This window comes from Spirillospora sp. NPDC052242, assembly GCF_040679555.1.
Classification (GTDB): Bacteria; Actinomycetota; Actinomycetes; order Streptosporangiales; family Streptosporangiaceae; genus Spirillospora.
This window is the reverse complement of record NZ_JBFAUZ010000031.1, coordinates 57,547-111,166: the sequence shown is the minus strand read 5'-3', so window position 1 is coordinate 111,166 and position 53,620 is coordinate 57,547. Positions and strand designations below refer to the sequence as shown.

Annotated in this window: 46 protein-coding genes and 1 pseudogene (1 of these 47 cut by a window edge); 31 read left to right on the top strand and 16 right to left on the bottom strand. The window is 72.3% G+C overall.

Annotation, left to right across the window (positions count from 1 at the left end; genetic code table 11):
- Positions 1-88 precede the first annotated feature (88 nt).
- Positions 89-1,249 (bottom strand): NADH-quinone oxidoreductase subunit D, encoded by a 1,161-nt coding sequence (locus AB0L25_RS24845; protein ID WP_500175064.1) that lies wholly within the window; start codon positions 1,247-1,249, stop codon positions 89-91.
- A gap of 78 nt (positions 1,250-1,327) precedes the next feature.
- Here AB0L25_RS24845 and AB0L25_RS24840 point away from each other — a divergent pair, with 78 nt between their 5' ends.
- Complete coding sequence (locus tag AB0L25_RS24840; RefSeq protein WP_500175063.1) at positions 1,328-1,978, top strand: PH domain-containing protein; 651 nt, start codon at positions 1,328-1,330, stop codon at positions 1,976-1,978.
- Between the two features lie 188 nt (positions 1,979-2,166).
- A complete protein-coding gene (locus AB0L25_RS24835; RefSeq protein ID WP_500175062.1) occupies positions 2,167-3,495 on the top strand; it encodes a PH domain-containing protein in 1,329 nt (442 codons plus the stop codon).
- A 40-nt stretch (positions 3,496-3,535) separates the two neighbouring features.
- On the opposite strand, the gene AB0L25_RS24830 is transcribed toward AB0L25_RS24835, so the two are convergent.
- Positions 3,536-3,943 carry a RidA family protein gene (locus AB0L25_RS24830; RefSeq protein WP_500175061.1) on the bottom strand — a complete coding sequence of 136 codons (408 nt, stop codon included), beginning with the start codon at positions 3,941-3,943 and terminating at the stop codon, positions 3,536-3,538.
- Positions 3,944-4,003: 60 nt separating this feature from the next.
- Positions 4,004-4,942: a DMT family transporter gene (locus AB0L25_RS24825; RefSeq protein WP_500175060.1), complete on the bottom strand. Its 939-nt coding sequence runs from the start codon at positions 4,940-4,942 to the stop codon at positions 4,004-4,006.
- On the opposite strand from AB0L25_RS24825, the gene AB0L25_RS24820 reads away from it, so the two are divergent.
- Together AB0L25_RS24820 and AB0L25_RS24815 are read left to right on the top strand one after the other, a co-directional pair.
- On the top strand, positions 4,941-6,350 hold the full coding sequence (locus AB0L25_RS24820; protein WP_500175059.1) for an aminotransferase-like domain-containing protein: 1,410 nt from the start codon (positions 4,941-4,943) through the stop codon (positions 6,348-6,350). The genes AB0L25_RS24825 and AB0L25_RS24820 overlap by 2 nt on opposite strands.
- 174 nt (positions 6,351-6,524) lie before the next feature.
- Positions 6,525-7,727, top strand: coding sequence for a cytochrome P450 (locus AB0L25_RS24815; RefSeq protein ID WP_500175058.1), 1,203 nt, complete (start codon positions 6,525-6,527; stop codon positions 7,725-7,727).
- Positions 7,728-8,063: 336 nt separating this feature from the next.
- Here AB0L25_RS24815 and AB0L25_RS24810 read toward each other — a convergent pair whose 3' ends face one another.
- Entirely contained in the window at positions 8,064-8,942 is an 879-nt protein-coding gene (locus AB0L25_RS24810) for an NmrA family NAD(P)-binding protein (RefSeq protein ID WP_500175057.1), read from the bottom strand.
- Between the two features lie 117 nt (positions 8,943-9,059).
- Here AB0L25_RS24810 and AB0L25_RS24805 point away from each other — a divergent pair, with 117 nt between their 5' ends.
- From AB0L25_RS24805 to AB0L25_RS24795, 3 genes are all read left to right on the top strand, one after another.
- Positions 9,060-10,010 (top strand): AraC family transcriptional regulator, encoded by a 951-nt coding sequence (locus AB0L25_RS24805; RefSeq protein ID WP_500175056.1) that lies wholly within the window; start codon positions 9,060-9,062, stop codon positions 10,008-10,010.
- Between the two features lie 403 nt (positions 10,011-10,413).
- On the top strand, positions 10,414-10,821 hold the full coding sequence (locus AB0L25_RS24800) for a YciI family protein (protein ID WP_500175055.1): 408 nt from the start codon (positions 10,414-10,416) through the stop codon (positions 10,819-10,821).
- 8 nt (positions 10,822-10,829) lie between these two features.
- On the top strand, positions 10,830-11,996 hold the full coding sequence (locus AB0L25_RS24795; protein ID WP_500175067.1) for an RNA polymerase sigma factor: 1,167 nt from the start codon (positions 10,830-10,832) through the stop codon (positions 11,994-11,996).
- 222 nt (positions 11,997-12,218) lie between these two features.
- Here AB0L25_RS24795 and AB0L25_RS24790 read toward each other — a convergent pair whose 3' ends face one another.
- Positions 12,219-13,232, bottom strand: coding sequence for an SAM-dependent methyltransferase (locus AB0L25_RS24790; RefSeq protein ID WP_500175054.1), 1,014 nt, complete (start codon positions 13,230-13,232; stop codon positions 12,219-12,221).
- A gap of 110 nt (positions 13,233-13,342) precedes the next feature.
- Between AB0L25_RS24790 and AB0L25_RS24785 the strand changes: the two genes are divergently transcribed.
- From AB0L25_RS24785 to AB0L25_RS24735, 11 genes are all read left to right on the top strand, one after another.
- Positions 13,343-14,536: a sensor histidine kinase gene (locus AB0L25_RS24785; protein ID WP_500175053.1), complete on the top strand. Its 1,194-nt coding sequence runs from the start codon at positions 13,343-13,345 to the stop codon at positions 14,534-14,536.
- Positions 14,529-15,221, top strand: a complete 693-nt coding sequence (locus AB0L25_RS24780) for a response regulator transcription factor (RefSeq protein WP_500175052.1) — start codon at positions 14,529-14,531, stop codon at positions 15,219-15,221. The genes AB0L25_RS24785 and AB0L25_RS24780 overlap by 8 nt, the downstream gene beginning before the upstream one ends.
- Before the next feature lie 142 nt (positions 15,222-15,363).
- On the top strand, positions 15,364-15,678 hold the full coding sequence (locus tag AB0L25_RS24775) for a chaplin family protein (protein WP_500175051.1): 315 nt from the start codon (positions 15,364-15,366) through the stop codon (positions 15,676-15,678).
- A gap of 250 nt (positions 15,679-15,928) precedes the next feature.
- A complete protein-coding gene (locus AB0L25_RS24770) occupies positions 15,929-16,702 on the top strand; it encodes an ABC transporter ATP-binding protein (RefSeq protein WP_500175050.1) in 774 nt (257 codons plus the stop codon).
- Positions 16,702-19,206 carry an ABC transporter permease gene (locus AB0L25_RS24765; protein ID WP_500175049.1) on the top strand — a complete coding sequence of 835 codons (2,505 nt, stop codon included), beginning with the start codon at positions 16,702-16,704 and terminating at the stop codon, positions 19,204-19,206. The genes AB0L25_RS24770 and AB0L25_RS24765 overlap by 1 nt, the downstream gene beginning before the upstream one ends.
- Positions 19,207-19,433: 227 nt before the next feature.
- Positions 19,434-20,363 (top strand): Rossmann-like and DUF2520 domain-containing protein, encoded by a 930-nt coding sequence (locus AB0L25_RS24760; protein ID WP_500175048.1) that lies wholly within the window; start codon positions 19,434-19,436, stop codon positions 20,361-20,363.
- Positions 20,364-20,433: 70 nt separating this feature from the next.
- On the top strand, positions 20,434-21,300 hold the full coding sequence (gene panC, locus AB0L25_RS24755) for a pantoate--beta-alanine ligase (RefSeq protein ID WP_500175047.1): 867 nt from the start codon (positions 20,434-20,436) through the stop codon (positions 21,298-21,300).
- A complete protein-coding gene (gene panD / locus AB0L25_RS24750; protein WP_500175046.1) occupies positions 21,300-21,716 on the top strand; it encodes an aspartate 1-decarboxylase in 417 nt (138 codons plus the stop codon). Before panC ends, panD begins: the two co-directional genes overlap by 1 nt.
- 136 nt (positions 21,717-21,852) lie before the next feature.
- A complete protein-coding gene (locus AB0L25_RS24745; protein ID WP_500175045.1) occupies positions 21,853-23,517 on the top strand; it encodes an L-aspartate oxidase in 1,665 nt (554 codons plus the stop codon).
- Positions 23,514-24,371, top strand: a complete 858-nt coding sequence (gene nadC / locus AB0L25_RS24740) for a carboxylating nicotinate-nucleotide diphosphorylase (RefSeq protein WP_500175044.1) — start codon at positions 23,514-23,516, stop codon at positions 24,369-24,371. The genes AB0L25_RS24745 and nadC overlap by 4 nt, the downstream gene beginning before the upstream one ends.
- Before the next feature lie 14 nt (positions 24,372-24,385).
- Positions 24,386-25,168: a type III pantothenate kinase gene (locus AB0L25_RS24735; RefSeq protein ID WP_500175043.1), complete on the top strand. Its 783-nt coding sequence runs from the start codon at positions 24,386-24,388 to the stop codon at positions 25,166-25,168.
- On the opposite strand, the gene AB0L25_RS24730 is transcribed toward AB0L25_RS24735, so the two are convergent.
- Positions 25,147-26,337, bottom strand: coding sequence for an MFS transporter (locus AB0L25_RS24730; protein ID WP_500175042.1), 1,191 nt, complete (start codon positions 26,335-26,337; stop codon positions 25,147-25,149). The two genes, AB0L25_RS24735 and AB0L25_RS24730, sit on opposite strands and share 22 nt — an antisense overlap.
- Positions 26,338-26,564: 227 nt before the next feature.
- Here AB0L25_RS24730 and AB0L25_RS24725 point away from each other — a divergent pair, with 227 nt between their 5' ends.
- The 3 genes and pseudogenes from AB0L25_RS24725 to AB0L25_RS24715 all read left to right on the top strand — a co-directional run.
- Positions 26,565-27,611: a LysR family transcriptional regulator gene (locus tag AB0L25_RS24725; RefSeq protein WP_500175041.1), complete on the top strand. Its 1,047-nt coding sequence runs from the start codon at positions 26,565-26,567 to the stop codon at positions 27,609-27,611.
- A gap of 32 nt (positions 27,612-27,643) precedes the next feature.
- Positions 27,644-29,098 (top strand): bifunctional lysylphosphatidylglycerol synthetase/lysine--tRNA ligase LysX, encoded by a 1,455-nt coding sequence (gene lysX, locus AB0L25_RS24720; RefSeq protein ID WP_500175066.1) that lies wholly within the window; start codon positions 27,644-27,646, stop codon positions 29,096-29,098.
- 103 nt (positions 29,099-29,201) lie between these two features.
- Positions 29,202-29,636, top strand: a pseudogene (locus tag AB0L25_RS24715) (protein kinase domain-containing protein); the annotation flags it as partial.
- 179 nt (positions 29,637-29,815) lie between these two features.
- On the opposite strand, the gene AB0L25_RS24710 reads toward AB0L25_RS24715, so the two are convergent.
- A complete protein-coding gene (locus AB0L25_RS24710; RefSeq protein ID WP_500175040.1) occupies positions 29,816-30,919 on the bottom strand; it encodes a LacI family DNA-binding transcriptional regulator in 1,104 nt (367 codons plus the stop codon).
- 474 nt (positions 30,920-31,393) lie between these two features.
- On the opposite strand from AB0L25_RS24710, the gene AB0L25_RS24705 reads away from it, so the two are divergent.
- Positions 31,394-31,624 (top strand): LuxR C-terminal-related transcriptional regulator, encoded by a 231-nt coding sequence (locus AB0L25_RS24705; RefSeq protein WP_026403525.1) that lies wholly within the window; start codon positions 31,394-31,396, stop codon positions 31,622-31,624.
- A gap of 214 nt (positions 31,625-31,838) precedes the next feature.
- On the opposite strand, the gene AB0L25_RS24700 is transcribed toward AB0L25_RS24705, so the two are convergent.
- Positions 31,839-32,867: a C40 family peptidase gene (locus AB0L25_RS24700; RefSeq protein ID WP_500175039.1), complete on the bottom strand. Its 1,029-nt coding sequence runs from the start codon at positions 32,865-32,867 to the stop codon at positions 31,839-31,841.
- A 406-nt stretch (positions 32,868-33,273) separates the two neighbouring features.
- On the opposite strand from AB0L25_RS24700, the gene AB0L25_RS24695 reads away from it, so the two are divergent.
- The 7 genes from AB0L25_RS24695 to AB0L25_RS24665 all read left to right on the top strand — a co-directional run bounded on the left by AB0L25_RS24695 (position 33,274) and on the right by AB0L25_RS24665 (position 40,638).
- Positions 33,274-33,789 (top strand): amino-acid N-acetyltransferase, encoded by a 516-nt coding sequence (locus AB0L25_RS24695; RefSeq protein ID WP_500175038.1) that lies wholly within the window; start codon positions 33,274-33,276, stop codon positions 33,787-33,789.
- Positions 33,790-33,793: 4 nt separating this feature from the next.
- Entirely contained in the window at positions 33,794-34,687 is an 894-nt protein-coding gene (locus AB0L25_RS24690; protein WP_500175037.1) for an RDD family protein, read from the top strand.
- A 16-nt stretch (positions 34,688-34,703) separates the two neighbouring features.
- The gene (locus AB0L25_RS24685; protein ID WP_500175036.1) at positions 34,704-35,345 is read left to right on the top strand and encodes an RDD family protein; all 642 of its coding nucleotides are present in this window, start codon (positions 34,704-34,706) and stop codon (positions 35,343-35,345) included.
- Positions 35,346-36,297: 952 nt separating this feature from the next.
- On the top strand, positions 36,298-36,624 hold the full coding sequence (locus AB0L25_RS24680; RefSeq protein WP_026403522.1) for a histone-like nucleoid-structuring protein Lsr2: 327 nt from the start codon (positions 36,298-36,300) through the stop codon (positions 36,622-36,624).
- A gap of 474 nt (positions 36,625-37,098) precedes the next feature.
- Positions 37,099-39,612 (top strand): ATP-dependent Clp protease ATP-binding subunit, encoded by a 2,514-nt coding sequence (locus AB0L25_RS24675; protein WP_500175035.1) that lies wholly within the window; start codon positions 37,099-37,101, stop codon positions 39,610-39,612.
- A gap of 100 nt (positions 39,613-39,712) precedes the next feature.
- A complete protein-coding gene (locus AB0L25_RS24670) occupies positions 39,713-40,474 on the top strand; it encodes a hypothetical protein (RefSeq protein WP_500175034.1) in 762 nt (253 codons plus the stop codon).
- Positions 40,462-40,638 carry a hypothetical protein gene (locus AB0L25_RS24665; protein ID WP_500175033.1) on the top strand — a complete coding sequence of 59 codons (177 nt, stop codon included), beginning with the start codon at positions 40,462-40,464 and terminating at the stop codon, positions 40,636-40,638. The genes AB0L25_RS24670 and AB0L25_RS24665 overlap by 13 nt, the downstream gene beginning before the upstream one ends.
- A gap of 68 nt (positions 40,639-40,706) precedes the next feature.
- Here AB0L25_RS24665 and AB0L25_RS24660 read toward each other — a convergent pair whose 3' ends face one another.
- The 7 genes from AB0L25_RS24660 to AB0L25_RS24630 form a co-directional block, all read right to left on the bottom strand.
- Positions 40,707-41,486, bottom strand: coding sequence for an ArsR/SmtB family transcription factor (locus tag AB0L25_RS24660; RefSeq protein WP_500175032.1), 780 nt, complete (start codon positions 41,484-41,486; stop codon positions 40,707-40,709).
- A 98-nt stretch (positions 41,487-41,584) separates the two neighbouring features.
- Positions 41,585-44,416, bottom strand: a complete 2,832-nt coding sequence (locus AB0L25_RS24655) for a right-handed parallel beta-helix repeat-containing protein (RefSeq protein ID WP_500175031.1) — start codon at positions 44,414-44,416, stop codon at positions 41,585-41,587.
- A gap of 92 nt (positions 44,417-44,508) precedes the next feature.
- Entirely contained in the window at positions 44,509-45,126 is a 618-nt protein-coding gene (locus AB0L25_RS24650; protein WP_500175030.1) for an alpha-ketoglutarate-dependent dioxygenase AlkB, read from the bottom strand.
- A 68-nt stretch (positions 45,127-45,194) separates the two neighbouring features.
- Positions 45,195-47,150 carry an ABC1 kinase family protein gene (locus AB0L25_RS24645; protein WP_500175029.1) on the bottom strand — a complete coding sequence of 652 codons (1,956 nt, stop codon included), beginning with the start codon at positions 47,148-47,150 and terminating at the stop codon, positions 45,195-45,197.
- Between the two features lie 73 nt (positions 47,151-47,223).
- Positions 47,224-48,090: a Sco1979 family transcriptional regulator gene (locus tag AB0L25_RS24640; protein WP_500175028.1), complete on the bottom strand. Its 867-nt coding sequence runs from the start codon at positions 48,088-48,090 to the stop codon at positions 47,224-47,226.
- Positions 48,091-48,251: 161 nt separating this feature from the next.
- On the bottom strand, positions 48,252-48,908 hold the full coding sequence (locus AB0L25_RS24635) for a response regulator (RefSeq protein ID WP_500175027.1): 657 nt from the start codon (positions 48,906-48,908) through the stop codon (positions 48,252-48,254).
- On the bottom strand, positions 48,905-50,002 hold the full coding sequence (locus AB0L25_RS24630; RefSeq protein WP_500175026.1) for a sensor histidine kinase: 1,098 nt from the start codon (positions 50,000-50,002) through the stop codon (positions 48,905-48,907). Before AB0L25_RS24630 ends, AB0L25_RS24635 begins: the two co-directional genes overlap by 4 nt.
- A 100-nt stretch (positions 50,003-50,102) precedes the next feature.
- Here AB0L25_RS24630 and AB0L25_RS24625 point away from each other — a divergent pair, with 100 nt between their 5' ends.
- The gene (locus tag AB0L25_RS24625; protein ID WP_500175025.1) at positions 50,103-51,002 is read left to right on the top strand and encodes an ABC transporter ATP-binding protein; all 900 of its coding nucleotides are present in this window, start codon (positions 50,103-50,105) and stop codon (positions 51,000-51,002) included.
- Complete coding sequence (locus AB0L25_RS24620) at positions 50,999-51,742, top strand: ABC transporter permease (RefSeq protein ID WP_500175024.1); 744 nt, start codon at positions 50,999-51,001, stop codon at positions 51,740-51,742. Before AB0L25_RS24625 ends, AB0L25_RS24620 begins: the two co-directional genes overlap by 4 nt.
- Before the next feature lie 504 nt (positions 51,743-52,246).
- On the opposite strand, the gene AB0L25_RS24615 is transcribed toward AB0L25_RS24620, so the two are convergent.
- Positions 52,247-53,620, bottom strand: partial view of a DEAD/DEAH box helicase gene (locus AB0L25_RS24615; protein WP_500175023.1) — the 3' end only. 1,728 nt of this gene lie beyond the right edge of the window; only the last 1,374 of its 3,102 coding nucleotides appear in the window; its start codon lies off the right edge, out of view; it ends in the stop codon at positions 52,247-52,249.

Here is a 53,620-nt window from a genome sequence, read left to right as displayed (position 1 = left end):
CCCCGCCCCTCTCCCTATGCTGGGTTTGGCGGGGGCGCGCGAGCCCCGCGCGGCCGTAGGGCGCTCTGCGCCCGGAGGCCGCGCGCGGTCATTTGTCGATGTCGCCGACCACGAAGAACATGGAGCCCAGGATGGCGATCATGTCCGCGACGAGGTTGCCGGGGAGCAGTTCCGCGAGCACCTGGACGTTGTTGAACGACGCGGAGCGCAGCTTCAGCCGCCACGGCGTCTTCTCGCCGCGCGACACCAGGTAGTAGCCGTTGATGCCGAGCGGGTTCTCCGTCCACGCGTACGTGTGGCCCTCCGGGACCTTCAGGACCTTCGGCAGGCGCTGGTTGATCGGGCCCTTCGGCAGCGCGGCGAGGCGGTCGAGGCAGGCGTCGGCCAGGTCGAGGGACGCGTACACCTGGTCGAGGAGGCACTCGAAGCGGGCGAGCGCGTCGCCCTCCGAGCGGGTCACCACGCGGACGTCCAGTTCGTCGTAGGCGAGGTACGGTTCGTCCCTGCGCAGGTCGAAGTCCACCCCGGACGCGCGGGCGATCGGGCCGGAGACCCCGTACTGCAGGATCTGCTCCTCGGTGAGCACACCCACGCCGCGTGTGCGCGCGCGGAAGATCTCGTTGCCCAGGATGAGGTCGGAGATGTCGCTCATCCGGCCCCGCACGACCGAGACGGCGTGGCGCGCGCGTCCCGTCCAGCCGGCGGGCAGGTCGTCCTTCAGGCCGCCCACGCGGTTGAACATGTAGTGCATGCGGCCGCCGGAGATCTCCTCCATGACCCGCTGCAGTTCCTCGCGCTCACGGAACGCGTAAAAGATGGGGGTCATCGCACCCACTTCCAGGGGGTACGACCCCAGGAACATGAGGTGGTTGAGGATCCGGTTCAACTCGGCGAGCAGCGTCCTGGCCCACACGGCCCGGACGGGGACCTCCATGCCCAGCATCCGCTCCACGGCCATGACGACCCCGAGCTCGCTGGAGAACGCCGACAACCAGTCGTGCCGGTTGGCCAGCACGATGATCTGGCGGAAGTCGCGGACCTCGAACAGTTTCTCCGCGCCCCGGTGCATGTACCCGACGATGGGTTCGGCCGCCGAGATGCGTTCCCCGTCCAGGGTCAGCCGGAGCCTGAGCACGCCGTGCGTGGACGGGTGCTGCGGCCCGATGTTCAGGGTCATGTCCTCGGTCGCGAGCTCCTTGCCCAAGGAGTTCGAGCCCGCGCCGATCCCGACGATCCGTTCGGTGGTCATGGTCGTGTCTCCGCCGCTCGGGTCACCGTGCCATGCTCCCATGGCGGCCGATGCCCGTTTCCGGTTGACTAGGGACCGATGAACCCGAACCACGGCGGACAGCCGTACGACCCCGCCGCGCACCCGCCGCCCGGCCCGATGCCGCAGGGGCCCGTGCAGGGCGCGCCGGGGCGGCCCGTGCCGGGGGACGGTCCGAACGCTCCCGCGGGGCCGGTCGCCGCACCGCCCCGGTACCGTCCGGACGAGGCGTTCGCCCCCGGCGGCGGGCAGAAGTGGTGGCCGATCTCCAAGCGTCACACCTGGCAGCGGGCGTTGACGGCCGCGCTCTGGGCCGTCCCCGTGGGGGTGCTGGGCGTCTTCATGCTCGGACGCGACGGCGGCGTCGCGGCGTCGGCGATGTGGGGCGCCGCGGTCGTCCTGGCGGTCGTCGTCATCGGGATCGTGGCGGAACTCGACCGCCGGTCCTTCGGGTACGCCGAGCGCGCCGACGACCTTATCCTGACGCACGGCGTGTTCGTCAAGCGCCTCATCGTCGTCCCGTACGGACGGATGCAGTTCGTGGACGTCACGGCGGGGCTGCTGGAGCGCTGGATGGGCATCGCGACCGTCCGCATGCACACCGCGGCGGCCGCCACGGACGCGACCGTCCCGGGCCTGCCCGCCGCGGAGGCCGCGCTGCTGCGCGACCGGCTCGCGCAGAAGGGCGAGGAGAGGAGCATGGGCCTGTGAGCGGCCCCTACGGCCCGCCGCCCGGCCCGTACGGCCCGCCGCCCGGCCCGTACGGTCCGCCGCCCGGTGGACCGGGACCGCAGGGACGGCCCGGTCCGTACGGCCCGCCCGGCCCGCCCCCGTACGGGCCTCCGCGTCCTCCCTATGGGCCGCCCGGCCCGTACCCAGGGCCGCCGCACGGCTACGCGATGCGGCCTCCGGTGCGGTTCTCCGAGGGCACCCACAGGCTGCACTGGGCGACCGCGCCGCTCCGCGCGTTCGTGTTCCTGATCATCTACTTCGTCCTGCTGGGCTTTCCGCTCCTGCTGACCCAGACGGACGAGGGGATCGCCCTCGCCCTCACCCCGGAGGTGATCGCGAGGTTCCTGATCGTGTCGGTGCCGATGACCGTGATCGCGATCGGCACGGGCCTGTGGACGTGGCTGGCGCTGCGCTTCCGGGTCGACGGTGACGACCTCGTCGTGGAGACCGGGCTGCTGCGCAAGCGCAAGCGCCGTATCCCGCTGTCGCGCATCCAGGCCGTCGACATCGTCCGGCCGCTCGTCACCCGCGTGTTCGCGCTCGCCGAGGTCCGGGTGGAGCTGGCGGGCGGCGAGCAGAGCGAGATCGTCCTGCGCTACGTGGGGCGGAACTCCGCCCAGCAGTTGCGCGCGGAACTCCTCGCCCTCGCCGCCGGGCTGCCCGGCCACACCCCGGAGGCGCCCGAACGGCACGTGTGGCGCGTTCCCTTCGGCGCGCTCTTCTCGTCCCTGCTCCTGCGCTGGCCGGTGATAGGGACGATCCTGCTCTTCCTCGGCACCCTGGTGTTCATGGTGGCGTACACGGAGGGCGGCATCCTGGCCGTTACCGTGCCGATCCTGCTCGGCCTTCTGCGCGCCGTGGTCGCCCCCATGGTGATGTACGCGAACTTCCGGGTCGCCCTGTCCCCGGACGGGATCAGACTCCGGTACGGGCTCCTCGAGACGCGCATGCAGACGCTCCCGCCCGGCCGCGTGCAGGCCGTCGGCATCGTCGAACCGGCGATCTGGCGGAGCCTCGGCTGGGCGCGGGTCGAGATCACGGTCGCGGGGTACGCGGGCGAGCGGCAGGCCCTGTCCTCGACGCTCCTGCCGGTCGCCCCGCGCCACGTCGCGATGCACCTGGTGTCGCAGGTGTTCCCGGGGACGAACGTGGACGCCGTCCCGCTGCTCCCGGCGTCCGGGAAGTCGTTGGCGATCGACCGTCCGGACGGCGCGGGCACCGACGACGTCGTGTTCGTGACACGGCACGGCTGGCCCTGCCGACGGACGGACGTGATCGCCCACGCGCGCGCGCAGAGCGTCCGACTGACCGTGAACCCGTTCCAGAGGCTCCTGGGGTTGGCGACCGTCCATGTGGACGCGCCCCCGGGTTCCGTTCAGGTCGCCGCGGCCGACCGGGACCTGGGCGAGGCGCGCGCCATCGTCGACTCGACGGCCCGGAGGGCGCGCGCGGCGCGCAAGGCCGCGGGCGACCCGTCCCACTGGGCCGCACGCTGACGCACGTCCCGCACCCCGCGGGACGCGTACGTCCCGTCCGTCAGTCGAGGACCGCCGCGACGGCCTCGATCTCCACCAGCTGGTCGTGGTAGCCGAGCACGGTCACGCCCATCAGGGTGCTGGGCACGTCGTGGTCGCCGAACGCGTCCCGGACGACGCCCCAGGACGTCACGAGGTCCTCCTGGCGGGCGGACGCGACGAGGACCCGGGTGCTGATGACGTCCTTGAGCGAGGCGCCGGCGTCCGCGAGCGCGGTCCGCAGGTTCTCGACGCAGCGCGCCGCCTGCCCCGCGTAGTCGCCGACCGCGACGGTGGAGCCGTCGTCGGCGAGCGGGCACGCCCCCGCGAAGAAGATCAGGCGGGCCTCGGCGGGGGCGGTGGCGGCGTAGGCGTATTCGGCGACGTCCGAGAGGGAAGCGGAACGGATCAGGGTGACGGCACGGGCCATGGGAACTCCTCGTTGAGTCGATCACCGGTCTCGTGATCGTCCCAGAGAGGAAAGCGGTCCTCACCTGCATTTTCCGGGGTGGTCCCGCCCCCGCCGGGTGCGCACGGCGCTCGCGGCGCAGGCGACGACGGCGACGCCGCCGAGGACGGCCGGCCAGGTGAGCGGCTCGCCCAGGAACAGCGCGGCCCAGCAGATGGTCATCACCGGCTGGACGAGCTGGACCTGCCCCACCCGCGCCATCGGCCCGATCGCGAGCCCGCGGTACCAGGCGAAGAAGCCGAGGAACATGCTCACGACCCCGAGGTAGGCGAACGCGGCCCACTCGGCCGGGCCGCCGGCCGGGGGATGCCGGTCCAGCGACGCCGCGGCGGCGAGGAGCATCGGCGGCGCGGACACCACCAGCGCCCAGGACACGGTCTGCCACGCGCCGAGTTCGCGGGCGAGGAGGCCGCCCTCGGCGTACCCGACCGCGGCCGCGAGGACGGCCCCGAACAGCAGCAGATCGGACCCGTGCGGTCCGCCGAGCCCGCCGCCCTGCAGCGACGCGAACCCGACGGCGGCGCCCGCGCCGACGGCCGCCGCGAGCCAGAACGACGCCGGCCGCCGTTCGTGCGCGCGCAGCACGGCCGTCACCGCCGTCGCCGCGGGCAGCAGCGCGATCACGACGGCCCCGTGGCTCGCCGGGGCGGTGGCGAGCGCGAACGACGTCAGCAGCGGGAAACCGGCGACGACCCCGCCCGCGACGACCGCGACGCGCACCCACTGGACGCCGCGCGGCGGGCGCTGCCGCGTGATCGCCAGGGCGGCCGCGGCGAGGACCGCGGCGACGACCGCGCGGCCGGAGCCGGCGAACAGCGGCGACATCCCGCCGCCCTGCACGGCGACTCGGGTGAACGGGACGGTGAACGAGAACGCCGCGACCCCGAGCAGGCCCCACCAGAGCCCCGCCCGCGATAGCGGAACGCCCTTCGTGAGAGTAGCGCTACTATCAACCTTCATGAACGACGATAGCAGTGCGCGTATCGTGGCCGGGCTCCGGGAGTGGATCGCCGCCGCCGCGCCCGGCGCGCGGCTGCCGTCCACGCGGGCCCTGGTCGCGCAGTACGGGGCGAGTCCCGTCACGGTGCAGAAGGCGCTGCGGACCCTGGCGTCGCAGGGCATGGTCGAGAGCCGGCCCGGCGTGGGCACGTTCGTCCGTGCCGTCCGCATGCCGCGCCCCAATGACTACGGGTGGCAGACCGCCGCCCTCGGGGCGCCCCGGAACCCGATCCCGCGCACGTCCACGGCGCTGCGGAACGCCCCCAACGACGTGATCGCGCTGCACTCCGGCTACCCGGACCGCGAACTGCTGCCCGAGCGCCTGGTCAGGACGGCGTTCGCCCGTGCGGCGCGCGGCGACGCGGCCGTCGGCCGTCCCCCGTCCGCCGGGCTGCCGGAACTGCAGGCGTGGTTCGCGGCCGAGCTCGGCGCCGCCGCCCCGGCGTGGGCCGCGCCCCCCGCGCCGAGCGACGTCATCGTCGTCCCCGGCAGCCAGAGCGGCCTCGGCGGCGCCTTCCGCGCCCTGGTCGGCGCGGGCCGCCCGCTCCTCGCGGAATCCCCGACGTACTGGGGCGCGATCCTCGCCGCCGCGCAGGTCGGCGTCCGGATCGTGCCCGTCCCCAGCGGGATCGACGGACCCGACCCGGACGAACTGGCGCGCGCCCTCGAACGGACCGGGGCCCGCGCCTTCTACGCCCAGCCGACCTTCGCCAACCCGACCGGCGCCCGCTGGTCCCCGGACGTCGCCGACCGCGTCCTCGCGCTCGTCCGGCGGCACGGCGCGTTCCTCATCGAGGACGACTGGGCGCACGACTTCGGCATCGCCGCGGACGCGTCCCCGGTCGCGGCCCGCGACGACGGCGGCCACGTCGTGTACCTGCGGTCACTGACCAAGAGCGTCTCGCCCGCGGTGCGCGTCGCCGGGGTCGTCGCGCGCGGCCCCGCCCGCGAACGCATCGCCGCCGACGCGCAGGCCGAGTCGATGTACGTCAGCGGCGTCCTGCAGGCCGTCGCGCTCGACGTCGTCACCCAGCCGGCGTGGCGCACGCACCTGCGCGGCGTCCGCCGCCAGCTCGCCGCCCGCCGCGACCTCCTGGCCGGCGCGCTCCGCGAGCACGTCCCGGCCGCCCGTCTCGACGTGCCGCGGGGCGGGCTGAACCTGTGGGTGCGGCTGCCGGACGCCACCGACCTGCCGCGGCTCGTCCGCGACTGCGAGGCCGCGGGCGTCGTCGTCGCGGCCGGCGACGAGTGGTTCCCGGCCGAACCCACCGGTCCCTACCTGCGGCTCGGCTACGCGGGCCCGAACCCCGGCGCCTTCCCCGACGGCGCCCGCGTCATCGGCGAGATGCTCGCCCGGCAGCACGGATGACGAAGTTATCCACAGGTCGCCTTTTCTCGTCACCCCCGCCCCGCGGTGACCGAGCATGAAGTCAGCCGGTCCGCCCAGCGCGGGGGATGGGCGGACCGGTCCCGACCACCGAAACGGAGGCGTCCCGTGAAACAGCCTGGACACGCACGCACCAACGCGAAATATCGTTCCGGAATGATGTCCTATGACCCGTGGTCGCCCGAGTTCGTGGCCGACCCCTATCCGGTGTTCGAGCGGCTCCGCGACGAACGTCCGGTGTTCTTCCACGAGCCGACGGACCAATGGGTGATCAGCCGGTACGACGACGTCGACGCGCTCCTGCGCGACCGCCGGCTCGGCCGCTCGTACCTGCACGTGGCGACCCACGAGGAGTTCGGCAGACCGGCGGAGGCGGAGTTCCTCAGACCCTTCTGGGATCTCATCCGCGCCGGAATGCTCGACGTCGAACCGCCCACGCACACCCGCCTGCGCCGACTGGTGTCGAAGGCGTTCACCGCACGCATGGTGGAGGGTCTGCGGCCCACCATCCGCAGACTGGCCGAGGAACTGGCGGGCACCCTCGCGGCCAAGGGCGGCGGCGACCTGCTCGCCGAGGTCGCCGAGCCGCTCCCGGTGAACGTGATCGCCGAGATGCTGGGCGTCCCCCCGGAGGACCGGCCGCTCCTGCGCCCCTGGTCCGCCGACATCTGCGGGATGTACGAGCTCAACCCGTCCGAGGAGACCCAGCGGACGGCCGTCCGCGCCGCCGTCGAGTTCTCCGACTACCTGCGGGGCCTCGCCCGCTCCCGCCGGGACGAACCGCGCGACGACCTGATCAGCGCGCTCGCCCAGGTCGTCGACGAGGGCGACCGGCTCACCGAGGACGAACTGATCGGCACCTGCGTCCTGCTCCTCAACGCCGGGCACGAGGCCACGGTGAACGCCACCGGCAACGGCTGGTGGTCGCTGTTCCGCAACCCCGGCGAACTGGACCGGCTCCGCGCCGACCCGTCCCTCGTCCCCACCGCCGTCGAGGAACTCCTGCGCTACGACACCCCGGCACCGATGTTCGAACGCTGGGTCCTCGAAGACATCACCGTCGCCGGGGTCGACATCCCCCGCGGCGCCGAGGTCGCCCTGCTGTTCGCGTCCGCCAACCGCGACCCCGCCGTCTTCGCCGACCCGAACCGCCTCGACCTGAGCCGCGACCCGAACCCGCACATCACGTTCGGCCTCGGCATCCACTACTGCCTCGGCGCACCCCTCGCCCGCATCGAGATGGCCGAGTCCTTCGCCGCACTCCTGAGAGCCGCCCCCGCACTCCGCCCGACCGCCGACCCGAAGTGGAAGCCCGGCTTCGTCCTACGCGGCCTGGAGGCCCTCCACGTCGAATGCTGACCCGCCCGCCCGCTCAGAGGCCCCGGGTCTTATCGAGACCGCTTCAGGCTGTTTCAGACGCCGGCGACGGCGATGAGGGTTCGGGGCCGGACGGCGATGACCACACGGCGACGGCCTTGGAGTTGCCGGCCGACGGCGGCGGAGTCCAAGGAAGCGCGGCGGTACTTGCCCCAGATCCGTGTTGTCCAGGCTCCATCATCTTCGCTGAGCGTGGCGTCTCCGACGATGCGGCTCGACGGGGCCCAACGAGGAAGGTAAGAGAGCGCTCCGGCGGGGGACGTCGGGGCCGGGCAGGGGGCGGCGTAGTGTTCACGGTCAGTTGGACGTCGGCGCGCATCACGTGGCGGATGCGTGGCCGGTTGCGGCCTCGATGACGTGGCGCAACGTTCGGTCGATCGGGGTGGTGCCCGTGCGTCGCCGGTCGCCGCAGGGGCGGAACAGCCCCCGATGCTCGGCGTCGTACATGGCCGCGAGTTCGTGCGCGAAGGGAACAGGGAGGCCGGATTCCGTCATCGCGTCGACCCACCCGTCGCGGGGGATGGTGACCACCTGCAGGGGCCTGCCCAGCAGGGCCGCCAAGCGGTCCGCGACGTCCTGCTCGCTGTAGGCGGGGCCGTCCAGATCGACGACCTCGCTCCTTGAAGGCGGTGCCAGCAGGGCCTCGGCGGCGACCTCCCCGATGTCCCGGGTGGCGATCATCGGTGTCGGGGCGTCGGCCGTCTCGCCGAACACCGGGTAGACGCCCTCGCCGACGACGGCGCCGAGCACCGTCTCGACCTTCTCCTGGAAATGACACGGTCTGATCGCGCTCAGCCGCACGCCGGTCTCCCGCAACCGGGTCTCGAGGTGGTGCAGCCAGCGGATGGGCCCGGTACCGGCGGCCTGGTCGGCCGCGATCGACGACAGGAGGACGACATGGGGTACTTCGCTCTCGGCGACCGCCGCGGCGATCGAATCGGCCAGCCGGCGATGCCCGGCGTCACCGGCCGTCGCGATGGTCGGCAGCATGACGAACGCACCGAGGCTCCCCTTGAGCGCCTCGGTCAAGGAACGTTCGTCGTGGAAGTCGGCGATCGCCGTCCGCGCGCCGCGCTCCTCCCAAGCGGCGCGCTTGGCCGGGTCGCGCACCACGGCGCGGACCGGCGCGTCCCGGTTCAGCAACTCCCGGGCCGTCGCTCCGCCGACGTGGCCGGTGACTCCTGTGATCGTGTACATCGGACCCCTCCTCGCTCCTGCTGCTCTGATCCGTTCGGTAACCAGTGAAGCCGCACCGAATGAGCCGATCCATATCTGTAAGGCGCACTTCCATGTCTGTGCGTCTACGATGGCGGCGTGGACCCCCTGGCCGATCTCCTGGACGGAGTCCGTGCGCGCACGGCCGCGTTCTGCCAGGCGATCCTGGACCCGCCGTGGGCGCTGCGCATCGCCGACGGCGCCGCCCTCGCCCTGATCACGACCTTGCGAGGGCACCTGTGGATCGTGCCGGAGCGGGGCGAGCCGGTCCTGTTGCGCACCGGCGACGTGGCGATCGTCAAAGGGCCCCGCCCGTACACGATCGGCGATGACCCGGGCACCGTCCCGGATGTGATCGTCCACGCCGACAACCGGCTGACCACGTTGGACGGCGCCGACGTCACGGACGCCATGCGGCTCGGCCCGCGCTCCCGCGGACGCAGCCGGGACGGCGCGGCCGTCGTGGCCAGCGGGACGTACCAGATCGCGAACGACGTCACCGGGCGGCTGCTGAACGCCCTACCGGAGATCGTGTCGGTGCCTCGGGAAGCCGTCCAGAACTCCATGATCGAGTCTCTGGCCGCCGAGGTCGACCGCGACGACCCGGGCCAGCAGGTCGTCCTGGATCGACTCCTGGACATCGCGCTGGTCACCACGTTGCGCGCCTGGTTCGCCCGTCCGGACGCCGCGGCCCCCGGCTGGTACCGGGCGCAGAGCGATCCCGTCGCCGGTCCGGCGTTGCGGCTGATCCACGAGCATCCGGCACGCCGCTGGACGGTCGCCGACCTCGCCGCGAGGGCGGGGTGCTCGCGGGCCGCTCTCTCGCGCCGATTCACCGCGCTGGTCGGCGAGCCGCCGATGACCTACCTGACCGGCTGGCGCATCGCGCTCGCGGCGGACCTGCTCCGCAACTCCGACCGCACCATCGAGAGCATCGCCGCCCAGGTCGGATACGCCAACGCGTTCGCCTTGAGCGTCGCCTTCAAACGCCTCCGCGGCGTCTCCCCGAAGCGCTACCGCACTGGCGACAAGCCCACCCCCATCGACTGAGGACCCGTCCACGAGAACGCCTCCCCGACCAGGTTCGGGGCCGTGGACCGTAGGCCCGGAGGCCGGGAGGACGGGAAGCCTGGCGGGGGCCAGGGTGTCGAGGCCGGGAAGCCCGGGGGGCAGGGAGTCCGGGGGCGGGTGGCCAGGAGGCTCGGAGGCCGGAAGGCCCGGGGCTGGGGGACCAGGGCAAGCGACGGCCGCTGAGGGTGGGGCGCTGGGTTGGTGGCAGATCGCCATCGATCGTTGGGCGGCGGTGTGGGGGAACGGGGGTGGGAGGCGGCTCGGTCGTGCTCAGCGGAGAACTTCAGAAAAACTTCGGTGGCGATGTCGAGAACGCGGGAACGGCTCCGTCCCTGGGGTGAACGCGACCAAGATGGGTCGCAGAGCATCGAGGAGAGAGACGATGGCCAAGTACCTGCTGCTGAAGCACTACCGCGGCGCCCCGGCCCCGGTCAACGACGTGCCGATGGACCAGTGGACGCCCGATGAGATCTCGGCCCACGTGCAGTACATGAACGACTTCGCGGCCCGGCTCGAGGAGACCGGCGAGTACGTCGACAGCCAGGCGCTCGCGCCGGAGGGAGCGTGGGTCCGGTACGACGGCGAGGGGCGCCCGCCGGTCACCGACGGCCCGTTCGCCGAGACCAAGGACCTCATCGCCGGCTGGATGATGATCGACGTCGACGGTTACGAGCGCGCCGTCGAGCTGGCCGGGGAGCTGTCGGCGGCCCCCGGGGCGGGCGGGAAGCCGATCCACGAGTGGCTCGAGGTGCGCCCGTTCCTGGGCGAGGCGCCCACGATCACGGAATGACCTCGCAGATGGACGAGGTTCTGCTGCGGAACCTCACGCCGAACGTCCTCGGGATCCTCGTCCGCCGCGGAGCCGATTTCGCGGCGGCCGAGGACGCCGTGCAGGACGCGCTGGTCGAGGCGCTGCGCGTCTGGCCGGACGACCCGCCGCGCGACCCGAAGGGCTGGCTGGTCACCGTGGCCTGGCGGCGGTTCCTCGACGCGGCGCGGGCGGACGCCGCCCGCCGCCGTCGCGAGGACGTCCTCGAGGAGGAACCGGCGCCCGGACCCGCGTCCGAGTTGGACGACACGCTGCGGCTCTACTTCCTGTGCGCCCACCCGTCGTTGACGCCCGCGTCGGCGGTCGCGCTCACGCTGCGCGCCGTCGGCGGGCTGACCACCCGCCAGATCGCCCGGGCCTACCTGGTGCCCGAGGCGACCATGGCGCAGCGCATCAGCCGGGCCAAGCGGACCGTCTCCGGCGCGCGGTTCGACCGGCCCGGCGATGTCGCCACCGTGCTGCGCGTCCTCTACCTGGTGTTCAACGAGGGGTACTCCGGCGACGTCGACCTGGCCGCCGAGGCCATCCGGCTGACCCGGCAGCTCGCGGCCGCGATCGACCACCCGGAGGTGGCGGGGCTGCTCGCGCTGATGCTGATCCACCACGCTCGGCGCGCCGCCCGGACCGCGCCCGACGGCGGGCTGGTGCCGCTCGCCGAGCAGGACCGCGGCCGGTGGGACACCACCGCGATCGCCGAGGGCATCGACGTCCTTCAGGCGGCCTTGGCCCGCGACCGGCTGGGCGAGTTCCAGGCCCAGGCCGCGATCGCGGCGCTCCACGCCGACGCGCCCACCGCGGACGAGACCGACTGGGTGCAGATCGTCGAGTGGTACGACGAACTCGTGCGCCTGACCGACAGCCCGGTCGTCCGGCTCAACCGCGCGGTGGCGGTCGGCGAGGCCGACGGCCCGCGCGCGGGCCTCGCGGCGCTCGCCGCGCTGGACGACTCCCTGCCCCGCCACACCGCCGTGGCGGCGTACCTCCACGAGCGCGACGGCGATCCGGCGACGGCCGCCCGCCTGTACGCCGAGGCCGCCCGGAAGGCGCCCAACCTGGCCGAACGCGATCATCTGACCCGCCAAGCCGCCCGCCTCAACACCCGCCACCGCAGGACTGACGCCCCACCCCGCGGCTGACGCCCGACGCCTCGGCCCGGTGCACTTCCCGCTTCACGCCGCGTCGCGATCCGCCCCGTCTGCCGCCCGCCCCCGCGGCGCGGCTCGTTGGCGCTGTGTCTGGTTTCCCGTGCCGTTGTCACTGACCCGTGTGTGGGCGCCGCGGCTTCGTTCGTCGTGCGGCCTGGTTGGCCGCCGCCTCGACCCGGCTGGTCCGTCCGTGGCGGGATACGCGGGACGGGGTCAGTGGGGTGGGCTGGTCAGGGGTGCGGGGAGGGGAATGTGTTTCGACTGGGCCAGCCAGGTGAAGCCGCCCAGGCCGGACGGGTCGGTCAGTTCGGCGTCCTCGCCGGCGTGGCAGAGGGCGGCGACGTAGGCGCGGGGGTCGCGGTGGGCGAGGTCGAGCGGGGGGCGGGCGCCGGTGAGGCCGAGGGCGCGCAGGGCGGTGCGCTGGGTGGTGAGGACGGTCGCGGTGGCGCCCGCGCGCTCGCCCTCGACGGCGCAGGCGTCGAGGGCGACGTGGGCGGTGACGTCGCAGGAGCCGTCGGGGACGGCGGGGACGGTGGAGCCGTCGCGGTATCCGGCGAGGGTGCCGTACGGGGGGCGGGACGTGCGGGTGTGCGCGTAGTCGACGGCGATCGCGAGGCCGCGGGAGAGGCGGCGCAGGACGGTGCCCCAGGCGGCGCAGCGGGGACGGCCGACCTCGGCGCGGTCGCCCGGTTCGGTGAGCGGCCACCAGCGGTCGAGCCACGCGCGGTCCTCGGCGGACGGTTCGGGCCCGGGGCGTTCGGCGCCGCTGGCGGGGTCGACGAGCATCGTGCGGACGCCGTCCGGGGTGCGTTCGACCACGTCGAGGGGGACGTTGTCGAGCCACTCGTTGGCGATCGCGAGGCCGGTGAAGGACTCGGGGACGTACGGGCGCCACGTCACGTGGGCGAGGTTCGGGGGACGCGGGGCGATCTCGACGGCGGTGAGGTGCAGGCGGTCGCGGAGGGCGGGGCCGGTGAGGTCGAGGACGTTCGTGAGGAGCGCGCCGGAGCCCGCGCCGATGTCGACGAGGTCGAGGCGGGACGGGTGGCCGAGGGACGCGTCGACGTCGGTGAGCAGCCGGGCGACGGCGGCGGCGAACCGGGGCGACGCGTGCACGGAGGTGCGGAAGTGGTCGGAGGGGCGTTCGCCGCGCCGGTAGAAGCCCTTCTCCCCGTACAGCGCGCGTTCCATCGCGGTGCGCCAGGGCAGCCACTCGGTGACCAACACGTGTGCGACGTTACCGTGGGCGACGGGCCGGGATGGACCATCCTCGGGGTGGAGCGCCGTCCGACTTGCGGCTGATCCGGGGCGGACCAGGGGATACGTAGCCTGTCCGCATGGTCGGGAGGATGTGGGAGTGGCTCCGGGGTAAGACGCCGCTGGTCGACGCGTTCCTCGCGCTGCCCGTGGTGGTCATGGCGCTGCCGGGGTTCCTGAGCGGCTCGTACGGGGTGCCCTTCGTCCAGTACATCGTGGTGACGGCCGGGCTGCTGGCGCCGATGGTGCTGCGGCGGACCTACCCGCGGACGGTGTTCGCCGTGGTCGCGGTGGTGTCCGGCGTGCAGTGCATCGCGAACATCGTGCCGCTGCCCGCGAACATCGCGGTGCTGATGGGGCTGTACACGGTGACGGCGGGGTTCCCGTTGCGGTGGGGGGTGGCCGCGGCGCTGGTCGTGGAGGCCGGCGCGGTGATGGCGACGTACCGGTATCCGGGGGGCGCGGCCGACACCCGGTACACGTTCGTGATGCTGACGGTGGTGACGGCGGGGGTGTGGCTGCTCGGGCTGCACATGCGGACGCGGCGGGCGTACCTGCGGTCGCTGGAGGAGCGGGCGGAGCGGCTGGAGCGGGAGCGCGACGCGGAGGTGCGGATGGCGATGGCCGCGGAGCGGGCCAGCATCGCGCGCGAGCTGCACGACGTGGTGGCGCACAACGTCAGCGTGATCGTGGTGCAGGCGGACGGCGCGTCCTACGCGATCGAGCACGACGTGGGGCGGGCCCGGCAGGCGCTCGAGGCGATCTCCACGACCGGACGGTACGCGCTGGGCGAGATGCGGCGGCTGCTGGGGGTGCTGCGGGAGGACGACGACGCGGGGGCGTACGCGCCGCAGCCGGGGGTGGCGGAGCTCGACGACCTGGTGGGGCAGGTGCGCGCGTCGGGGCTGCCGGTGACGTTCGAGGTGGAGGGCACGCCGCCGGAGCTGTCGCAGGGCCGGCAGCTCACGGTCTTCCGGATCGTCCAGGAGGCGCTGACCAATACCCTCAAGCACGGCGGGCCGCGCGCGTCGGCGTCGGTGCGGCTGCGGTACGGCGGTGACGCGGTGGAGGTCCGGGTGGAGGACGACGGCCGCGGCGCGGCGGCGTCCGGCGGGGACGGCCGGGGGCACGGCCTGGTGGGGATGCGGGAGCGTGCGGCGGTGTACGGCGGCACGGTCCGGGCGGAGCCCCGGGCGGGCGGTGGTTTCGGGGTGCTGGCCCGGATCCCCACCGGCGAGGACGAAGCGGCCGAGAGGAGTATCCGGAATGGGTGAGGACGAGTCGATCCGGGTCGTGCTGGTGGACGATCAGGAGCTGGTGCGGACGGGGTTCGCGATGGTCCTCGACGCGCAGCCGGACATCGAGGTGGTGGGGGAGGCCGGTGACGGTCTGCGGGCGCTGGAGCTGCTGCGGGCGACGCGGGCGGACGTGGTGCTGATGGACGTCCGGATGCCGCGGATGGACGGGATCGAGGCGACCCGGCGGATCGTGGCGGCGGGGGAGCGGCCGAAGGTCGTGATCCTGACCACGTTCGACCTCGACGAGTACGCGTTCGCGGCGATCAAGGCGGGGGCCGGCGGGTTCCTGCTCAAGGACGCGGGCCCGGCGCATCTGATCGAGGCGATCAAGGCGGTGCATTCGGGGGACGCGGTGGTGGCGCCGAGCACGACGAAGCGGCTGCTGGACCGGTTCGCGGTGCATCTGCCGGACGCGGAGCGGGCGGCGGCGGGCGGGGCGCTGGCGAGCCTGACGGAGCGGGAGGGCGAGGTGCTGCGGCTCGTCGCGCGGGGGATGTCGAACGCGGAGATCGCCGGGCGGCTCTACGTGTCGGAGGCGACGGTGAAGACCCATATGGGGCGCATCCTGGCAAAGCTTGACCTGCGGGATCGTGTCCAGGCGGTGGTCTTCGCCTATGAGACAGGTCTGGTGAAAAGCGGTCAAAATGGTGACGCCTTGTAACGAATCCATCACTCGCTGGTGACTTTTTGCCTTCGTCATGGGTGTTTCTGTTGGCTTACCCGAAAGTAGCTGGGTAACTACGGTACGCGACGTCGTCTTTGCGGACTGCGTCGGGCAATGTCAGCTCGGGCCCATAAAACCCATGTACGGGAGGACTCTCGTGATCAAGAAGCTCGCCGCCACCGGCGTTCTCGGCTTCGCCATCACCGCCTCGGCCCTCGCCGCCGCTCCCGCCGCCTACGCGGGCGGCGGGGACGGCCACCACGGCCACCACGGCAAGAAGCACGACAGCGGCTCGTTCAAGAACAACAAGACGAGCGGCAACTTCAGCATCCTGGGCGGCAACCAGGTCTTCGCGCCGATCTCGGTCCCGGTCAACGTCTGCGGCAACGCGGTCGCGGTCGTCGGCATCGCCGGCGCCGGCTGCAAGGGCGGCGCGGAGGTCGACTTCGGCTGACCGCCGACGACCGAACACCGGACGCCGGTGATCCCGAAGGGGTCGCCGGCGTCCGTCATGTCCGGGTGCTCGCCCGGGTGCGTTCGCCTGGGGTAGGCGGGAGGACTGATCCGGACGTACGACTCAGGTCGTACACGGCGCCCGGAGGCAACCTCGATGCCGATGCGGACCGTGGCCGTGCGGGCGATGGCACGGAGGTCGCGGATTCCTAGCGTGGTGGACGGTCGTAACCGTCCACGAAGGAGTCACCGTGACCAGCACGTTCACCGGCCCCGCCGGAGGATCTCCCGCCGCCGCCGCACCGCCGGCCGTCGTCGCCGCGGAGGTGTCGAAGGTGTACGGCTCCGGTGACGCGGCCGTCCACGCGCTGCGCGGCGTCAGCGTCGGGTTCGCCCGCGGCGCGTTCACCGCGATCATGGGCCCGTCCGGGTCCGGGAAGTCGACGCTGATGCACTGCCTGGCCGGGCTCGACACGGTCAGCGGCGGGCGCATCACCCTCGGGGACGCGGAGATCACGAAGCTGAACGACCGGCAGCTGACGATGCTGCGGCGGGACCGGGTCGGGTTCGTCTTCCAGGCGTTCAACCTGCTGCCGACGCTCACCGCCGAGCAGAACATCCTGCTGCCGATGGACCTCGCGGGCCGCAAACCGGACCGGCAGTGGTTCGACCAGGTCGTGGACGTCGTCGGCCTGCGGGACCGGCTGGGGCACCGCCCGAACGAGCTGTCGGGCGGCCAGCAGCAGCGGGTGGCGTGCGCGCGCGCCCTCGTCGCCCGTCCCGAGGTCATCTTCGCGGACGAACCGACGGGCAACCTCGACTCCCGTGCGGGCGCCGAGGTGCTGGAGTTCCTGCGTTCGTCCGTCCGGGAGATGGGCCAGACGATCGTCATGGTGACGCACGACCCGGTGGCGGCCTCGTACGCGGACCGGGTGGTGTTCCTACGGGACGGCGAGATCGTGAGCGAGATCCACGGCCCGACGCCCGAGACGGTCCTGGACCGGCTGAAGAACCTGGGGGCCTGATGCTGAAGACGACGCTGGCGGGCCTGCGGGCCCACAAGCTGCGGCTGCTCCTGACGGCCGTCGCGATCACCCTCGGGGTCGAGTTCATCGCCGGGACGTTCGTCCTCACCGACACGGTCGACAAGGCGTTCGGGCAGACGTTCGCGAAGTCGGCCGGGAAGGTCGACGTCGCGGTCCTGCCGGGAGACGGCGCGGGCGCCGAAGGCGAGGGCGGCGTCCCGCGGGACGTGCTCGAGAAGGTGCAGGCGGTCCCGGGGGTCACGAAGGCCGCCGGGCTGGTGCGGGGCGACGCGGCCCTGGTCGGCGAGGACGGCAAGGCGGTCGGCGACATGCCGACGGTGGGGCTGTCGGTGCCGTCCGGGGACCTGCTGCGGTACACGGTCGACGAGGGCCGCGCGCCGCGCGGCGCCGGCGAGGTCGTCGTCCACACGGCGCTGGCCGAGCGGGAGGGCTTCGAGGTCGGCGAGACGGCGACGGTCCTGGACGGGCGGCGGCAGCCGCACCGGTTCACGGTCGTCGGCCTGGTCGACTTCGGCATCGACCAGGACGCGAGCTACCGGGGCGCGGTCGGGTTCGACACGGCGACGGCGCTGCGGATGACGGGCGAGAAGACGTTCCAGGAGCTGAACGTCCTCGGCGCGGACGAGGCCGCGGTGGCGGCGGCCGTCGGCGGCGGGTACGACGTGCTCACCGGCGAGGAGCTGGGGGCGCGGCTGGCCGAGGAGGCGGGCGCCGACACCGAGATCATCCGGACGGGGCTGCTGCTGTTCGGCATGGTCGCGATGCTGGTCTCGGCCCTCGTCATCTACAACACGTTCTCGATCCTGATCGCGCAGCGGATGCGGGAGATGGCGCTGCTGCGCTGCGTCGGCGCGACGCGGCGGCAGGTGTTCGGGAGCGTGGTGACCGAGTCGGCGGTCGTGGGCTTCGTCGGGTCGCTGCTGGGCCTGGCCGCCGGGCTGGGGCTCGGCTGGGGGCTGCTCGCGCTGGTGCACCGGTTCAACGACGCGATCCCGGTGGCCGCGCCGTCGCTGGCCGTCCGGACGGTCGTGATCGGGCTCGCGGTCGGCGTGGTCGTGACGGTGGCGTCCGCGCTGCTGCCGGCCCGCGCCGCGACGCGCGTCTCGCCGGTGACGGCGCTGCGCGCGGAGCTGGAGCCGGGCAGCGGACGGTTCCGCCTGGGCGTCCTGCGGACGCTGTTCGCCGTCCTGTTCGCCGGGGCGGGCCTGGCGGTCGGCGGTTACGCCTCGCTCCTGATGGAGAAGGGCGAGACCGCGATGTTCGCGGTCGCGTTCGGCGGGACCGTGTTCTTCGCCGGGATGATCGCGGCGATGCCCGCGCTGGTGCGGCCGCTCGGCCGGTTCGCGGGCGCGATCCCGGCCCGGGTCGGGGGCGTGCCGGGACGGCTCGCGGTCGAGAACGCGCGGCGCGCGCCGCGCCGCACGGCGACGACGACGATCGCGCTGACCGTCGGGGTCGGGCTGATGAGCCTGTTCGCGGTGGTCGCGGCGAGCGGGAAGGCGACGTCGGTCGCGCAGATCGAGGAGCAGTTCCCCGTCGAGTTCCAGGTGAACACCCAGTTCGGCGGCGAGGACGACCGGGTGCCGCACGCGCTCGCCGGCGCACTGCGGCAGCGTCCGGAGTTCTCCCAGGTCATCGAGATGCGGGACGCGAAGACCACGCTCGACGGCACCGAGCTGGTCGCGTCGACGGTGACCGCTTCGGCGCTCGGGACGACGCTGAAGCCGAACGTCACGGAGGGGTCGCTGTCGGCGCTGCGGCCGGGGACCGCGCTGGTGGAGGAGTTCACCGCCAAGGACGCGGGGCTGTCCGTGGGCGACACCGCGCGGATCGCCACGAAGGGCGGCACCGCGCAGGTGAAGGTCGTCGGGTTCCACGAGACGCCCGCCTTCGGCGCGTTCCTGGTCCCCGAGGCGGACTTCGACCGCTACTTCACCGAGCGCGACCCGACGGCGATCATGGTGAAGATGGCGGACGGGACGGACCCGAACGCCGCCCGCAAGGCGATCGACGCCGCCGCGCAGCCGTACCCGACCGTCCGGGTGATGTCGGTCGCGGAGTTCAAGGACACCCTGAGCGACTCCGTGAACACCATGCTGATGATCTTCGGTGGGCTGCTCGGCCTGGCGATCATCATCGCGCTGTTCGGCATCGCGAACACGCTGACGCTGTCGGTCGTGGAGCGCACCCGGGAGTCGGCGCTGCTGCGCGCCCTCGGCATCACCAAGCGGCAGCTGCGCCGGATGCTGTCGATCGAGGCGCTGGTCATGGCGGTGATCGGCGCGCTCAACGGGGTCGTGCTCGGCATCGCGTTCGGCTGGGCGGCGACGGAGGCGATGGGCGAGAGCTCGGTGTTCGCGCTGCCCTACGGGCAGATCGCCGGGTTCATCGCGCTGGCCGCGATCGCCGGGGTGCTCGCCGCCGTCATGCCCGCGCGCCGCGCCGCGAAGGCGTCCATCGTCGAGTCCCTGTCCACCGAGTAGCCCTGTCCACCGAGTAGCCCTGTCCACCGAGTAGCCCTGTCCACCGAGTAGCCCTGTCCACCGGGCAGCCGCCCGGACGGCGCGCCGCTCCCCGACCACCCGGTCGGCGGGGCGGCGCGCCGCCGTCTTTCGGACGGGACGGCCCCGGCGGCGGACGCGGACCGCATTCGTGGGTAACCTGGGCGCGCAAACGTCCGGTACCTACGTCACGAGGACTGGAACGAACGATGGAATCGCACGGCACGCCTTCCGCCGCGCCCGGAAACGAGCAGCCCGGCGCCCCGGAGGACCGGCCCGCCCGGCTGTCGGTCGGCGTCGTGGGCGCGGGCCGCGTCGGCTCGGCGCTGGGCTCGGCGCTCGAACTGGCCGGGCACCGCGTCGTCGCCGCGACGGCCGTGTCGGCGCGGTCGCGGGAACGGGCGGCCGAACGGCTGCCCGGCGCGGCCGTCACCGACCCGCAGGGCGCGGTGACCGCCGCCGACCTGGTGCTGCTGACCGTGCCCGACGACCAGCTGCCCGATCTGGCCGCGGGGTTCGCCGCGGCGGGCGTCCCGGCCGCGGGCAAGCTGATCGTGCACACCAGCGGCCGGTTCGGCACGGCCGTCCTCGACCCGCTGACCCGCGCGGGCGCGCTGCCGCTGGCGCTGCACCCGGTCATGACGTTCACCGGACGGCCGGACGACGTCGCGCGGCTCGCCGGGATCTCGTTCGGCGTCACGGCGCCGGAGCCGCTGCGGCCGGTCGCCGAGGCGCTCGTCGTGGAGATGGGCGGGGAGCCGGTGTGGATCCCCGAGGAGCGGCGGCCGCTGTACCACGCGGCGCTCGCGGGCGGCGCGAACCACCTGGTCACGCTGGTCGTCGAGGCGATGGACCTGCTGCGCGGCGCCGGGGTGGACGAGCCGGGCGCGATGCTCGGGCCGCTGCTGGGCGCCGCGCTCGACAACGCGCTGCGGCTCGGCATCGACGGGCTGACCGGCCCGGTCGCGCGCGGCGACGCGGGCACGGTCGCCGATCACGTCGCGGAGCTGGGCAGGGTGTCGCCGGAGAGCCGCCGCGCCTACGTCGCGCTGGCCCGGCTGACCGCCGACCGGGCGCTCGGCGCCGGGATGCTCAAGCCGGAGGACGCCGAGCGGCTCCTCGAGGCACTGGCGGATTGACCGTCTTGTACCGGTACGGGCCGCGGCCGGACGGGTCGCGGCCGGACGAGAACGAGTCGAGGGGAGCGTCGTGACGCCCGTCATCGCGAGGACGCGGGAGGAGCTGGCGGCCGCACGGAAGTCCGTGCCCGGCACGCTGGCGCTCGTCCCGACCATGGGGGCGCTGCACGAGGGACACCTGTCCCTGATGCGGGAGGCGCGCGCGCGTGCGGACGGCGTGGCCGTCAGCATCTTCGTGAACCCGCTGCAGTTCGCCCCCGGTGAGGATTTCGACCGTTACCCCCGGACGTTCGAGGACGACGTCGCGGCGTGCGCGCGCGAGGGCGTGGACGTGGTGTTCGCCCCGTCCCGTGACGTGATGTATCCGGCGGACCCGCAGGTGACGCTGAAGTCGGGGCCGATGGGCGAGGTGGTCGAGGGCGCGTCCCGTCCCGGCCACTTCGACGGAATGCTCACCGTCGTTCTGAAGTTGTTGAACCTGGTACGTCCAGATGTGGCGGTGTTCGGGGAGAAGGACGCGCAGCAGCTCGCCCTGATCCGCCGGATGGTCGCCGACCTGAACGTGCCCGTCGAGATCGTCGGCGCGCCGACCGTCCGGGAGCCGGACGGGCTGGCGCTGTCGAGCCGCAACCGCTACCTGTCGCCGGACGAGCGCCGCACGGCGCTCGCGCTGTCGCGGGCGCTGCGGGCCGGTGCGGACGCCGCCGCGGCGGGGGACGGGCCGGACGCGGTGCTCGGTGCGGCCCGCGCGGAGCTGGCCGCGGCCGCGTCCGCCGCGCCGCCGCTGGACCTGGACTACCTCGTGCTCGTCGACCCGGCGACGTTCACCGAGGCCACCGCCGACCACGCCGGGCCGGCCGTGCTCGCCGTCGCGGGCCGCGTCGGCGCCACCCACCTGATCGACAACGTTCCCCTCCAGCTCACCAAGGAGCACTGATGATCCGGACGATGTTCAAGTCGAAGATCCACCGCGCCACGGTGACCCAGGCGGACCTGCACTATGTGGGGTCGCTGACCATCGACCAGGACCTGATGGACGCCGCCGACCTGCTGCCCGGCGAGCAGGTCCACATCGTCGACATCGACAACGGCGCCCGGCTGGAGACGTACCTGATCGCGGGCGAGCGCGGTTCCGGCGTGATCGGGATCAACGGGGCGGCGGCGCGGCTGGTGTCGCCCGGCGACCTGGTGATCATCATCAGCTACGCGCAGCTCAGCGACGCCGAGGCGCGCGAGTTCGTCCCGCAGGTGGTGCACGTCGACCGGTCCAACCGGATCATCTCGCTGGGCACCGACCCCGCCGAGCCCGTCCCCGGGACGGACGAGCGCCGCGGCGACCTCGTGGAGCGCTGACGGGGCACGACGCTCGCGAGCGGGCGGGTCGTCCGGGGGGATTCCGGGCGGTCCGCCCGTTCTGTTCGGGGGGCGGGGAATAGTCGGGTCCGGGGTTAGTGTCACAATGACGAGAATCGAGCCCCGAGGAGGGCCCATGATCCCTTCCGCGCTGACCGCCCCCGACCCGGGCTGGACCGCCCGCACCGACGTCGTCGTCATCGGCTCCGGCATCGCCGGTCTCGTCGCCGCGCTCCGCTGCCGCGCGCACGGGCGCGTCCTGCTCGTCACGAAGGCGCTGCTGGACGCCGGCTCCACGCGCTGGGCGCAGGGCGGGATCGCCGCCGCGCTCGCCCCCGACGACACCCCCGCCGAGCACCTCGCCGACACGCTCGTCGCCGGCGTCGGCCTGTGCGACGAGGACGCCGTCCGCGCCCTGGTCACCGAGGGACCGGACGCCGTCCGCGACCTCATCGACCTCGGCGCGGCGTTCGACCGCGCCGACGGCGGGACCATCGCGCTGACCCGCGAGGGCGGGCACCGGCGCCGCCGCATCGCGCACGCGGGCGGCGACGCGACCGGCGCGGAGATCAGCCGGGCGCTGCTCGCCGCGCTCAAGGACTCCGGCGTCGAGGTGATCGAGCACGCGCTCGTCCTCGACCTGCTCAAGGACCCGGACGGCCGCGCCGCCGGGGTCACCCTGCACGTGATGGGGGAGGGCCAGCCCGCGGGCGTGGGCGCCGTCCGCGCGCGCGCAGTCGTGCTCGCCACCGGCGGGCTCGGCCAGGTGTTCTCCGCCACCACGAACCCCGAAGTTTCCACGGGTGACGGCGTGGCCCTCGCGTTGCGTGCGGGAGCCGAGGTCACCGATCTCGAGTTCGTCCAGTTCCACCCCACCGTGCTGTGGCTCGGGGAGGACGCGCGCGGGCAGCAGCCCCTCATCTCGGAGGCCGTGCGGGGAGAGGGCGCCCACCTGACCGACCTCGCGGGCGAACGCTTCATGGTCGGGCGCCACGAACTCGCCGAGCTCGCGCCGCGCGACGTCGTCGCCAAGGGGATCATGAACCGGATGCGGCAGACGGGCGCGGCCTGCATGCTGCTGGACGGGCGGCACCTCGGCGCCGCCATGTGGGAGGCGCGGTTCCCGACGATCCTCGCCGCGTGCCGGCACCACGGCATCGACCCCGTCACCGAGCCGATCCCGGTCGTGCCCGCCGCGCACTACGCGAGCGGCGGCGTCCGCACGGACCTGCACGGGCGCACGTCCGTCCCCGGCCTGTACGCGTGCGGCGAGGTCGCCTGCACGGGCGTGCACGGCGCGAACCGGCTCGCGTCCAACTCGCTGCTGGAGGGGCTGGTGTTCGCGGCCCGGATCGCCGACGCGCTCCCCGGCGACCTCGCGGAGGTCCCCGAGCCCGGTGAGGTCGCGGCCGTCCGGCCCGGGCCGGGTGCGGGCGCCCTGCTCGACCCGGCGCGGCGGGCGGACGTCCAGCGGATCATGACCGGGCGCGCGGGCGTCCTGCGCGGCGCGGACGGCCTGGAGGCCGCCGCCCGCGAACTCGCCGCCCTGCCCGGCGCGGGCGCCGCCCCCGGCGTCGACGCGTGGGAGGTCACGAACCTGCACACGGTCGCGTCCGCGATCGTCGCCGCCGCGCTGCGCCGCGAGGAGACGCGCGGCAGCCACTGGCGCGAGGACTTCCCGGAACGGTCCGACGCGGCCTGGCTCGGCCACCTGGTCACGCGGCTGGTCCGGACGGGCGCGGGGAACGATCGGACCGAACTGGTCACCACCTACGAACCCGCGAAGGGGACACGCGCATGACACCCGAGACGGACGCGGCGCTGCGGGCCGCCGGGCTCGATCCACAGGCTGTGGAAAATCTTGTGCGGACGGCGCTCGCCGAGGACGGCGACACCGACGTCACCAGCGAGCCGATCTTCGCACCGGACGACGACGCGGCCGGGGACTTCACCGCCCGCGAGGAGGGCGTCGTCGCGGGCGTCCCGGTCGCCGCGGTCGTGTTCGACCTCCTCGGCGTGGCGCACGAGGCGAAGGCCGCCGACGGCGACCGGGTCGTCCCCGGCCAGGTGCTCCTGTCGGTGAGCGGGCCGACCCGGGCGGTGCTGCGCGCGGAACGGACGGCCCTCAACCTGCTGACGCATCTGTCCGGAATCGCGACGGCGACGCGGCGCTGGGCCGACGCGATCGACGGCACGAAGGCGCGGGTCCGCGACACCCGCAAGACCCTGCCGGGCCTGCGCGCGCTGCAGAAGTACGCCGTGCGCTGCGGCGGCGGCGTCAACCACCGGATGGGCCTGCACGACGCCGCGCTCATCAAGGACAACCACGTCGCCGCCGCGGGATCCGTCACCCGCGCTTTCCAGGACGTCCGAAACGTGTATCCCGCGTTGCACGTCCAGGTGGAGTGCGACACCCTCGCTCAGGTGGAGGAGGCACTGGCCGCGGGCGCGCGCGCGATTCTGCTCGACAACATGACCGACGCCGAAATGTCGGAAGCCGTCCGGCTTGTGGCGGGGCGGGCGGAACTGGAGGCGAGCGGTGGCCTTACCCTGGAGCGGGCCCGAGACGTCGCCGTGACCGGAGTCGACTACCTTGCCGTCGGCGCGCTGACGCACTCGGCGCGCGTGTTCGACATCGGCCTTGACTTCACCTGACCAGCGGGGACCTGATGCTGCTCACCATCGACGTCGGTAACACCCAGACCGTGCTCGGCCTGTTCGAGGGCGAGGAGGTGATCGAGCACTGGCGGATCAACACCGACCCGCGGCGCACCGCCGACGAGATCGCCGTGGTGCTGCAGGGCCTGGTGCAGCAGAGCCCGCTGCTCGCCGAGACCGACATCAGCGGCATCGCGCTGTGCTCGACCGTCCCGTCCGTGCTGCACGAGATGCGGGAGATGTGCCGCCGTTACTACGGTGACGTCCCCGCCGTCATCGTCGAACCGGGCGTCAAGACCGGGGTGCCCGTCCGGATGGACAACCCCAAGGAGGTCGGCGCCGACCGGGTCGTGAACGCGCTGGCCGCCGTGCACACGCACGGCGGCCCCGCGATCGTCGTCGACTTCGGCACCGCGACCACCTTCGACGCCGTCTCCGCGAAGGGCGAGTACGTCGGCGGCGCCATCGCCCCCGGCATCGAGATCTCGATAGACGCGCTGTCGTCGCGCGGCGCCCAGCTCCACAAGATCGAGCTGGTGCGGCCGCGCAACGTGATCGCCAAGAACACCGTCGAGGCGCTGCAGTCCGGGATCATCTTCGGGTTCGCCGGCCAGGTCGACGGGATCGTCGAGCGGATGGCCGACGAGCTCGCCGCCGACCCCGACGAGGTCACCGTCATCGCGACCGGCGGGCTCGCCCCGCTCGTCCTGGAGGAGTCCCGCAGCATCGACGTCTTCGAGCCGTGGCTCACCCTGATCGGCCTCCGGCTGATCTACGAGCGCAACACCGCCTGACGCGTCGCCCGCAGCAGGCACAGCGCCGCGAGCCCGGACAGGACGGTCAGCAGCAGCGCCAGCGGGACCGCCCGGGCCAGCACGGTCAGCAGCAGCGGCGTGAACATCCCCGCGTAGATCACCGCGTACGCGACGGCCGTCAGGCCCGCCAGCTCGTGCGGCGCGGCGATCCGGGCCGTCTCGCCGAGGCTGTAGGTCAGCACGAACCCGTAGCCGAGGCCCAGCGGGACGGCCGCCGCCGCGGTCAGCGCGGGCTCGTGCAGCACGACCGTCAGCGCGGCCGCCAGCAGCCCCGCCGACACCGCGAGCAGCCCGGCGCGGGCGACGAGCCGCGGGTGCCGCGCCTCCAGCCGCCGCGCGACCGGCTGCGCCGCCATCCCCGAGCCGAGCGTGAGCGCGGTGATCAGCCCCGCGTGGACGATCGGCGCGTGCTCCACCGGGACGACCGTCGGCAGCAGCGCGAACGCGCTCGTGGGCGCGGCGAACGTCCAGATCGCGACCGGCGCGATCGCGCGGCGGAACGCGGGTCGGCGGAGCCCGCCGAGCCGCAGGCCCCGCCCGTCCGCGGCCCGCCCGTCCGGTGCCCGCCCGTCCGGTGCCGGCCGGACGTGCCGGACGTCGGGGACGCGCAGCGCCGCGGGCACGGTCACCGCCATGATCAGCAGGTGCGGCACGTACGCGGTGACCAGCGGGGACGGCGCCCACTGCGCGACCAGCGCCGCCGCGAGCGGCCCGGCGCCGAACCCGGCCGACACCGCCAGCGCGGTGGCCCGCACGCCGGGCCCCGGCGCCAGCTCCTTGACCCACGCGGTGCCCGCCGCGAGCACCGCGCCCGTCACGACCCCCGCGAGCAGCCGTCCCGCGTACAGCAGCTCCGGCACCGCCGACCCGGCCATCAGGACGAGCGTGACCGGGGCCGACGCGCCCGCGGACGGCAGCGCGACGCGGCGGCGCCCGAACCGGTCGGACAGCGGCCCGCCGAGCGCGAGTCCGGGCACGAGCCCTAGCGCGTACACGCCGAACATGGCCTGCGCGGCGCCGCCGCCGAGGTGCAGCCGCTCGGTGTAGAGCCCGAGAAGCGAGGCGAACTGGTTGGCGCCCCAGCCGACCCCGAACATGATCAGCGCCACCGGGAGCCAGCGCCGCGGAGGCGCGCCCGACTTGTCCATGATCTCTGTCTATGGCCCGGACGGGCCCGCCACCGCCCCCCTTCACGTTTCGCGAACCGACCGCGGGGGTGGGTGCGCGGCGGCTTGGTCGTCGGCTGTCGGGCGTTCGGTGCGCGGGCGTTCGGGCGTGCGCGCCGGGTGGGGCGGCCGGTGTCTCCGGCGGCCATGCGTGTGATGCGCGTCGCCCGGCCTCCCTCTTCGCGATCCGGACGATTACCGTGAGCGGCATGGAACTGCGTGAACTGGCGTCGTTCCTCGCGGTCGTGGAGGAGGGGCGGTTCGCGCGCGCGGCGGCGCGCCTGTTCCTGTCGCCGCCCGCCGTGACCGCGCACGTCCAGCGGCTCGAGCGCGACCTCGGGGTCCGGCTGCTGGAACGTTCCCCGCTGCGGCTCACCGAGGCCGGCGAACGGTTCGTGCCGCACGCCCGCGCGGCGCTCGCCGCCGCGAACGCCGCCGCCGCGGCGGTCGCCGAATCGGGCGCCGGCCGTCCCGGTGCCGCCGGGCCGGTGCTGCGCGTCGGGATCATGGGGCACGGGTCCGCCGAGCTCACCCCCGCGATCGTGCGCGCGTTCCGCCGCGCCCGTCCCGACGTGCGGCTCGCCATCGAGCCGCTCGACTTCACCGAGCACGTCACCGCGCTCGTCGAGAACCGGGTGGACGTCGCGTTCGTCCGTCCCGCACCGGACGACGAGCGCGTCGACGTCGACGTCCTGACGACCGAGTCGCGGATCGTGTGCGTCCCCGTCGACGGGCCGTTCGGCGACGCCGCGACGCTGCGGCTCGCGGACGTCCTCGACCTGCCGATCGTCGAGGTCCCCGAGGTCACCCCCGCCGTGTTCGCCGACTACCTGTACTTCACCCGGGCGGTGAACGGCGAGCGGGGGCGGCGCGGGCCCGACCTCGCCCGCACCCCGCAGGACGTGCTGCTCAGCGCCGCCGCCGGACGCGGCGTCGGCTCGGCGCTCGCGTCGTTCGCCCGGTTCTACCCGTGGCCCGGCGTCCGGTACGTCCCGATCGTGGACGCGCCGTGGGAGAGCAGCGTCCTCGCGACGCGCCGCGGCGACCCGAGCGGCCCCGTGCGGGCGTTCCGGGCGCTGGCGGTCGCGCTGGCCCGCGACGCGGGCCCCGCGCTGCTCGGCCCGGGGGGCTTCGGGCGGCCGGGCGCCGGACGGTCCGGACGGCTCGACGCGGGCACGTCCGGACGAATCGGCGCGGACGCGTCCGGCGAAGTGGTTCGCGGGGCACTGAGCGGGATCGATAGCCTTGAGGTGTGAGTGACGAGACCCTCGATGACCTTCCGGAGCAGATGCGCGTCCGCCGGGAGAAGCTCGACCGGCTGCGCGAGAGCGGGATCGACCCCTACCCGGTGTCGTTCCCGCGCACGGCGACCATCACCGAGGTCCGCGAGAAACACCCCGACCTCGAGCCGGGCACCGAGACGGGCGAGCGGGTCGGCGTCACCGGGCGGGTCATGCTCGTCCGCAACGGCGGCAAGCTGTGCTTCGCGACGATCCGCGACGGCGGCGGCGAGATCCAGGTGATGCTGTCGCTCGCGAACGTCGGGCAGGAGCAGCTCGACTTCTGGAAGCGCGAGGTCGACCTCGGCGACCACATCGGCGTCGAGGGCGAGGTGATCACGTCCCGGCGCGGCGAGCTGTCGATCATGGCCGACCGGTTCGCGATCACGTCGAAGTGCCTGCGCCCGCTGCCGGACAAGCACGCGGGCCTCACCGACCCCGAGGCGCGGGTGCGGCAGCGGTACGTCGACCTGATCGTCAACGACGAGGCCCGGCGGATGGCGCGGATCCGCAGCGCGACCGTGCGCGCCGTCCGCGACTTCTGGCACGACGAGGGCTACCTCGAGGTCGAGACGCCGATGCTGCAGCCCGTCCACGGCGGTGCGACGGCGCGCCCGTTCACCACGCACATCAACGCGTACAACATGGACCTCTACCTGCGGATCGCGATCGAGCTGTACCTGAAGCGGCTCGTCGTCGGCGGGATCGAGAAGGTCTTCGAGATCAACCGGAACTTCCGTAACGAAGGCGCGGATTCCACCCACAACCCCGAGTTCACGATGCTCGAGGCGTACGGGACGTATCTCGACTACAACGACATGGCCGACCTCACCCAGCGGATGTACCAGAAGGCGGTCGTCGCCGCGCTGGACACGACGGTCGTCGTCCACGACGGGCAGGAGATCGACCTCGGCCTGGCCGAGTGGCCGCGGATCACGCTGTACGGGTCGGTGTCGGAGGCGCTCGGCGAGGAGGTCACCCCGCACACCCCGATCGAGGCCGTCCGCAAGCTCGCGGACGGGCGCGGCGTGAGCTGGGACCCCAAGTGGGGCCAGGGCAAGCTCGTCCAGGAGATCTTCGAGGAGCTGATCGAGCACACGCTCGTCCAGCCGACGTTCGTCATGGACTTCCCGCTGGAGACGTCCCCGCTGACCCGGCAGCACCGCGAGGAGCCGCTGCTCACCGAGAAGTGGGACCTCATCGGGTTCGGCACCGAGCTCGGCACCGCCTACTCGGAACTCGTCGACCCGATCGAGCAGCGCCGCCGGCTCACCGAGCAGTCGCTGCTGGCCGCGGGCGGCGACCCCGAGGCCATGCAGCTGGACGAGGACTTCCTGCGGGCGCTCGAGTACGCGATGCCGCCGACCGGCGGGATGGGTGCCGGCATCGACCGGATGATCATGGCCTTCACCGGCAAGGGCATCCGGGAGACGATCCTGTTCCCGCTGGTCAAGCCGGAGTAGCCCGCGCCGTCTCGGCCGGGACGCGCGCGACGGGCGGCGCCGCGGGCGCCGAACGCCCGTTCGCGTCCCGGCCGGATGGCATGATCTCCCGGGTGAGCACCCCCTGCGGCCCGAAGATCCGCGAAGCCTCGGCCAGTACGCGCTGTCCGGGCGGCTCGGCGAGGGCGGGCAGGGGGCCGTCTACCTGGGCCGCGGCCCGGACGGCGCGGCCGTCGCCGTCAAGCTGCTGCACCAGGCCGACCGGGACGCCCGGCTGCGCTTCCTCGAGGAGGCGGCGAACGCCCGCCGCGTCGCCCGGTTCTGCACCGCGCAGGTCCTGGACGCCGGCATGTTCGACGACCGCCCCTACATCGTGAGCGAGTACGTGGAGGGCCCGTCCCTGCACGGCCGCGTCTCCTGGGACGGGCCGCTGGACGGCGCCGACCTGGAGCGGCTCGCGATCGGCATGGCGACGGCCCTGGCCGCCATCCACCAGGCCGGGCTCGTGCACCGCGACCTCAAACCGCACAACGTGCTGATCGGCGCCTACGGCCCGCGCGTGATCGACTTCGGGGTCGCGCGGGTCAGCGCGGCTCGGAGCGGTACGCGATCCCGCTCGACGAGGCGTGCCGCTGGCAGTACCGCCGGGACGACGCGGTGGCCCGGTTCCGGGACCCGGACGTGCCCCGCAGCATCTACTGCGCGACCGCCTGAGCCGTCCGGGCCGGGCCCGCGCCGTCAGGCGGAGTCGCGGACGACGATCTCGGGCCGCAGCACGACCTGCCGGTGCTGGTGCGAGGCCCCCTCGCGGATCTCGGCGAGGGCCAGCTCGGCGGCCTCCCAGCCGAGCTCGCGGCGCGGCTGCCGGATCGTCGTGATCGGCACGGCGGCGCTGGCGGCGAGCTCGATGTCGTCGTAGCCGATGACCGCGATGTCGTCCGGCACCCGGACGCCGAGCCGCGTCAGCTCGTTGATCAGCCCGATCGCGAGGAGGTCGTTGGCGCAGAACACGCCGTCCGGGCGCGGCGACATCGCCAGGATCCGCTGCGCCACCGCGCGCCCCTCGGTGATGGTGAGCCCCTCCTGCACCAGCACCGGCGGCGCGGCGAGGCCCGCCTCGACGAGCGTGCGGGCGGCGCCGTCGCGCCGGTGGACGCACGGCGCCGGCTCGGGCCGTCCGGTCACGAACGTCACCCGGGCGCAGCCGGCGCCGAGCAGGTGCGCGGCCGCGATCTCGCCGCCCGCCACATGGTCGACCCGGGCGGAGCACGCGTCGGTCGCGTCCCGGTCGATCAGCACGACGCTGAGCCCGGCGGCGCGCAGCTCGGCGATCCGGCGGGGGCCGAGCCCGACCGGGATGATGAGCGCCCCCGCGACCCGGTGCTCCTCGAGCAGGTCGAGCGAGCGCCGCTCCTTGACGGACGAGTGGTCGCTGGAGATCCACAGCGCGTCGTGGCCCGCCTCGTTCAGCGCGAGCTCGGCGCCGCGCGCGACGTCGCTCGCGTACGGGTTCGTCAGGTCCTCGACGATGACGCCGAAGGCGCGCCGGGTCTCGCGGCGGCCGCGCCCGGACGCGCGCTCGGCGGGGCGCTCGGCGGACCCGTCGATCGCCCCGCCGGCGGCCTCCGCGCCGCCGGTCCGGGCCCCGTGCGGGCCCTGGCGCAGCCGCCGCGCCGACTCGTTGCGGACGAAGCCGAGCTCGTCGATCGCCGCGCGCACACGGTCACGGGTGGCTTCGGCCACGAGGTCTGGCCGGTTTAGGACATTCGAAACGGTCCCAACTGAGACCCCGGCTCGCTTCGCCACCTCACGAATACTGGTCTGTGGCAACTCGCTCCTCATCCGCCCCCGGCGACGTTCTCCCAGGTAGCGGCATTCTCTATCACGCGAGCTCGAACGGCCCGTCACACATGGCGACCATACGAGCACGCAAGGCATTTGACCAGCGCTTGACGGGCCGGATCCGGCCGCCTAGCGTTCCGAGCCGAAGCGTAGCTTGAAACGATTCATGATCTTCGCCCACGGCGAGGACCACGGTGGATCCGAGGAAGGGACGGGCGCGGATGGCTGGCGACCAGAGCCCGTGTCGTCCGGAAGGCCAACGACTGAATCGTCACCCGGAGTTCCCCCGCGCATCCCCGCAACCGGCCGATCGGCCACCTCCGGCCAAGCTCGTGAGACAGCAAGGGAACCTGATGATCTAGTCCGGAGGGCTCCGGACCCGGCAACCCAACGCGCGTACACGAGGCCGAACCCGTGCCTGTGCAGCGGACGGCTGCATCCCCGCGGTCATCACCACGGACGAGGGAGGACGGAGTGGAACAGGCCACACTCGCACGTCGTGGCACCGACGAGTTCGGGCTGAGCGAGGAGGAGATCCGACTGCTGGCCCAGATCGCGAGCGGTGTCACCGCCGATGTGGCGGCACGAAAGCTGGAACTGAGCGCGCGGACCCTGCGCCGCCGGTTGCGGACCATCTGCGACCGGCTGGAGGTCGGCACCCCTATCGAGGCCGTGGTGTGGGCGGCCCGGAGGCAGCTCATCTAGCGTGCGCACGACGGCGCCCGTCCGGGGAAGGCGGGCGTCACCGGCAGGACCAGGCGGCACACTCACCCGACGCGAACTCCGTCCGACCCCGCGGCGGCGGCGCCGGCTTCCCGACAGGTAGGTCCCTTCGGGAGGCGCCGCCGCGGACGTTGTTCACGGGACGTCCGCCGCCCGAGCCGTCCCCGCCGTCCCGGTCGTTCCCGAGGTGTGCGCGTCACGCGACGCGCACCGCGCCCGCGAACGGCCGTCCCGCCATGGGCGCGATCCGGACGACGTCGCCGGTGTGCGGCGCGTGGATCATCTTCCCGTCGCCGACGTACATGCCCATGTGGTGCAGGTCGGAGTGGAAGAACACGAGGTCGCCCGGCCGCAGCTCGCTCCGGGAGACGCGCACGCCCGAAGTGAACTGGCTGCCGGTGTAGTGCGGCAGGTTGACCCCGACCTGCCTGTAGGCCCACATCGTCAGCCCGGAGCAGTCGAAACTGCCGGGCCCCTCCGCGCCCCACACGTACGGGCGTCCCAGCTTGCTCATCGCGTACTTCAGCGCGCGCGCCGCCTTGCCCGTGCCGACCACCGGTAGTTCGGCGAGCTTCTCGGGCGCCTGCTTGATCACCTTGCCGCGGATCTTCTCGTACTCCCGCGTGACCTTCTCCCGCTGCGCCTCGACCTTCTTCTTCAACTCGGTCGCCTGCGCGGCGCGCTGCTCGGCGGACCGGCGCGCGCGCTCGGCGGACTGCATCGCCCGCATGTACGCCATGACCTTGGTGCTCTCCTGGTCGGAGAAGTAGTCGAGGGTCGCGGCGCGGTCGAGGACGGCCTGGGGGTCCTGCGACGCGATGAACGTGACGGCCGGGTCGTCCCCGCCGTGCATGTACCGGGTCGCGGCGAGGCGCCCGATCTCCTTCCGCAGCGCGTCGAAGGCCGCCCGCTGCCGCGCGGCGTTCGTCTCGGACGCCGCGGCGGCCCGCCGCGCCTGCTCCAGCCGCACCCGGAGGCCGTTGTACTGCTCGGTGAGCTTCTCGAACTCGTCGGCCAGCCGGTACGCCTCGGAGGTGAGGTCCCCGGCGGCGGGCCCCGGCTCGGCGAGCGCCGCCGGACCCCGCTGCGGGACGGCGACGTGCGGGGCGGCCGAGACGACCGCGAGCGCCGCCGCCACGACAGCCGTCCGGCCGAGGGGCGACGCGGCGGCCGGGCGCGGGAGGCGGGCACGGCGCGATCGGGACGCGGGCCGCGAGGGCTCCATGCGATCTCCTCTTCTCGTCGCCCGCCGGGCGGCGGTCTCGGGACGGCGGCGGCCCCGGCCGCGGCGGACCGGGCTCGGGCTCGGGCTCGGACGACCGTCCGCGGCGCGCGCGGGCCCGCGGCGCGCGGATCGGGTCCGTGCGGTCTGTTGGATCACCCTGACGGTGCGGCGCCTCCGGGAACACGACCCCGGGCGCTCCCGAAAACGGGAATTTCGCCGTCCGGAACGGCCGGTGGGCCTCGGACGCGGCGGTCCGGCCCGGTTCTGCGCCGGGCCGACATCAGCGCAGGACACTAACGGAACCGGTCCGCGAATCCAACAAGAACGCGCGAAGACGCAGGTCACCGCCCGTGTCCCGCGCTCGGCGTCCGTACCGGGCCGCGGCGTTCGGTAATGTCGCCTGTTTGTGGAAGTCGTGATCCGGCGTGCGCGCACCGCCGACGTCAAGGAGATCCGCAGGCTGGTCGACATGTACGCCGGGTCGGGACGACGCCTGCTGAAGAAGACCGCGGTGACGCTCTACGAGGACGTCCAGGAGTTCTGGGTCGCCGAGGACGCGCAGGCGGGCGGCCGCGTCATCGGCTGCGGCGCCCTGCACGTGATGTGGGAGGACCTCGCGGAAGTGCGCTCGGTCGCCGTCGACAAGGGGTACGGCGGGCGCGGAATCGGCCACCGGATCGTTGTGCGACTCCTCGAAACCGCCCGGGAACTCGGCGTCCGGAGGGTTTTCTGCCTTACCTTCGAAGTTGAGTTCTTCGCCCGTCACGGCTTCCGGCAGCTTCTGGGGACCCCGGTGTCGCCAGAGGTGTACGAGGAGCTTCTGCGTTCGTACGACGAAGGCGTGGCCGAGTTCCTGGACCTCGACAGGGTGAAGCCGAATACGTTGGGCAACACCCGGATGTTGCTTCGCCTGGAGGACTGACCGAATGAGCGAATCCCCCCACCGCGGCGGGCCGTACCAGCCGCCGCAGGGGCAGGGGTCCTACGGCCCCCCGCCCTCGTACCAGGGTCCCCAGTGGCAGCAACCGCAGCACCCTCAGCAGCCCGCGCGCCCCCCGGCGCGGCAGCAATGGCAGCAGCAGCCTCCCCAGCAGCAGTGGCAGCAGCAGCCGTCCTATGACCCGGCCTACGGGGGCGGCGGCTACGACCCCGGGTACGGGCAGCACGGGGCGCCGTCCCAAAGCGCTCCCTACGCCGGCACGCCCCTGGCCCCCATCCTGCGGCGCGCCGGGGCCCGCATCATCGACAACTCGATCGTCGCGGTGTTCGGGTTCGCGCTCGTCCTGCCGGTCGTCGTCGGCACCGTCGGACTCGACCGGGCCGGGAGCACGGCCGAGGACGAGGGCGGCATCTGGAACTGGCCGATCATCTTCACGCTGTTCTGCGTGCTCTCGGTGCTGCCGTTCATCTACGAGGCCGTGCAGCTGGCCATGTGGGGACGCACGTGGGGCAAGCGGCTCCTCGGCATCGGCGTCGTCCAGGCGCGGCCCGAGGGCGAGCCGCTGACGACGACGCAGGGCGTCTGGCGCGCGGGGATCACGCACATCGCGTACCAGCTCGGCGTGTTCTTCTTCCTCGTCCTCGCCGTGATGGTGTGGAGCTACGCCGCCTACGGCATGCTGCTCGTCTGGATCGGCATGGTCATGGCCCACCTCTGGGCCATCTGGGACCAGCCCCTCCACCAGGCCCTGCACGACCGCTTCTCCAACACCCTGGTCATCGACGAGCGCGCCCTGTACGACGGGCACGACGACCATGGGCACGACGACCACGGGCACGACGACCACGGGCACGGTGAGACCACCGAGTTCGTCCGCTAGGCCGGGGAGGACGGCGATGGAGACGTCGCGGCCCGCCTCCGCGGAACCGTCCGGGCCGGTCGCCGTGCGGCTGCTCGCCGAACCGGGCCAGCGGCTCCTCGCCCGCATCGTCGACACGCTGATCGTCGGCCTGCCCGTCATGCTCGTCCTCCGGGAGACGCTGCCGGACGGCGCCCTCGACCTCGTCGCGCCGCCCGCCGTCGCCGGGTGCCTGCTCGTCTACGAGGCCGTCCAGCTCGCGCTGTGGGGACGGACGCCCGGCAAGCGCTTCGCCGGCATCGAGGTCGTCCGCGCCGAGGACGTGCGGGCCGAAGCCGTCCTCGACCGGCCCGACGAGGACGCGCCGCCCCCGGACGTCCGCGACGGCGGCGAACTCCACGACGGCGCCGAGGCCGCCGAGGACGCCCGGGGCGGACGCGCCGCGCCCCGGGCGCACGACCCCGCGCGGCTCGGCGGCCTGCGCGGCGCGCTCCGCGCGGCGATCTACGCGGTCCCGATCGTGGCGCGTCCCGTTCCCGTGGCCGGGCTCCTCGCAGGCGTGTTCTGGGTCGCGAACGCGGGCCTGCTGTTCGAGGGCCGGAGCCGCCAGGCGCTCCACGACAGGCTCGCGGGCACCGTCGTGGTCAAACGTCCGGGCGCCCGTTCCACGACGTTCTGACGGGCCCCTCAGGGGCCCGCAGGCGCACCCGCAGGTACACCCGCGGGCTTCCGAGAGGCCCGCCCGTCCCCTTCCCGGAAGGGCTTCCGCGCCCGCCATCGGACCGCTCCCGGACCCGCTTCCCGGCCCCCTTCCGTGGACCGCCCGCCGCACAACTGCGGCCGACCCGCGGGTTTTGGGGAGTGGCCCTCCGCGTTTCGGACGCCCGCGTTCAGCGGGCGAATCCCAGCTCGTTCCGGTTACGGCCGCGAATCGGCGAGGATCTGTCCCGTCCCGGACGAGCCCTCCGGTTTGGGATGGGCGCGCCGGGGCACTCGGGCCGTCCAAGGAAGTGGGGCGGCAGGGCGGTTTGTGTCGCTTATCAACCGATTTCGGGATGGGGCGACGGCCGCCGCGCTTCGGCGGTGCCGCGGCACGGAGACTTCGCGCCGCCGGCGAGGCAACCGATTTTCGCCCGCGGACCCCGTTGCGTTATCGAGCGACATGCGCCGGTGACGGCCCGTAAGCCCCGCGCCACCGGGCCTCCCGGGCTCCGCGCTTTCCCGTCCGGCGCGGTTAGTGTCGTTACGCCAGGGTTAATCGGTGCTGGGCGATGTTGGTGCGCCGTACCTGTTAAGGTCCCCCGCAGACCCTTTTCCGCCCCCGCCGCCGCGGCGTCCCGGGCCCGGATCGTCCGCAAAGCCCCGGCTAACCTCCCAGGTCGGGCGCGGGTGGGCAGTGACGTCGGTCACGCCGAAATCCGCCGAGCCGGGCGACCGCGCGCAAATTCATACGGACCGGCCCGCGTCCCGACGGGCCCGCCGAGGCGTCCCCTCCCGGATTCAGCGAGGACGATGACGATGAGTTACCAGGGGGGAAGGGGACTTCATCACGAGTGTTGAATTGTCATCCACGCACATCGCGGTATATCTTTGCAGCCAATGCAGTTTGCTCCAGCGAAAGGTCTGTCCTCATGGCACAGAAGGTTCAGGTGCTTCTCCTCGACGACCTCGACGGTGGTGAGGCGGACGAGACCGTGACGTTCTCGCTCGACGGCGCCTCCTACGAGATCGATCTGAGTGACGCCAACGCAAAGAAGCTGCGGGATTCCCTGCAGCCGTTCGTGGAGAAGGCGCGCAAGGCGGGCACCGTCAGCCGCAACAAGCGGCGGCAGCGGGGCGCCTCCAGCCGTGAGCGCAGCGCCGAGATCCGGACCTGGGCCAAGAACAATGGCATCAAGGTCAATGAGCGCGGCCGCATCCCCGCCCACGTGATCGAAAAGTACGAGGCGGCGCACTGACCCGGTCGGCCGACGGCCCGCCTCCGTCCGCGAGGCGGGCCGTTCGCGTCCGCGCGGAAGAAGGCGGCGCGCCGCCGCGTTGTACGAGGGACCGCACGCGCACGTCCGTCCGGCGTCCCGGGACGTCCGGCCGGACCCCGGAATCGCGCCGAACGGGGGAAATCGCCCGTTCGCTTGTGGCGTAGCGATCCGGACGTTTCGCGGGGCGCGCGACGAGGTAGACCCGGCCGTCAAGGCACACCTTCGCCGGACTCGGCCGCGCCTCGGACGACCTGCGGAAAGCCCCCGTTCGCTTGGGGCGTAGCGGGAACATGACGCGCCGATGCGGTAGTTGGATGAGACTGAACAGCGCTTAGCTGGGGAACGTCTCCTGGTGGGAGTGCACCGGGTGGCCTCCTCGGGGCGGGCTAGCATGCGGAAGGACAGTTCCGGACGTTCCGGACTCTGCCCAACCGCTCTGTGAGGAGCGACGAGATGTTCGAGAGGTTCACCGACCGCGCGCGGCGGGTTGTCGTCCTGGCGCAAGAAGAAGCCAGGATGCTCAACCACAACTACATCGGCACCGAGCACATCCTCCTGGGTCTGATCCACGAGGGTGAGGGTGTCGCCGCAAAGGCTCTGGAGAGCCTGGGGATCAGCCTTGAGGCGGTGCGCCAGCAGGTCGAGGAGATCATCGGCCAGGGCCAGCAGGCGCCGTCGGGCCACATCCCGTTCACTCCGCGCGCCAAGAAGGTCCTTGAGCTGTCACTGCGCGAGGCGCTGCAGCTGGGCCACAACTACATCGGCACCGAGCACATCCTGCTGGGCCTGATCCGCGAGGGCGAGGGCGTCGCCGCGCAGGTCCTGGTGAAGCTGGGCGCCGACCTGAACCGGGTGCGGCAGCAGGTCATCCAGTTGCTGCACGGTTACCAGGGCAAGGAGCCGGCCGCCTCGGGCGGCCCCTCGGAGGCGGCTCCCTCCACGTCCCTCGTGCTGGACCAGTTCGGCCGCAACCTGACGCAGGCCGCGCGCGAGGGCAAGCTCGACCCGGTCATCGGCCGGGACAAGGAGATCGAGCGGGTCATGCAGGTGCTGTCCCGCCGCACCAAGAACAACCCCGTCCTGGTGGGCGAGCCCGGCGTCGGCAAGACCGCCGTCGTCGAGGGCCTCTCCCAGAAGATCGTCAAGGGCGAGGTGCCCGAGACGCTGAAGGACAAGCAGCTCTACACCCTCGACCTCGGCGCCCTGGTCGCCGGGTCCCGCTACCGCGGCGACTTCGAGGAACGGCTGAAGAAGGTCCTCAAGGAGATCCGCACCCGGGGCGACATCATCCTGTTCATCGACGAGCTCCACACGCTCGTCGGCGCGGGCGCCGCCGAGGGCGCGATCGACGCCGCCAGCATCCTCAAGCCGATGCTGGCCCGCGGCGAGCTCCAGACCATCGGCGCCACCACCCTCGACGAGTACCGCAAGCACCTGGAGAAGGACGCCGCGCTCGAGCGCCGGTTCCAGCCGATCCAGGTCGCCGAGCCGTCGCTGGCGCACACCATCGAGATCCTCAAGGGCCTGCGGGACCGCTACGAGGCGCACCACCGCGTGTCGATCACCGACGGCGCGCTCGTCTCGGCCGCGCAGCTCGCCGACCGCTACATCAGCGACCGGTTCCTGCCGGACAAGGCGATCGACCTCATCGACGAGGCCGGCTCCCGCATGCGGATCCGCCGCATGACCGCGCCGCCGGACCTGCGCGAGTACGACGAGAAGATCGCCGACGTCCGCCGCGACAAGGAGTCCGCGATCGACGCGCAGGACTTCGAGAAGGCCGCCGCGCTCCGCGACTCGGAGAAGCAGCTCCTCGGCCAGAAGGCGCAGCGGGAGAAGGAGTGGAAGGCCGGCGACATGGACGTCGTCGCCGAGGTCACCGACGAGCTCATCGCCGAGGTCCTCGCCACCGCCACCGGCATCCCGGTCTTCAAGCTGACCGAGGAGGAGAGCTCCCGCCTCCTGCGCATGGAGGACGAGCTCCACAAGCGGGTCATCGGCCAGGAGGACGCCATCAAGGCGCTGTCCCAGTCGATCCGCCGCACCCGCGCCGGCCTGAAGGACCCGAAGCGTCCCGGCGGCTCGTTCATCTTCGCCGGCCCGTCCGGCGTCGGTAAGACCGAGCTGTCCAAGACCCTCGCCGAGTTCCTGTTCGGCGACGAGGACGCGCTGATCCAGCTCGACATGTCCGAGTTCATGGAGAAGCACACGGTCTCCCGCCTGTTCGGCTCCCCGCCCGGCTACGTCGGGTACGAGGAGGGCGGCCAGCTCACCGAGAAGGTGCGCCGCAAGCCGTTCTCGGTCGTCCTGTTCGACGAGATCGAGAAGGCCCACCAGGACATCTTCAACAGCCTCCTGCAGATCCTGGAGGACGGCCGCCTCACCGACGCGCAGGGCCGTGTCGTGGACTTCAAGAACACCGTCATCATCATGACGACGAACCTGGGGTCCAAGGACATCTCCAAGGGCGTCTCGATGGGCTTCGCCCGCCAGAACGACGAGCAGGGCTCGTACGAGCGGATGAAGGCCAAGGTCTCCGAAGAGCTCAAGCAGCACTTCCGGCCCGAGTTCCTCAACCGTGTCGACGACACGGTCGTGTTCCACCAGCTCACCCCGAAGGAGATCATCCAGATCGTCGATCTGATGATCGCCAAGGTGGACGAGCGGCTCCGCGACCGCGACATGGGCATCGAGCTCCGCCAGGAGGCCAAGGACCTGCTCGCCGAGCGCGGCTACGACCCCGTGCTGGGCGCCCGTCCGCTGCGCCGCACGATCCAGCGCGAGATCGAGGACCAGCTGTCGGAGAAGATCCTCTACAGCGAGCTCAAGGCCGGCCAGATCGTGATCGTGGGCGTCGAGGGCACCGGCGAGGACGCGAAGTTCACCTTCAAGGGCGTCCCGAAGCCGACCACCGTCCCCGACAGCCCGCCCCCGATCGAGGGCGCGGTCAACTTCAACAAGGACTGACCGTCCAACCAAGAGGCCCGCACCGCCCGCGGTGCGGGCCTTTTGACGTTCCTTGGCGAACACGTGACGTAACTGCTCGGTAACGGATAGTCTTTCGAACATGCCATCGAAGGACCACGAGCTCCCGCTGGAGATGGTGCGCAACCAGCCGGACCTCGTCCCCGAACTTCTCCGCAGGGTGTTCCATGAGGACATCCCCAAGATCCCCGAGGGGGACGCCAGCCTTACGGCCGAGACCTACAACGCATTCCATCCGCAGGAACTTCGCTGCGACGCGACCGTCCTCGTCGGTGACCCGGAGAAGCCCTCATTGGGCATCATCGTCGAGTCCCAACTGAGGGAAGATCCCGGCAAGGGCTTCAGCTGGCCCGCGTACGTGGCGAACTTCCGGTTGCGCCACAAGTGCGACACGATCCTGCTCGTCTTCTGCCCGGACGAGCAGGTCGCCCGCGCCTGCTCCAACCCCATCCGCATGGGCCACCCGAACTGGGACCTCAAGCCTCTGACCCTCCACCCAGGGAAGCTGGCTCCCATCACCGACCCGACACAAGCGCGGAAGCTCCCCGAACTCGTCTTCCTCAGTACCCCCGCGCACGTCGAAGGCCCCCATCAGGAAGCCGTCGTGACCTGCTACGCCGAGGCCATGGACGAAGTGGCTCGAACTCGGGGGTCGATGTCGCCAAGAAGTATGATGACTACGCAACGTCACAGATCTCAGCCTCAGCCCGCAAACTCGTGGAGGAACACATGCAGGCCGCCGGTTACGAGTGGAAGTCGGAGTTCGCCATCCACCACCGCGCGGAAGGACGCGAGGAGGGGCGCAAGGAGGGGCTCGCCGAGGGCGAGGCCATGGGCGAGGTGAAGGGCGAGGCCAAGGCGCTCCTGATTTTCCTCTCGCAGCGCGAGGTGCGTGTCTCCGAGGCGGCGCGCGAGCGCATCATGGAGTGCCGCGACCAGGCGCAGCTGGAAGAGTGGCTGCACCGCGCCGTGACCATCACCTCGGTCGACGAACTGTTCGACTCGTGACGCCGGTGGTGACGAGGGATTCTCCGCTGCCGCCGTGATCCGCTCGGGCGATTCCACCACGAGCACCGTCACTGCAGGGGCGTGCCGGTTTCGAGGAGTGTCTTCAAGCTTGCGAGGAGTTCGGGCCAGCCTTCGGTGACCATGCCGCGCATGGTGCTGTCGGGGGTGAAGCCGTCGTGGACGACCGTGAGCTTGACCGTGTCGCCGCGCGGTTCGAGGTCGAAGGTGACGCGGGTGCGGCGCTCGTCGCGGAGCTTCGCGAGGACGTCCGCGCCGATGCCGGCGGCCTCGGCCCATTCGGCGGTCGGGGTGTGCCAGGTGTAGGAGAGGCGGCGGGGCGGGTCGGATTCCAGGACGACCTGTTCGGGGTCGGCGATCTTCCGGCCGTTTTCCTCCCAGACCATGGTGGAGCCGGGGGACCAGTCGGTTTCGAAGGTCACGCCCCAGTAGCGGGCGGTGAAGGCCGGGTCGGTGAGGGCCTGCCAGAGGCGTTCCGGCGTGGTCTTGATGAAGGTCGTGTAGACGAAGCCGTCGGTCATGGGGCTTTCCTCCAGTGCGGTCTTGAGGTCGGCGAGGGTTCGGGCGCGGTCGCGGTCGTAGCGGCGGATCCAGCGGTCGGCGATCGCGTTGATGGGCGCCGCGTTCAGGTAGTGGAGCTTTTCCCGCCCGCGCCGGACGGGCGTGACGAGTTCGGCGTCCTCCAGTAGGGCCAGGTGTTTGCTGACCGACTGGCGGGTCATGTCGAGTCCGGCGCACAGTTCGCGCAGCGTCTGCCCGTTGCGGGTGTTGAGGCTGTCGAGCAGGCGGCGGCGGGTGGGGTCGGCCAGGGCCTTGAACACCGCGTCCATCGCGCCTCCCGGGATAGGCAACCATCTGGCTGCTTTACAATAGGCAGCCGATCGGCTGCATGTCAAAGCGCACCGACGTGCGGCGATGGCACAGGGCGTCAGCGGGGGATGTCTTCGGGGGCGAGGGTGGAGAGCTGCTCGCGGGTCGGTTCGGTGCCGGTGGTCGCGAGCTGCTCGGTGCGCCGGGCGTGGGCCGTGACGGCGGCCCGGAACAGCTCGTCGATCTCGCGGCCGTTGCCGTCCCGGTAGCGGTCGCGGTGGGTGTTCAGGTGCGTCGCCAGGGCCTTGCGGGTGGTCTGCGGGACGAGGTAGTCCGCCCCGGCGGCCTTGCCCAGGAAGATCGACATGAGGCCCGGGACGTCGTACGGACGGAACTCGAGGGTGCGGGCGAAGCGGGACGCGAGCCCGGGGTTCGCGGCGACGAACCCCTCCATCTCGGCGGTGTAGCCCGCCGCGACGACCACCACGTCGTCGCGGTGGTCCTCCATGAGCTTGACGAGCGTGTCGACGGCCTCCTGCGCGAGGGCGGGGGCCTCGTCGATGAACAGCACGCCGCCGCGCGCCCGCTCGAACACGTCCGCGGTCTTCTGCGCGGTGTGCCCCGCGTCCTGCCCGACGAGGTCCGCGCGGGACGCCTCGACGACCTGGCCGCGCGCGAGGACGCCGAGGGCGGCGAGGAGTTCGCCGTACAGCCGGGCCACGGTGGTCTTGCCGGTGCCGGGCGGGCCCGCGAAGACGAGGTGGCCGGTGAAGGGGGCGGCGGCGCGGCGCGCGGCGTCGACGAGGTCGCGGATCTCGCGCTTGACGTCGTCGAGCCCGGTCAGCGCGTCGAGCCGGTCGAGGACGCCGCGGACCTGCGCGGAGTCGGGGGCCTTGACCGGTCCGGTGTCGACGTCGAGGTCTTCGGCGCGCAGCTCGGACAGCTCGTCGCCGGACGGCAGGTCGTCGCGTTCGGCGAGCCGCTGCGCCTGCCGCTCGACCGCGGCCTCGAACACCCGCCGGGCCGCGCGCCCGTTGCCGAAGCCCGCGTCGCGCTCGACGGCCGTGAAGTGGGCGAGGATCGCGTCGCGCGCGTCGCCCGACAGCCGGTAGCCGTCCCGGGTCGCGTGCAGTTCGACGATCTCGAGGAGTTCGGACGGGCCGTAGGGCCCGAAGTCGACGGTGCGGGAGATCCGGGAGGCGAGCCCCGGGTTCGCGGCCATGAACGCGCGCATCTCCGCCGGGTGGCCCGCGGCGATGACGACGACCTCGTCGCGGTGGTCCTCCATGAGCTTGACGAGGGTGTCGACGGCCTCCCGCCCGAAGTCGACGCCGCCGCCCGCGGGACGCGCGAGGGTGTGGGCCTCGTCGATGAACAGCACGCCGCCGCGCGCCTCGTCGAACGCCCGCGCGGTCTTCGGCGCGGTGCCGCCGACGTGCTCGGCGACGAGCTGCGACCGCCCCACCTCGACGAGCCGTCCGGTGGAGACGACGCCGAGCGCGGCGAGGAGGCGCCCGTACAGGCGTGCGACGGTCGTCTTGCCGGTGCCGGACGGGCCGGCGAACACCATGTGCCGCCCGATCGCGGGGCCGGGCGGCAGGCCCGCGCGCCGCCGCTGCTCGGAGACCCGCTGCAGGTTCCTGATCTTGTGGATCTCCTCCTTGACGCCGGCGAGGCCGACCAGCGCGTCGAGCTCGGCGAGGACGGCGTCCGCGCTCTCCCGTTCGTCGGCCGGCTCCAGGGCCGCCGGGACGGCCGCGGGCGGCTCGTCGAAGCCGATCAGGTCGGGGCGCTCGTTCCGCTCGCTCGTCAGCCCCTCGATCCGGACGAGCGCCCGCCGCGACGTCGCGACGCCCGCGCCGCGCCCGTCCACGACGGTGCAGTCGCGCAGCGTCAGCTCCGCGCCGGGGTGCGCGCCCACGCCCTCCTCGCCGCTGCCGGCGACGACCGTCCCGTCGAACAGCCCGTTGCCGCCGTCGAGGACGTTGAGCCCGACGACGCCCGCGCCCTCGACCCGCCCCCGGACGAACGTGACGTGCCCGGCCTCGCCGACCGCGACGCCGTTCTGCGGCGGCGCGATGATCTCGCAGTCCTCGAACGTGCCGGTGGAGCCCTCGACGAGCATCCCGGTCCGCTTCGGCGTCTCCATCCGGACGCGCCGCCCGACCACGGTGCCGCCGCGCGCGGCCCACACCGCCTCCAGGCCCGCGTCCTTGATCAGGCAGTCCTCCAGGAGGGCGATCCCGTTGTCGGCGACGACCAGCGCCGACTCCCGCGACCCCCGCACCGCGGTGTTGCGGACGACGATGTCGGCGCGGTCGTCCACGCGGATCCCCGACACCCCGGAGTCGCTGATCGTGCACTGCTCGATCAGCGGCCGGGCGCCCTCGGTGACCCAGACGCCGTTGCCGCCGGCCTTCTCGATCACGCACGACCGCAGCGTCACCGAGCTGCCCATCCGCAGCGCGACGGCGTTGTGCCCGGTGCCGGTGACGGTCGTGCCCTCCAGCAGCCCGGACGCGGACGCGTACACGACGACGCCGTCCTCGACCCGGCAGTTCTTCAGCGCGAGCCTGCCGCCGCTCCACGCCCGCACCGCGACCGACCCGCGGCGGCTGACGAACTCGCAGTCCTCCGCGAGGACGCTGCCGTCCTTGACGTTCAGCGCGCAGCCGTCGTCGTTCCAGTTCCGGACGGTGACGCCCTGCAGGGTGACGTGCCCGGTGAGCTCCATCGTCGCGTTGGTCGCGCCGTCCAGCGTGACGGTGCCGGGCCCGTCCATGGCGGTCAGCACGAAGTCGCTGGAGCTGCGGAAGCCCGTGTTGGGGTACTGCCCCGGTTCGATCAGGATGTGCCGTCCCGCGGCGGCGTGATGAGCCGTCGCCTGCAGCGCGTCCAAGACGCTGCGGAACGCCCGGGGGGAGGTCTGTGAAACGACCAGACGCAGCAACGCCCCTCCTCACGGAAAACCAGGACCACCGCCATGGTGCCACTCCGTTGAGATGCGGGGCGATACCGCTCCGGTTCGCTGCTGCGCGAGGGTCAGCGGACGCCGCGGGGGCGGAACTGGACGCTGATGCGCGGCCCGGTCGCGCGGGTGCTCTTGGGGACGGCGTGCTCCCAGGTCCGCTGGCAGCTCCCGCCCATCACGATGAGGTCGCCGTGCCCGAGATCGCGCCGGATCGTCCGCCCGCCGCCCCGGGGCCGCAGCAGCAGGCTGCGCGGCGCCCCGACGGACAGGATCGCGACCATCGTGTCGTGCGTCGCGCCGCGCCCGATCGTGTCGCCGTGCCAGGCGACGCTGTCGCGCCCGTCCCGGTACAGGCACAGCCCGGCCGTCCGGAACGGTTCGCCCAGCTCGGACGCGTAGTGGGCGTCGAGCGCGGCCTTCGCGCCGGCGAGCGCGGGGTCGGGGAGGGGCGCGTGCTCGTCGTAGAACGCGAGCAGGCGCGGCACGTCGACGACCCGCTCGTACATCCGCCGCCGCTCGCCCCGCCACGGGACGGACGACAGCAGCCGTTCGAACAGCGCGTCCGCATCGGGGATCCAGCCGGGGAGCACGTCGATCCACGCCCCGTGCGACAGCCGCGTCCGCCGCGCGTCGGCGAGCGGCCGCGGACCCGTCCCGTCCGTAAAGTCCAGCAGCGACCCTTGCAGCATGCTCCCCACCGTACCCGGTGTCGGCGAACGTATGTTCGAAAAACCCCGCCGACCCCGAGGCGGGCGGGTCATCTGCGGAAGATCACCACCAGGACGCGCAGGGCCAGGACGGAGCAGACCACGAGCATGCAGTAGCCGAGGAACTGGTACAGGGAGACGTCCGTCGCCATCGCCGGGCCGCCGTCGAGGCCGAGCAGCATCACCGCCATGATCCCCGCCGTGGACGCGAGGATCGTCAGCAGCACCTGCTGCAGCAGGCCCGTCACGGTCCGGCGGTCGCGCTCGTCGCCGAACAGGCGCACGTTCAGCGTGAGCCGGCCCGCCTCGGCCGCGGCGGTGATGCGGTCGAGGCGGCGCGGGAGCCGCCGCAGCATCGGGAGCATGCCCATGACCTCGTCCGACACCGCCTCCTGCAGCGACGACGGCCGCAGCCGCTCCCGCAGGTACGTCTCGCCGAACGACTGCGCCTCCGTCACGATGCCGAACCCCGGCGCCAGCTCCGTCAGCCCGCCCTCCAGCGTCGCCAGCGCCCGGAACACCGCCGCGATCTCCGGCGGCACCGCCAGCTCGAACCGCGCGACCAGCCGGAACAGCTCGGTGAACATCGCCATGTCGGGGGCGCTGCCGGGGCCGAGGTGCCGCGCCATGAACGCGCCGAGCGCCCGCGCGAGGCCCTGCTCGTCCAGTTCGTCCGGACGCGCGACCATCTCCAGGAACGCGTCCGTGACGCCCACCGTGTCGCCGCGGTTCATCGCCAGCAGCAACCGCTGCAGGCACGCCCGCAGCTCCGCGTCGAGGCGGCCCACCGACCCGAAGTCGATCAGGCCGAGCCGTCCGTCGTCGAGCAGCAGGATGTTGCCCGGGTGCGGGTCGGCGTGGAACGTGCCGTCCACGACGATCTGCCGCAGCACCGTGTCCAGCAGCGCCTGCGCGAGCTTCGACCGGTCCATGCCGCGCTCGTCGATCAGCGGTCCCGCCTTGCTCAGCGCCGTCCCCGCCAGCCGCTCCATCACCAGGATCCGGCCCGTGCACAGGTCGTCGAACGGCCGCGGGATCAGGACGTCCGTGCCCCGCGCGGCCCCGACCGACGCCATGTTCCGCGCCTCCACCCGGAAGTCGAGCTCCTCCCGCAGCGCGTCCGCGAACCCGTCGGCGAGGTCGACGACCCCGAACGCCCGCGCCCACCCCGCCCGCTGGTGCAGCGTCCGCGCGAGCCGCCCCACGATGTCGAGGTCGCGCTCCACGACCGTCCGGATCCCCGGCCGCTGGATCTTCACCACGACGTCCTCGCCGGACCGCAGCCGCGCCGTGTGCACCTGCGCCACCGACGCCGCCGCCAGCGGCGTCCGGTCGAACTCGGCGAACACGTCCTCGGGCGCCGCGCCCAGCTCGTCCCGGATCACCTGCTCGATCCGCTCCCACGGGACGGGCGCCGCACGGTCCTGGAGCCGTCCCAGCTCGGCGACGAACTCCGGCGGCAGCACGTCCCGGCGCGTCGACAGCACCTGCCCCAGCTTGACGAACGCGACGCCGCCCTGCTCCAGCGCCTCCGTCAGCGACCGCGCGAGCCGCACCCGCTCGTTCTCGGTGCTCGGCCCCCGCTTCGCGCGTCCCCGCAGGTACGGGCCGAAGCCGTGGCGGAGGAAGATGAACGAGATCTGCCGGTATCGCCGCGTCCGCGAGATCCGCGACCGGACGCTGCCGAACCAGTACAGCGGCGACGGGATCGACCCGGTCGGGACGAACGCCTCCCACAGCACCAGAACGGTCATCGACACGAGGACCGCGCACGCGAACCCGAGCACGATGAACCACAGCGTCGCCGGCACCTGCCGCCGCGGGTCGATCCCGGCGAACAGCGCGCCCGCGACCGGGCTCGCCACCGCCTGCCCGGCCGCGCCCGCCACGGCCGTCCGGAACAGCGAGAACCGCATGTTCAGCAGCCGCCGCGCGCCGAACGCCAGCGCCAGCGTGTTGAGCAGCGTCCCGGCGGTGAACGCCACGATCGTCACGGCGGAATCCATGCGGGCGACATTAGCGGCGAGATCACCGCGAACCCTCCCGCTTCCGGGTGAAGCCGCCCCCCGGGAGGGGGAGTCAGAACTCGGCCAGCAGGTCCTTGAGGAAGTCGATCGTCCGAGCGGGGCGCGCCGCGCGGATCGCCAGCAGGTCCATGATCTCCTGGTAGCGGGACGCCTCCGCGCCCTCCGGGTACCGCGCCCCGGTGAGCTGCTCGAGGTACACCGCGTCGTCCAGGTCGTACTGCGCGAACCGCATGATCGTGATCGGCCCGCCGAGCGCCAGGTGCCCGCCCGCCGAGAACGGCAGGACCTGGACGTTCACGTTGTGCAGGTGCTCGGCCACGTCGATCAGGTGCCGCAGCTGGCCGCGCATCGTCGCCGGCCCGCCGATCGGGCGCCGCAGCGCCGCCTCGTCGATGATCGCCCACAGCGTCGCCGCGCCCACCGGACGGTGCAGCACCGCCTGCCGGTTCATCCGGACCGTGAGCCGCTTGACCAGTTCCTCCGGGTGCGCGTCGTGGTGCTCGAGGCCGATCACGGCCCGCGCGTACTCGCGCGTCTGCAGCAGCCCGGGAACGTACTGCACCTCGTAGTTGCGGATCGTCGTCGCCGACTGCTCCAGCCCGAGGAACTGCTCGAACCAGCTCGGCACCACCTCGCCGTACGCCGTCCACCAGCCGGGCCGCTTCGCCTCCCGGACGAGCTCGAGCAGCGACTCCCGCTCCGCCGCGTCCGTCACGCCGTAGAGCCGGAGGAGGTCGAGCACGTCCCGTTCCTTGAACCCGTGCCGGCCCAGCTCCAGCCGGCTGATCTTGGACGCCGAACCGCGGATCGCCCGCCCCGCCTCCGCCCGTCCGATGCCGTTCCGCTCCCGCAACCGCCGCAGCCGCGCGCCGATCTGCATGCGCAGCGCCGTCGGACCCGCCTGCACATTGTCCAGCACAAGATCTCCATTGTCCGTGGCGACCATGGGAGCTTCTCACAGACAATGGTGTCCCCGCAGGGAACCGCCGGTCAGAGGTACCTGTCTTTCGCTTCGCCGCGCAAATCCAGAAGGGCCAAAGGAGCGTTCCAAAATGACCGGGCGCCCATTTCACGGCCCGTTCATGATCCATTCCTGGTGAGCAGCCCGTACTGCAGCGCCCGCAGCACCGCGCGCGTCCGGTCCCGGACCCCCAGCTTCGCCAGCAGGCTCGACACGTGGTTCTTCACCGTGCCCTCCGCCAGCCGCAGCGCGTCCGCGATCTCCCGGTTCGCGTACCCGCCCGCGAGCAGCCGCAGGATCTCCAGCTCCCGCTCCGTCAGCGGCTGCGGCGGCGGCAGGTCGTCGATCGGCTCCGGCAGCCGCGGCACCGCCCGCAGCAGCCGATCCGTCAACGCCGGCCGCACCAGCGACCCCCCGCCCGCGAGCGTCCTGATCGCCCCGACGAGCTCCTCCAGCGTCACGTCCTTCAACAGGTACCCGTCCGCCCCCGCCCGCAGCGCCCGCAGGACGAGCTCGTCGTCGTCGAACGTCGTCAGCACCAGCGTCGGCACGCCGACGCCCCGCGCCCGCAGCGCCTCCAGCGTCGCGATCCCGTCCCGTCCGGGCATCCGCAGGTCCAGCAGCAGGACGTCCGGTTCGTCCTCCTCGATCACCCGCAGGGCCTCGTCCCCGTCCGCCGCCTCCGCCGCGACCGTCACCTCCTCCGACAGCTCCAGCAGATGCCGGATGCCCTGCCGCACGAGCGTCTGGTCGTCGACCACGCACACCCGGATCACGACGGCACCCGCACCCGCACGCCGAACCCGTCCCGCGTGTCGAACGAGACGTCTCCGCCCAGCTGCCCCACACGCTCCTTCATCCCCGCGAGCCCGTTCCCGAGCCGCAGCGCGTTCGTCCCGCGCCCGTCGTCCCGCGCGCTCAGCACCACCCCGTCGCCCTCCCGCTCGACGTTCACCCACAGGTTCTCGGCGCCCGCATGCCGGATCGCGTTCGTCACGACCTCCTGCACGCACCGGATCAGCGCCGCCGCGCACGCCTCGTCCGGCTCCACCTCCGCGACGCGCAGATGCACCCGCGGGCGCGGCAGATCCACCACGATCTCCCGCAGCGCCCGATCGAGCGGCACCGACCGTCCCCGCAGCTCCCCGACCGCCGTCCGGACGTCGCCCAGCAGCTCCCGCGCGAGCCCCCGCGCCCGCTCGACGTGCGCCTTCGCGGGCTCGTCCGCCTTGTGCGCCGCGACCTCCAGCTCCAGCACCAGCGCCGTGAGCTGATGCCCCACGAGATCGTGCAGCTCCCGCGCGATCCGCAACCGCTCGCCCGACCGGCTCGACTCCGCCAGCAGCTCCGTCGCCGCCCGCAGCTCGGTGTTCACCACCGCGAGCCGCTCGCTGGTCTCCGCGTTCCGCCGCTCGCTCAGCACGCCCCAGATCGCGGACCCTTGCAGCATCCCGTAGATGGCCGCGGACAGCACGACGTCCATCACCGAGCCGTCCCGCAGGACCGCGGCGAGACCCGCGACCGCGCTGTTGCCGACGAGCAACAGGGCGACCGTCCGGGGCCCGGCGAGGTGCGCGGCGATGGCGGTGACGAAGACGAGCACGATCGCGGTCCACGCGACGTCCGGTGCGAGCAGCACGGCCACCGCGGCCGTCACCGCGACCAAGCCGAGCAGCGGCCCCTGCCGCTCGGCGAAGAACATCACGAACAACGACGCGAGGAAAAGGCCGTAACAGGCCCACCACAGCCACACCGGCCCCACCGTGGGCCGTTCCCCGCCCAGCTGCGTGAGGGCGACCGGGCACGCGATCACCAGGCAGACCCCCAGCAGGCACGCCGTCCCCCACCGCTCCAGCCGCGAGTCGCCCATGACCGGAAGGGTACGGGCAGTCGGTGCAGGCCACCCGTGCCGGAAGTCACGTGACCGCCGGCACCCGACAAGACGAACCGCGCCGCCTAGCGTCCGAACCGTGATCGAAGTCGAATCCCTGAGCAAGAAGTACGGCGACGTGCTCGCCGTCGACGACATCGGCTTCACCGTCGAAGCCGGCGAGATCTTCGGCATCCTGGGCCCGAACGGGGCGGGCAAGACGACCACCGTCGAGTGCATCGCCGGACTGCGCCGTCCCGACTCCGGCCGCATCCGCGTCCTGGGCCTCGACCCCGTCCGCGACCGCGCCCGCCTCCGCCGCAGCCTCGGCGTCCAGCTCCAGCACAGCGTCCTCCCGGACGCCCTCAAGGTCGGCGAAGCCGTGGCCCTCTACCACTCGTTCTACTCACAACCCGCAAACCCGGCCGAACTCCTGGCCGACCTGAACCTGGCACACCTCCGCAACAGCCCGTACAGCGCCCTCTCGGGCGGCGAGGCCCAACGCCTCTCCATAGCCCTCGCCCTCATCGGGAAGCCCCGCATAGCGATCCTGGACGAACTCACCACCGGCCTCGACCCCCAGGCCCGCCGCGACACCTGGGACCTCGTCACCCAGATCCGCGACACGGGAGTGACGATCCTCCTCGTCTCCCACTTCATGGAAGAGGCCCAACGCCTCTGCGACCGCGTCGCCATCATCGACCGCGGACGCCTCGCCGCCCTCGACACCCCCGACGCCCTCATCGCCCGCACGGACGCACCCCAACGCGTCCACGTGAAAACAAGGAAACCCCTAAACCCGGCAATATTCAGCAACAACCCACAAATTGCCGAGATAACCACAGCCAACACAGAAACCACCATCACCGGCACCGGAAACCTGCTCCACACGGTCACCGCGACCCTGCTCGAGAACAACATCACCGTCACGGAAACGCGCCACGAAACGGCGACTCTCGAAGACGCGTTCCTCGCCCTGACCGGCCGGAGGTACGAGTGACCCCCCGCGCATACGCCCTGCTCACCTGGACGGAGGCCAAGCTCGTCGCCCGCGACACCGCAGGCCTGATCGTCCCCTTGGCCCTCCCGAGCCTCATCATGGTGATGAACGGCCTCGGCTCGTCCGCCCCGACCGACGACTTCGACGGCCTCACGGCCTTCGACGCCTACGTCCTCCCCCTCACCCTCACCATGATCACGGCTTTGATCGGCATCGTGAACATGCCGTCCTTCGTGGCGACCTACCGCAAAACCGGCATCCTCCGCCGCCTCTCGGTAACCCCCGCGAACCCCCTCGCCGTCCTAGTAGCCCAAGCCGCAGTGGCCCTGGCCCACACCCTCCTGGGCGTGACCCTCGCCCTCCTGGTCGCCCGCTTCGCCTTCGACGCGACCATGCCCCGATCCCCCCTCACCGCCCTCGCCGTATTCGCCCTCGCAACGGCCGCGATGTTCGCGGTCGGCCTCCTGGTAGCCGCCCTGGCCCCCACGGCCAACGCCGCGGTGGCCATCGGCCTGCTCCTCTTCTTCGCCACCATGGCCACCGGCGGCGGCTTCGGCCCCCGCACGAACCTCCCCGACTGGCTGGCCACCACCGGCGCCCACCTCCCCTACGGCGCCTCCCTAGACACCCTCTCCGCAACCTGGACGGGCACCACCCCCGACGGAACCTCCCTGGCAGCCCTCGCCATCACCACCCTCGCCGCAGTGGCAACCGCCACCAAAACCTTCCGCTGGACGTAACGACCCGCAGGACGCGCGAAGCCGCAAGCCCGCGAACCTACTTCGGCACCCGCCGCTTCACAGGAGCAGCCTTCCCCTCAACCACAAACCGCTCATGCTGCTGCCACCCTGCAACCACTTCCACCCAGACCCCAGCGCCGCCGTAGTAGCAGCGACCATGAACGCAGTCACCTGCGTCTCATCCAGATGAGCCCCAGGCACCAGTTGAGCCACCACCCCCGCCAACCACCCAGCGAAAACCGCGAACACAGGGGTAAAGAGAGCAACCCCCCGCCCCAACCAAGACCCCTCCACCTCACCGTGGACGCCGCCGCCCTCAACCTGCGACTCCGACATGACGACCACCCTCCGGACATGGTCCACCCGTCCGGCAGACCCTTGCCCATAGCGTCACGCGGAAGGGCCCTGGCCGCCCCAAAAGACCAACACCGGCCATGCAACCGCCACCTCGCGGCGGCGGAGGCGCCGGGGGCCAGACTGGCTCCAACCTTGAGATAAGTAAACCTAGCCAGAATTGACCTTGGCGTAGTGGAAGACTTCCGCGGGGAGGGGATAGGCGAGTTCCCAAATTATGCGCATGGGCCGCTCGCCGTCATGTTGTATGTAGGTCATAGGGCCTGCATAATCATAAATCTTACCCTTGTTGTCTTCACGCATGAAGAGGTGGACCGTGGAGCCTCGAGCTGCGTGGTTGATGTAGCGCTGCCCTGGTCCCGATGATTCTCGGGTGTTTGCTTGGCTCTCCCACTGGAAGATTGTTTGGCTGATGGCCCGATCGTTGTACATTGTGGTGGGAGAAAAATGCTTTTCATCTTTGTTGATGGTTACAAAGAAGACATCGGCTTGTTGATCAGGGACCCAGCGGACGCCCGCAACCATTGAGCGGGACCTCTCCACGCCGAACGCCGCCAGTGCCTCGTTACGTGTGTAGCGGGCATGGACGCGAAGGGGGTTCTCCTCCATCCCTTTCACAGTGGGTGTAAAGCGGCTGAGTCCCCCGTGAAGGATGTCAACGACCTCAATGAGTTCCTCGTGGCGGGCCGGGTTGGCCCAGAGCGCACGGAGGTGCTCCTCGATGGCCGCCGCAGGCTTGTTGGGATCAAAAGCCGTGTTCAGCATGGAGAACAGGATCTTCTGCTTGAAGTTGGCTTCTGCCAGGCTGGGGGGCTGCGGCTGGGTCAAGATCTCGTTCAGGAAGTCGAGTCGCTCAGTGTCGTCAACGTGTACCAGGCGCCCGATGGCTTTATACAAGGCCGTGTCCTGCGCCTCGTCCTGGACAAGACGGGACTCGAGGCCGGCAGCACGCCGGAGGGAGGACCACCCGCCCCGGTCCCCGCGGTAAAGATCAGCCAACTCAACATTCGTCTCGTGGAGGAAATCTTTCAGTGATACTTCAGACTGTCCACGCAGCTCGGCGATGAGCTCGTTTCGCTGGAACGTAATCGCCTGCCGAATATTTGATAGCACGATCTTGCTGACCTCGCGATCGAGGTCAATGGAGCAGCCTGCGGGGAGAGTGGGGAAGCCCGCCTCCGCCGCTTCCTTAAGTTTTCCACGGCGGATACCCGTCAACGCGGTGAACCGCTTGTCGAACCGAAAATCCTTGTGTTGATGGCCGACGAAGTCAAGGACGGTAAGGACCGGCTTGTTCTCGGTGACCCGGAGACCACGCCCGAGTTGCTGGAGGAAGATCGTGGCGCTCTCTGTAGGGCGCAAGAAAAGAATTGTGTTGATGTCAGGCACGTCGACACCTTCATTGAAGAGGTCGACCGTGAACACTATCTTCTTCTCGCCGCTGCGGAGTTGCTGGAGAACGGTTGTCCGCTGCTGCGAGTCGAGTGACGAAGTTATCGCTGCGGCCGGTATCCCGCGCTTGTT

Bases quoted from the DNA above. Each gene is read 5' to 3' on its own strand.
- AB0L25_RS24815 (WP_500175058.1), top strand. From the start codon at position 6,525: ATGATGTCCTATGACCCGTGGTCGCCCGAGTTCGTGGCCGACCCCTAT.
- AB0L25_RS24650 (WP_500175030.1), bottom strand. From the start codon at position 45,126: ATGCTGCAAGGGTCGCTGCTGGACTTTACGGACGGGACGGGTCCGCGG.
- AB0L25_RS24710 (WP_500175040.1), bottom strand. From the start codon at position 30,919: ATGAGGAGCGAGTTGCCACAGACCAGTATTCGTGAGGTGGCGAAGCGA.
- AB0L25_RS24830 (WP_500175061.1), bottom strand. From the start codon at position 3,943: ATGGCCCGTGCCGTCACCCTGATCCGTTCCGCTTCCCTCTCGGACGTC.
- AB0L25_RS24675 (WP_500175035.1), top strand. From the start codon at position 37,099: ATGTTCGAGAGGTTCACCGACCGCGCGCGGCGGGTTGTCGTCCTGGCG.
- AB0L25_RS24845 (WP_500175064.1), bottom strand. From the start codon at position 1,249: ATGACCACCGAACGGATCGTCGGGATCGGCGCGGGCTCGAACTCCTTG.
- AB0L25_RS24795 (WP_500175067.1), top strand. From the start codon at position 10,830: ATGGACGAGGTTCTGCTGCGGAACCTCACGCCGAACGTCCTCGGGATC.
- AB0L25_RS24630 (WP_500175026.1), bottom strand. From the start codon at position 50,002: ATGGGCGACTCGCGGCTGGAGCGGTGGGGGACGGCGTGCCTGCTGGGG.
- AB0L25_RS24685 (WP_500175036.1), top strand. From the start codon at position 34,704: ATGGAGACGTCGCGGCCCGCCTCCGCGGAACCGTCCGGGCCGGTCGCC.
- AB0L25_RS24735 (WP_500175043.1), top strand. From the start codon at position 24,386: ATGCTGCTCACCATCGACGTCGGTAACACCCAGACCGTGCTCGGCCTG.
- AB0L25_RS24775 (WP_500175051.1), top strand. From the start codon at position 15,364: ATGTACGGGAGGACTCTCGTGATCAAGAAGCTCGCCGCCACCGGCGTT.
- AB0L25_RS24835 (WP_500175062.1), top strand. From the start codon at position 2,167: ATGCGGCCTCCGGTGCGGTTCTCCGAGGGCACCCACAGGCTGCACTGG.
- AB0L25_RS24660 (WP_500175032.1), bottom strand. From the start codon at position 41,486: ATGGACGCGGTGTTCAAGGCCCTGGCCGACCCCACCCGCCGCCGCCTG.
- AB0L25_RS24800 (WP_500175055.1), top strand. From the start codon at position 10,414: ATGGCCAAGTACCTGCTGCTGAAGCACTACCGCGGCGCCCCGGCCCCG.
- AB0L25_RS24780 (WP_500175052.1), top strand. From the start codon at position 14,529: ATGGGTGAGGACGAGTCGATCCGGGTCGTGCTGGTGGACGATCAGGAG.
- AB0L25_RS24765 (WP_500175049.1), top strand. From the start codon at position 16,702: ATGCTGAAGACGACGCTGGCGGGCCTGCGGGCCCACAAGCTGCGGCTG.
- nadC (WP_500175044.1), top strand. From the start codon at position 23,514: ATGACACCCGAGACGGACGCGGCGCTGCGGGCCGCCGGGCTCGATCCA.
- AB0L25_RS24680 (WP_026403522.1), top strand. From the start codon at position 36,298: ATGGCACAGAAGGTTCAGGTGCTTCTCCTCGACGACCTCGACGGTGGT.
- AB0L25_RS24810 (WP_500175057.1), bottom strand. From the start codon at position 8,942: ATGTACACGATCACAGGAGTCACCGGCCACGTCGGCGGAGCGACGGCC.
- AB0L25_RS24700 (WP_500175039.1), bottom strand. From the start codon at position 32,867: ATGGAGCCCTCGCGGCCCGCGTCCCGATCGCGCCGTGCCCGCCTCCCG.
- AB0L25_RS24825 (WP_500175060.1), bottom strand. From the start codon at position 4,942: ATGAAGGTTGATAGTAGCGCTACTCTCACGAAGGGCGTTCCGCTATCG.
- AB0L25_RS24670 (WP_500175034.1), top strand. From the start codon at position 39,713: ATGCCATCGAAGGACCACGAGCTCCCGCTGGAGATGGTGCGCAACCAG.
- AB0L25_RS24760 (WP_500175048.1), top strand. From the start codon at position 19,434: ATGGAATCGCACGGCACGCCTTCCGCCGCGCCCGGAAACGAGCAGCCC.
- AB0L25_RS24725 (WP_500175041.1), top strand. From the start codon at position 26,565: ATGGAACTGCGTGAACTGGCGTCGTTCCTCGCGGTCGTGGAGGAGGGG.
- AB0L25_RS24745 (WP_500175045.1), top strand. From the start codon at position 21,853: ATGATCCCTTCCGCGCTGACCGCCCCCGACCCGGGCTGGACCGCCCGC.
- AB0L25_RS24665 (WP_500175033.1), top strand. From the start codon at position 40,462: ATGGGCGAGGTGAAGGGCGAGGCCAAGGCGCTCCTGATTTTCCTCTCG.
- AB0L25_RS24690 (WP_500175037.1), top strand. From the start codon at position 33,794: ATGAGCGAATCCCCCCACCGCGGCGGGCCGTACCAGCCGCCGCAGGGG.
- AB0L25_RS24785 (WP_500175053.1), top strand. From the start codon at position 13,343: ATGGTCGGGAGGATGTGGGAGTGGCTCCGGGGTAAGACGCCGCTGGTC.
- AB0L25_RS24645 (WP_500175029.1), bottom strand. From the start codon at position 47,150: ATGGATTCCGCCGTGACGATCGTGGCGTTCACCGCCGGGACGCTGCTC.
- panD (WP_500175046.1), top strand. From the start codon at position 21,300: ATGATCCGGACGATGTTCAAGTCGAAGATCCACCGCGCCACGGTGACC.
- AB0L25_RS24820 (WP_500175059.1), top strand. From the start codon at position 4,941: ATGAACGACGATAGCAGTGCGCGTATCGTGGCCGGGCTCCGGGAGTGG.
- AB0L25_RS24840 (WP_500175063.1), top strand. From the start codon at position 1,328: ATGAACCCGAACCACGGCGGACAGCCGTACGACCCCGCCGCGCACCCG.
- lysX (WP_500175066.1), top strand. From the start codon at position 27,644: ATGCGCGTCCGCCGGGAGAAGCTCGACCGGCTGCGCGAGAGCGGGATC.
- AB0L25_RS24730 (WP_500175042.1), bottom strand. From the start codon at position 26,337: ATGGACAAGTCGGGCGCGCCTCCGCGGCGCTGGCTCCCGGTGGCGCTG.